Consider the following 57,671-nt stretch of genomic DNA (forward strand, 5'->3'; position numbering starts at 1 on the left):
TTTTAATTTAATATCCATTATCTATATTTCTCTAAGGTCAGGACTGTTTTTAATCCTAGTTTTTTTGCAATTTCGTACAAATCGACCTTGTTTTCTATTTGTCTTAGAATGAACTGTTCCCGCAAGGCTTGGGCTGATAAGGCTGGGAAACCTTTCTCCTTGACAAAGGACTCCAGCTGACGAAAGGCCCACTGACGAGAATAGGCTTTCCCTCCCCTTTCAAAGAGATAGGTCTGCCCCATCAAGGGTTCTAGCTCTGGAATCAAGGTCGTGGGTATGGTGACAATCCTCTGTTGGGAAGCCTTGTTAATTCGCAACACCTGAAAATCCAGATTGATATCTGCAACCTTAAGGGCTAAAATCTCGCTTGGCAAGAGTCCCATTTCTAGGATTAAGAGCGCCAGCAAGCGCCCCTCTGGATAATCACTTTCCTGCCAAAAAGAGTCTAAGTCTAGAATCTCTGGCTTTTCGGTCTTCTTTTCAGCTTGTTTGGCTAATTCCAGACGGTAAAAACTGTCCACTTCACCTTTTTGATAGAGAAAGTAGAGAAATTGGTTGCAGGCCGAAAGTTTTCGCTTCTGGGCGCTGATTTTTAGATTGGCTAGCTGGCCTTGGTAAATCTTAAGACTGGTCTCAGAGATCCGCTCCCCTACCATATCTAAAAATTGCTCCAGATCATATCTATAGGATTGTTTGGAATTGGCAGACAAACCCTGCTTTCCCTCTAAAAAGTCTGAAATTCTATCTCTCATTTGCATCGAATCTCATATTCCTTACTAAAGTCATGCAAGAGGGCATTGACGGCCTTGAGGATGGACTTGCGCGTGATAATTCCTTGAAAAATCCCTTCATCATCTACGACTGGCAAGAAGGGTTCATCCACCAGTTTATGGAGGACCTCTGTGATGTTATAGTCTGGAGCGACGACTGCCACATCTGTCTTGGTCATATTGACGATATCTGTCGTTGCCATCTGTTCATCCGTCAAACCTTGCTCCATTTGATATGCTAAAATATCTCTCAGGCCAATGGTTCCGACAAAGCGTTTGTCAAAGGTCACAACAGGGATACGGGTATAGGTGATTTGACTCAATACCAAAATCGCATGTTCGGCGTTATGGGTATCAATCAAAGCTGCTAGATTGTCAGCAGGGGTGAGAAAGGTTCCTTCCTGCTCCAGTAAAAATGCTTCAAATTCCTTAGCAATCATCGAGCGAACTCCTTGGACAAGCCTGGATAAATCTCATGATCACGTGTCAAAAAGTCTACTTTGAAATAGCTGTCATCAATCTCCACACGGGCATAGAGACATTCTCTGATAGTCCCTCGTGGTTGACTGATGGAGCCTGGATTTAAAAAGAGTGTTTTGCCTTCCATCCAAGCGTTTGGCACATGCAAGTGACCATAGAGACAAATATCGGCATCTTCTTCCTGAGCCCAGTAGTCCAACTTTTGAAAGTTGAAATTGATATCAAACAAGTGTCCGTGAGTCTGGATGATCTTGGTTGGACCAAGTTGAGTCACCAAACGTTCTGGGTAGCCAGCATAAAAGTCCATGTTGCCTTTGACGACATGGATACCCTCCCAGAGCGGAGAATCGGGACGGAGTTCAGAGTCACCATCGTGAAAAATGGCATCGACTTTCCCCAGATAGCGATTACGAATTTCTTCCACAATCAAGCTATCGCCATGGGAATCACTCATTACAATGATGGTTTGCTTTGCCATGATGGAAATACCTCCAAAAGTTTCTTGACGGCTAAGGCACGGTGGGATTGGCTATTTTTTTCTTCCAGGGTTAATTCAGCTGCTGACTTGCCTGTCTCTCCCACAAGGAAGAGGGGATCATAACCAAAGCCATTCTCACCCTTGGGTTCAAAGTTAATGTAACCCGGCCAGTCAGCTTCAACAACCAAGCTTTCCTTGTTTGGACTGGCTACAACTAGGGTCGTATGGAACTGAGCCGAACGGTCCTTGAGATCAAAGACCATGGCCAATTCGTGCAAGAGCTTGGCATTATTTTCACGATCAGTCGCTCCCACACCTGCAAAACGAGCTGACCAGACTCCTGGCAAACCACCGAGAACATCGACTTTGAGACCTGAGTCATCTGCCAAAACCATCTTACCTGTTAATTGGGAAATGGTTTCTGCCTTAAGTCGAGCATTTTCTTCAAAAGTCATGCCTGTTTCTGCTACTTCAGGTAGGTCTGGATAATCATTAAGATTTTCCACATCATAGCCTAACTTATCAAAGATAGCTCGGAACTCCTTGGTCTTGCCCTCGTTACGAGTAGCAATCAACAAGGTTTCTCTAACCTTACTAGTTTCAAAGAAGTCTTGAACATCGACTCCTTCTTTAGGTAGTTCGACATGCAAAAGCTGCCCATTTTCAACCAAGAGCAGGGCTCCCTGACGTTGGATGACTTCCAAGTTACGTCCTGCTTCCGCATTTAAAATCTCAACGATAAAGGAGAGCAGACGGTAGTTAGAAGACCAGCGCATCACCGTTATCGTAATTGGAAAGCCATTTTCCTCATCACGAAAAATCCGCGCCAAATCCATAAAATCACGCTCAAGCGGATCTTTGATGAGACTGTAGATGCCTCCATAGACGTCCCAGACACCGACATACCAGTCCTGGTCGTCCTTGTATTCATAAATTTTATTTGTCATAATGTTACATGCTCCACATGAATCTCTTTTTCCAGCCATTCTGCTCCAATTTGAGCAAAACTTTGGCTGCTGGCTGTTGTGTAAAATCGGTGCTGAAGCGGGTTAGCATCTCGGCTACGATTGATTTCAAAATAGTTAAGCAAAACCGAGATATCCCGTACACACTCTGCTCCACTATCGATGAGTTTTACATCTGGTCCCATGACATTTTGGATGATAGGGCGAAGGAGCGGATAATGAGTACACCCCAAAATCAAGCTATCCACCTTGCCGACCAAGGGACGCAGGGTTTCATAAACCACTTTCTTGGTTACACTAGTCGAAAGTGCACCTGACTCTACCAGAGGAGCAAATTTGGGACAGGCCAAACTTTCCACCTGTAAGTCTGGATCCAAATCATGGATTTTCTGACGGTAGATATCTGATTGGACCGTCATGGGGGTTCCAATTACTCCGATTTTCCCACCTTGACTGGACTTGATGGCTGCCGAAGCTCCCGGCAAAATCACACCTAGGACAGGAATATCTAGTTGGGCCTTGATTTCTTCCCAGACGACCGCAGTCGCAGTGTTACAAGCAATGACAATCATTTTGACATCCTTGGTCAAGAGAAAGTTGACCAACTGCCAAGTATATTCACGGATTTGCTCAGCAGGACGGGGACCATAGGGCGCCCGTGCCGAATCTCCAATATAGACGATTTCTTCATGGGGAAGCTGGCGCATGAGCTCACGAACAACAGTCAAGCCCCCGACACCTGAATCCAAAAAACCAATTGGTCGATTATCCATACAGTCTTCTTTCTAGTCTTTTTTCTGATTGATAGTTCATTATGATTCCTTGTCCTAAATGAACGGATAGACGGGTTGATAGAATGGCAACTGCCTCTCTTTTAATCATAATCAAATATCAATAGAATGCAAGGAAAAAGTCTTATCCTTGAGAACTATTGAACATAGTGAGAAGTCTGGAACTTTCATCCCAGACTTTTCCTATTTATTTCTTTTTATTGTTAGCAAGAGCTGCTTTTTGTTGGCGGATAATTTGGTGGTAAACTTGTTGTACCTTGGCTTCGCTTGGTTTTTGACCATTTGCACTCAAAAGAGCACGAACTGCCTCAGCGTTCAAGCGTGGGTTGTCCGCAAATTCTTTTTCGATTTGCTTACGAACCAAGTACATCCCTCCAAGAGCTCCTCCTAGAAAAGCTAGCACAATCAAGATAATTGCTAAAAGTAAATCCATTCTTTTTCTCCTGTTTCTTTTTGGGTCTTCTATATTATACCATAAAGTGACTTTCCTGACTAGTTTGTTTTACGCTTTCAAGAGAGGGTTAAGCCAATTCTAAGCTAGTCTTACAATCAGATTGAACTATGAAATTACGAATAATTCCACCCTTTCCTCTCTTTCTTCTACTATTTTAAGAAAAAGCAATATCAAATATGTTTTTCACCAAAAAGCTCTTGACAAATGCTAAACGACCATTAGAATGGGAAGTGAGGAGATAAATAGAAACAAATTAAACGGGACTGCTTCATAAAATGTAAGCGGTTTCGAATAAACAAAGGAGGGTTTTATGAAAAAACACTTTTGGGAGAAATCCTGTCGCTATAGCATCCGCAAGCTGACGGTTGGGACTGCTTCTGTTTTGCTGGGGGCTATTTTTCTAGTCAACCATACTGTAGCTGCAGACAGTGTTGAGGTCAAGCAAACTGAACCAACCTCTGTCGAAGCTATCACTAAGCCTGATAGTGAACCCAAAGCAGCTGAAGCGACTGAAACTACAAATCCGTCTCTAGCCGAAAGTCCAGTAGTTTCCGAAAGCAAGCCAGCTAACGAGACTCAAAAGACAAATAGTCAAGCTAGTGAAGAAGCCATTGTTGAAGCCAAAGAAAATAAGGAACCTGAAAAAGCAGATCAGCCGGTGACAAAGCAAGAAAACTATCAACTCAACTACGATCAACCAACGGCTCCCTCCTATGATGGATGGGAAAAACAAGCCCTTCCTGTCGGAAATGGAGAAATGGGAGCCAAGGTTTTCGGACTCATTGGGGAAGAGAGAATCCAGTACAACGAAAAGACCCTCTGGTCAGGAGGACCACAACCCGATAGCACCGACTATAACGGAGGGAACTACAAGGATCGCTACAAGGTCTTGGCGGAGATTCGTAAAGCTCTCGAAGATGGAGATCGCCAAAAAGCCAAACAACTGGCTGAACAAAATCTAGTCGGACCAAACAATGCTCAGTATGGCCGTTACTTATCTTTTGGTGATATCTTTATGGTCTTCAATAACCAGAAAAAGGGTCTGGATACTGTAACAGATTATCACCGTGGTTTGGATATCACAGAGGCTACTACGACCACTTCTTACACCCAAGATAGGACGACCTTCAAACGCGAAACCTTCTCCAGCTATCCTGATGATGTCACTGTGACCCACTTGACTAAAAAAGGAAACAAGACGCTTGACTTTACCCTTTGGAACAGCTTGACAGAGGACTTGCTTGCTAATGGTGACTACTCTTGGGAATATTCCAACTATAAGAACGGACATGTTACTACAGATGAACATGGAATCCTTCTAAAGGGAACTGTCAAAGATAACGGTCTCAAATTTGCATCCTATCTAGGAATTAAAACGGACGGAAAGGTGACTGTTCAGGACGAAACTCTGACCGTTACAGGCGCAAGTTATGCAACCCTCTATCTCAGTGCCAAGACTAACTTTGCTCAAAATCCTAAAACCAACTATCGAAAAGACATTGACCTCGAAAAAACAGTTAAAGGTATTGTCGAAGCAGCTAAGGCCAAAGACTACGAAACACTTAAAAAGGCCCATATCAAGGACTATCAAAGTCTCTTTAACCGCGTTAAACTAAACCTAGGTGGAAGCAAGACTGCTCAAACGACAAAAGAGGCCCTTCAAAGCTATAACCCTAGCAAAGGACAAAAACTGGAAGAACTCTTCTTCCAATACGGACGTTATTTATTGATCAGTTCGTCTCGTGATCGGACAGATGCCCTTCCTGCCAACCTCCAAGGAGTCTGGAATGCTGTAGACAATCCACCTTGGAATGCTGACTACCACCTCAATGTCAATTTGCAAATGAACTATTGGCCAGCCTACATGAGCAACCTTGCTGAAACTGCCAAGCCAATGATCAATTACATTGATGACATGCGCTATTATGGTCGTATCGCTGCTAAGGAATACGCAGGTATCGAATCCAAAGACGGACAAGAAAATGGTTGGCTGGTCCACACTCAAGCAACTCCATTTGGCTGGACTACTCCTGGTTGGAATTACTATTGGGGTTGGTCGCCAGCTGCTAATTCTTGGATGATGCAGAACGTCTATGACTATTATAAATTTACCAAGGATGAGACCTATCTCAAAGAAAAGATTTATCCAATGTTGAAGGAAACAGCTAAGTTCTGGAACTCCTTCTTGCACTATGACAAGGCCAGTGACCGTTGGGTGTCTTCTCCATCCTACTCACCAGAACACGGGACCATTACCATCGGAAACACCTTTGACCAATCGCTAGTCTGGCAACTATTCCACGACTACATGGAAGTCGCCAATCATCTGAATGTCGACCAAGACTTAGTCACAGAGGTCAAGGCTAAATTTGACAAACTAAAACCACTTCATATCAACAATGAGGGACGTATCAAGGAATGGTACGAAGAAGACAGCCCACAATTCACCAACGAAGGGATTGAAAACAACCACCGTCACGTTTCCCATCTAGTTGGTCTCTTCCCAGGTACGCTCTTTAGCAAGGATCAGGCTGAATACCTAGAAGCTGCGCGTGCTACCCTCAACCACCGTGGAGATGGTGGTACTGGTTGGTCTAAGGCCAATAAAATCAACCTCTGGGCTCGTCTCTTGGACGGTAACCGTGCCCATCGCTTACTCGCTGAACAGCTAAAATACTCCACCCTAGAAAACCTTTGGGATACTCACGCGCCTTTCCAAATCGACGGAAACTTTGGAGCAACTAGTGGGATGGCAGAAATGCTCCTCCAATCTCATACTGGCTATATTGCGCCATTGCCAGCCCTTCCAGATGCTTGGAAAGACGGTCAAGTTTCTGGCTTGATTGCCCGTGGTAACTTTGAAGTCAGCATGAAGTGGAAAGATAAAAACCTTCAAAGCTTGTCCTTCCTGTCAAATGTCGGCGGAGACTTGGTTGTAGACTATCCAAATATCGAAGCCAGCCAAATCAAGGTCAATGGCAAAGCAGTCAAGGCAACTGTCCTAAAAGATGGCCGCATCCAACTGGCAACACAAAAAGGTGATGTCGTTTCCTTTGAACATTTCCCTGGTCGTGTAACCAGTCTGACAGCAGTTCGACAAAATGGAGTCACTGCCGAACTCACCTTCAACCAAGTAGAAGGTGCTACCCACTATGTCATCCAAAGACAAGTAAAAGATGAATCTGGACAAACCTCTGCAACTAGAGAATTTGTAACCAATCAAACCCACTTTGTCGACCGCTCACTAGATCCTCAACATGCCTACACCTATACTGTCAAGGCCATGCTGGGCGAAGTTCCTACCCAAGTATCTGAACAGGTCACTGTAGAAACTCCTAGTGAATTGATGGATGATCGGGACGGTCGTATCCAATACGGAGCCGCCTTTGGAAACTGGGCAGACTCAGAATTGTTTGGAGGAACAGAAAAATTTGCTGACCTTTCAAAAGGTGACTACACAGATGAAGATATCACTGCAACCATTCCTTTCAATGGTGTTGGTATCGAAATCTATGGACTAAAATCGTCTGAGCTAGGTCTTGCTACTGCTAAAATTGATGGCAAAGAGGTCGGCGAACTTGATTTCCACACTGCTGGGGCAACTGAAAAAGGTAGCCTCATCGGCCGCTTCACAGGATTGTCAGAAGGACCTCATACATTGACTCTTAGCGTTAAACGTGAGCACAAGGGACGTGGAAGTGAACGCTCGAAAATTTCCTTAGACTACTTCAAGGTCCTATCTGGAAAAGGAAGTACGATTGAAAAAATGGATGACCGCGATTCGCGCATCCAGTATGGTTCCCAGTTTAAGGACTGGTCTGACCCTGAACTCTACGGAGGTACGGAAAAATACGCTGATATCAACAACAGCGACTCTAGTGCAGCTTCAGAAGCTCAGGCAACTATTTCCTTTACTGGTACAGGTATTCGTATCTATGGCTTGAAAACTACCGAGTTAGGTAAAGCGCTTGTGACACTGGATGGAAAAGAAATGCCTGCTTTGGATTTCTATACGTCAGGCGCAACTGAAAAAAGAGCCTTTATTGGCGAATTTACAAATCTCACTGACGGTCCGCACACCCTGACATTACGTGTTGATCCAGATTCACCAGAAGGTCGCAAGAAAATTTCTCTGGACTCTTTTGACATCATCAAAGCCCCAGCTGTCGGTTTAGATAGCCCAAGTATCGCTCCTCTTAAGGAAAACGACAAAGAAATTTCCTTAACCCTACCATCTGGAGACTGGGAAGCCATCGCTGTAACCTTCCCAGGTGTCAAAGATCCTCTAGTATTGCACAAAGTGGACCAAACGCATCTGGTTACAAGTGGGGATCAGACCGTGCTATCTATCCAAGACAATCAAGTTCAAATTCCAATCCCTGAGGCTACTGATCGACAAACTGGAAAAGCGATCGAAGCTTATGCCATTCAAGGAACTACCACAAGTAGTCCTGTCGTAGCTGTCTTTACTAAAAAAGATGAGAAGAAGGTTGACGAGAAGCAGCCAACTACAAGCAAGGGGGACGAACCAGCTCCTACTGTTGACATTCCGGAATATACTGATCCTATCGGAACTGCAGGACAAGAAGAGCCACCTACAGTTGAAAAGCCTGAATATACTGATCCTATCGGAACTCCGGGAGAACAAGAAGCTCCAACAGTTGAAATTCCTGAATACACCGAGCCTATCGGAACTACGGGAGAACAAGAAGCTCCAACAGTTGAAATTCCTGAATACACCGAGCCTATCGGGACTGCAGGTCAAGAGGAACCGCCTACAGTGACAATTCCTGAATACACCGAGCCTATCGGAACTGCAGGTCAAGAGGAAGCTCCTACTGTTGAAAAACCTGAGTACACCGAGCCTATCGGAACTAGTGGGGAACAGGCTGCTCCAACCCTTACCCTTCCTGATTATCCAGTTCGAGTCTTAAAAGATAAAGAAACTGGAGTGGAAATTATTGGTGGAGTCAGTGACTTAGAAGGAATTTCTCACATCTCTAGCCGACGTGTCCTAGCTCAGGAACTCTTTGGCAAGACCTATGATGCTTACGACCTACAACTTAAAAATCCAACAGATCATAGCTTGCAACCAAAAGGCTCTGTCTTGGTTCGCTTGCCTATTTCAGCTAACGTAGAAAAGGTCTACTATATTACTCCGACCAAGGAATTGCAAGCCCTTGATTTCGACGTTCGAGAAGGAAAGGCAGAATTCATCACTAGTCATTTCAGTACCTATGCTATCGTCTATCAAGCTGCTGGAACAACCCCTAGTACAGATGAAAAGCCAAGTGCTTCAGATGCAGAAACTTTGGCACACGAGGCTGAACAGCTTTCAGCTAGTCCTAGTCTTGCGAAAGCTGGAAATCATTCTTCTAAAGAACAACTTCCAGAAACAGGAGAAGCGTCCAACCCACTCCTCTTCTTAGCAGGACTCAGCCTAGCCCTCACAGCCACTTTTATGTTAAAAGGGAGAAAGGATGACTCCAACTAACCTTTAAGCACAAAAACAGGATGAAGAACAACTTCATCCTGTTTTATTTTTGAATCAAAGATTATTATTACAGCAGGTATAAAACAGCTAAGGTCAAGAGACTTGCTAGAAGTCCAACTCCCCAAAAGAAGAAGTCAACTTTCCACTCGCTCCAAGGATTGCCCTTGCCTGAGAATCCTCCAAGTTCAAAATGGTGGTGGACAGGTGTCATACGGAAAATACGCTTCCCACCACTAAGTTTGAAGTAGGTGACCTGCATCATAACAGAGCTTGTCTCAAAGACATAGATAATCCCAATCAACAAAAGGGTCCATTCTTGGTGGAGAGCCATAGAAATTGCTGCCAGCATTCCACCAAGAGCCAAACTTCCCACATCTCCCATAAAGACCTTGGCAGGTTTGTGGTTAAAGACGAAGAAGCCTAGCAAACCACCAATCATGGCAAGAATCACAAGAAGAATATCCAGTTGATTTTGCATATAAGCAATCACACCGTAGGCCGATAAGCTAATCACCACGGAAATACTCGCTAAGCCGTCAATCCCATCCGTCAGATTCACCGCATTTGAAAAACCAACTAGCCAGAAAAGGGCAAAGAAGATATAGAAAATTCCCAAATGAACTTGGTAGCCAAAAACTGAAAGCATATCGCCACCACGCTCATAAAAGAGGTAGAAAATCACTCCTCCAAGGAGTTGGAGAGCAAGCTTTTGCTTAGGATTCAAACCTTCGTTGATCTTACGAAAGACCTTGAGGAAATCATCCAAAAAACCTACCAAACCATACAAAACCAAGATAAACAAAATCATGCCGACATTGTTGGTCAATTGTTGGGTAAAGAGAGCAACCAGAAAGCTCACGACTACTGCAACGATAAGGAAGACAAGACCTCCCATGGTTGGAGTCCCAGCTTTAGCTTGGTGTTGCTTGACATCCTCGTGCATCTGCTGTCCCGTAATCTGTGCTTTTCGATAAAATCGGATAAAGGCTGGAATACCTATCAAGGTCAATAGAAAGGCCAGAATTCCAGCACTAATGGAACTAATCATCTTAATCTCCTAATGTTACTTTCATTTTTTTAAGGTCTTTGAGGGCAGTATTGGCACGGACACTTTGTTTCTTGACCGTTTTACCGCTACCTTCCCACTCGACTTCTATATTCAGCCATTTGGCAAATGTTTGCACATTTTCATCTGTCCAGCCATACATATCAGGCATTTCTTCGACCTTATCAGACAGGATCAAGATCTGCTGATTGGCTTCCAAATTATCTCCTTCAGAAACAGAGAGATCCTTAATCTTGGTTCCTGTTCCGATAACAATTGGTTGGATCAGATTTCGGCGCAATTCTTCTGCTAAATCACCTGGGGTAAAGTCCTTGGTAGCTGGCATAGCATAGCTTGTCGTCTTGCTGACCTGATCCAAGCTTTTGGCAGTTGACTGAAGATTGAGGGATTCTTTCATAGCAGAAGCTCGCTCAAGGATTGGGTTGGCGAACTCTCCCAGCTGAACGCCTGAATAATGCTCTGGCTGTTGTACCGTCACATAGAGGATAAAGTCAGGATTTTCTGCAGGATGCATCGACACAACAGAGAAGATATAGTTAGTTTCACCTGTTAGGTAACCCCCATTCTTCTCATCGGCAATCTGAGCAGTCCCTGATTTCAGGGCGACATTCTGACCTGGAACATTGACAGTTGCTTTTCCTGTGCTATGGTTGTACATGATACCGTAGACAGGATCTGTTCCAACCATGACCATGTGGTCTCGAGTAGAAGATGCTGCCTCTTTTGACACAGGATTTCCGACGATTTCCTTTTGAGACTTACGGACAGACTGGTCATTTGGATCATAGAGGGCACTGATAAATTTCGGCTCCAACATAACCCCATCATTGGCAATGGCTGTAAAGGCACGAAGCATCTGGGTCTGGGTAACAGAGATCCCTTGTCCAAATGAGCTCATGGCAATATTGACAATGTTATCAGCAGGCAATTGACCTGTGTACTCATCTGTCAAACCAAAACGGGTCGGTACCCCAAACTTAAAACGGTTGAGGTAGTCCAGCCAGGTTGCATCTCCCATCTTTTGCTCAAGCAAGGTCATTCCGATATTACTTGAGTGGGCAAAACCTTGGGAGAAGGTCATGGTGCCACCACTAGTCAACCCTGCATTGACGTCCCAGTCTCGAATGGTCGCATCAGCTATTTTCAATTCACTACTGTTAAAGTATTCGCCACCAGAGAAGGTATTGTTATCAATAGCTGAAGCCAACATCATCACCTTCATAGTTGATCCTGGCTCGTAGTTACTTTGATAAAGAATATCTCGCCAGACAAAGTCTTTCGTAATACCATCCTTGGTATCGGCATTGAAGGTCGGACGTTGGGTCGTAGCCAGGATTTCCCCTGTTTTAGCGCTGACCAAGGTAGCCGTCATATACTTGCCTTTTACCTTTTCCTGAAAGGCATCCATCTGAGTTTCCATAAAGGATTGCAAGGGACTAGAAAGGGTTGTGTAAACATCCTTTCCATCTACGATTTGTTGGGAAGCTTGATCTGTACCCGGAACAATATTTCCCAAACGATCCTTCTCATAGGTGATAATCCCATCTGTACCTGCAAGAATGCTATTTAAGGAACTCTCCAATCCAGATGTCCCAATCAACCTTTTGGTCCCATCCTCATTTTCATGGAGCTGCGCTAAACCGATAAAGGAAGAAGCAAACTGTCCATTGGGATAACTGCGGTTAGGGCTAGTTGTAAAGTCAACCCCCTCAACGCCAGCTGTTTTAAGGTCATTTTTAATGGCCATCATATTGGCATAGGTGATCCCATTTCCCTTAGCTCCAAAAGATACCTGTTTCAGATCTGGTTGAGAAAGTTGTTCTTTGACATAAGACTCCTCCATATCCAGATACTTATGGAAAATTTCAGCTACCTTATTAAATTGAGAATCCTCTACATAGAGAACTTTGCCTGTTGCTGACTTGTAGGTCTTGTCAATAACGGCATATATATTATAAGAAGTCGCATCCTCTGCAATAGGTGTTCCATTTCGATCATAAATGGTTCCACGTTTTGCAGGAATCGTCTTGGTTGTTTGGTGAACCTTTTTGGCCTCTTGTACCAAATCCTTACCAAATTTACTACCCGTTCCGATAATAACCGCAAAGTTGACCAAAAAGACAGCGAAGAGTATGACTGCCAATAAACTCAGGCTTTTTCCTACTCTTCGGCGGTTTTCTTCTGGAGATTTGCGATTACGAACGGCATAACGGATGATTTTTTCTTTCCACTGTTTCATATCTTACTCCGCCGCTCGGATATTTTCATTATTCAGCTGCAAATCCTTGGAGTTTGCAATTTCTTTCAAACGCTCTGAACGAATCAATTCATTGACCTCTTGCTTGGCATCGTCTAGCTCGGTTTTCTTTTCTTCGATTTGAGCATTGACCTTGGTCAATTCATTCTGAACTTGTAATAGCTTGGTCTGCATAAACACAACGCTAATTGCCAGGATAATCATTGTTGCAGCAATCGAAACATAGAAGGCCTTTTCCACACGTGAAAAACCCTTAAACTTCGATTGCAATAACTGGCTTGTTTTTTCGATTCTTTCTGCCATGTTTTTCCTCTTACTTGTGAATTTTTCTGGCCACGCGCAACTTGGCTGAATGCGAACGGTTGTTGGCTTCTAGCTCTTCGGCACTTGGCAAGATTGGCTTACGGGATACCAATTCCATCTTAGGCTTAAGATCATCTGGAATGAAGGGCAAGCCTTTGGGAACTTCCACTGTTGAAGCCTCCTTAAACAACTGCTTGGTCAAGCGGTCTTCCAGCGAATGGAAGGTAATGACTGAGATTCTACCATCCAGAGCCAGCATGTCCATGGCCTGCTGGATGGATTCATCTGCCGCACCCAGCTCATCATTGACTTCGATTCGGATAGCCTGGAAAATCTGCTTGGCAGGGTGCCCCTTTTTCTTGAGTTCCTTGGCAGGTTTGGCAGACTTGATAATCTCTGCCAACTCAGTCGTCGTCTCGATTGGTTTCACCTCACGCGCCTGCTCAATCTTGCGGGCAATCTGTTTAGAAAATTTATCCTCACCATACTTGAAAAAGATCCGAACCAAGTCATGATAGTCATAATGATTGACAACTTCATAGGCCGTCAGACTAGCTTCCTGATTCATGCGCATATCCAGTGGGGCATCTTTTTTATAAGAAAAACCACGCTCACGCTGATCCAGCTGAGGACTGGACACTCCCAAGTCATAACAAATTCCATCAATTTCCTGGACACCAGCCTCCTGTAAACGTGCCTGCAAATGACGGAAGTTATCCTTGATAAAGGTTACCATCCCCTTTTCGATATAGGGTGCCAACCGTTTTTGCGCATTGTCAATAGCATTCTGGTCCTGGTCAAAGGCATAGAGATGCCCTTTTTCGCTCAATTTACTTAATAAATATTCGCTATGGCCTGCTCCACCCAAAGTCGCATCAACGTAGATACCGTCAGGTTTCACGTCCAGCATATCAATCGTTTCATGAAGCAAGACCGTTACATGATGAAATTCTTTTGTCATATCCTATCTATTTTACCACAAATCTGACCAGCTTGCACTTGTCAGACAAGGCTAAGTTTCTTCGAAAAAAATTCTCAAAAATATGTCATATATACTTGACATCCCATCTCCAAAAGAATATACTATAGTCAAATATATACGACATATCAGAAAGGAGACCCTATGAATCGTGTCAAAGAATTCCGCAAGGAACTGGGCATTTCCCAGCTCGAGCTCGCCAAAGATATCGGTGTCTCGAGACAGACCATCAACATGATTGAAAACGACAAGTACAATCCAACCCTGGAACTCTGTCTCAATCTCGCTCGCAGCCTCCAAACCGACCTTAACAGTCTCTTTTGGGAAGACGATTTTTAAAAAAGGAGCAAACAAATGAAAAAAGAAACTCTCACTGAAAAACTGATCAAACGCATATACGGTATTTCTGGTCCCCTTGACGAACACAAACGGCGCGAGGCTGACCGCATCGGAAATAAAATCTTTGTGATTCTCTTTTACCTCATGACTTTAGGCAATCTTATTCCCTTTGTCCTTGCTTACAAATACCCGCAAATTGTCGCTATTGGCTATCCTATTGTGATATTCGGCATTTCGATGATGGCTGCCCTCTATGTGGTCTCCCAAACCAAAAAAACAGGCATCACAGCTATTGATCTAGATATGCTAACTGAGAAAGAAAGTAAGCAACTACATTACCCTGGTCTAAAAGCCGGTCTGATCTATGGCATGGGCATGTTCTTTGGAATACCGCTTCTGAATGTCCTAACCGATGATAGCAAGGATTATCTTGGTTCTCTTTTAAATACAGGACATTTTGTATCAACTATCCTAGCTACCTTCTTCTTCGGATTGACCATACAAATTATCGTCTCTCTTCGCATTCGAAAAGCCAAGAAAGATCGAGAAGACGACTAGGAGGTGCCTTATGAAATCACTAGCTAGACTACTGATCAGTCATGTTTTTATCAGTATCTTTGTTACCTTTTTCCTACTTTCTGGACATATTGAGCATCCTTTCTTGATTATCTTTCTTTTATTCCTTCCTGTATTGAACAAGGGACAGAGATTCCAGAAAATCCAATCAAAAAAAATACGTCTTCTAAACGCATCTCTCTGTTTTATCCTCGTATCCTTTCCACAACTTTTAACAAATCCTATGGATTGGAGATACCTGGTATTTCTAATAATCTGTATCATTTTTAGTTTGGTTTACTTCTATACTCTCTATCAACTCTTTAAAGAAGTCAATCAAAAATCGCTCATTTAGGAGGTTACTCCCATGAAAAAAGAAGATTTCACCACTCGCTTACTCAAATTATTCTTTCACATACAAGGCCCCTTTGATGAATGCCGCCAAGAGATAATCTACAGAGCTTGTGCGCGTTCCTTGATCCAAATCGTTTACTCCTCCCTCCTACTCTTCTTGTTCTATCTCCTATTTGGACGCTTCATAGAGTTGGTGCGAGATGCCATGCCCTACCTCTATTTTGGATTCATCTTCGTCCTCTCATCTAGGGCGAGACTAGCAGTTCGCGACTTACATTTGGACAAGGATGACCCGTCCGAAATCCATCACAAAAGCTACAGCAAAAGCCAAATTAAAGTTCGTAGTTGGGGTGTATTTCTCAGCATTCAGCTTGGTCTCTTCCTCTTACTAGTCTTTCATAAACTCTTTGTTCAACATCTCCCCCTTGACACCTTTTGGGAAAATCTCTTCCAAATTGAAAGATTGCTACCTTTGCTAGTATGTGGCCTTGGGACTGGAGCAATCTTTGGAACCATGACCTACGCCTTTTTATCGGAACACGAGGTGAAACACTCTGAATCAGGAATGCATAAGGAGAATATAGAAAAATGACCAGTATATATGATTTTTCCGTTTTAAACCAAAATAACCAAGCAACTCCTCTGGAGAGCTATCGTGGCAAGGTTCTCTTGATTGTCAACACTGCTACTGGATGTGGGTTAACGCCCCAGTACCAGGGGCTTCAAGAACTCTATGACCGCTATCAAGATCAGGGCTTTGAAATCCTAGATTTCCCTTGCAATCAGTTCATGGGACAAGCGCCCGGTAGCGCAGAGGAGATTAATAGTTTCTGCAGCCTACACTATCAGACAACTTTTCCTCGCTTTGCCAAGATCAAGGTCAACGGCAAGGAAGCAGATCCTCTTTATGTTTGGCTAAAAGACCAGAAATCTGGCCCGCTAGGAAAACGAATCGAATGGAATTTTGCTAAGTTTCTCATTGGCCGAGATGGGCAAGTTTTTGAGCGCTTCTCTTCCAAAACAGACCCCAAAACCATCCAAGAATCCATCCAAAAATTACTCTAGTTTCTTTTTATAATGCATCCTTTCATTTAGTTTGAGCCCTGAAAGGATGCGTTTTTTCTTTAAAAAGTAACTGATTTTCTTTAATTTATATTTATTTTTTGCTTTTTTGCTATTGCATTTCTTTCATTAATTTAGTATATTTGTTATATTAAAAACTTTTAGTCATTTTAAGGGAGAAATGACCTTTTAAATTTTTTTATCTTAAAATGAAAGCGCTTTATAAATAGGGAGGTAAGAGGCTTACAAATTATCAGAGAATTGATTTATCGTAAAATATAGATGCAACCAAGTTAAGCTTGGGCTCGGGTAGTAGCTGACTGCCTTTCTAAAAACTAGGAGTATATTATGAATCGATACCTTTTTGAAAAAGGGCAAACTTTTAGCATTCGGAAGTTAACTGTGGGAGTAGCCTCTGTCATCGTCGGACTGGCATTTTTTGCTTCTGGAACCGTACGTGCAGACGAAACGTCTCCTACCGCAACATCCAATTTAGACCAGCAAATTGAACAAGTCGCAGATCTAGAGGAAAGCAAGACTGAACCAGCTAAAGAAGAAGGCCGAGTAGAGACCGAAAAACAAGAAACACCTGCTGCCGATACCAGCAGTGCTGATTTGCTCCCTGAAGAAATTCAAGACCGTGCCTATCCAGACACACCTGTCAAAGAACTCGACACGACAACTATCGTTGACAAGAAAGCTAGTCCAGAAGTAGAAACTAAGAGCATTCTAAAGGATAAGGAAGAAGCTCCAAAAGAAGCTGAGAATGGAAACCGTGCTATTATTAACGGAGGCCAAGACCTCAAACACATCAACTACGAGGGACAACCTGCTACTGCTGCAACTATGGTTTACAGCACTTACAATGCAGGAGAGCAACGCTACCTCGTTTCAGGATCTGGTATCTTTGTTGCACCTAATTTGATTCTTACCGTTGCACATAACTTCCTAGAGGCTAATAAAGAAACCGGCGAAGGTCACATTCGTGGTGGAAAATCTGCCCAGTTCTACTATAACGTTGGTTCAAACAGCGAAAAGAAAAACTCACTTCCATCTTCTGGAACTACGGTTTTATTTAGAGAAAAGGACATCCATTTCTGGAACAAGAAGGAGTTTGGAAAAGGCTATAAAAACGACCTTGCTCTTGTAGAAGCTCCTATTCCTCTTCCAATTGCTAGTCCAAACAAAGCAGCAACCTTTGCACCTTTAGCGGATCACAAGACGCATCAACCAGGAGAAGCCATTAGTACGATTGGCTACCCAACAGACTCGAGCTCAAAAGAGTTAAAACAGCCTATCCTAGCTGGCCAACTTTACAAGGCAGATGGGACTATTCGATCTGTTGAGTCCTATGATGATAAGGGAACGACCGGTATCACCTACCAAACCACTTCTGTATCTGGTTTGTCTGGTGGTGGGATTGTAGATAGCCAAGGAAAAGTCCTCGGTGTTCACCAACACGGAACCGTTGACAATGGTGTTCCTGAAAAGGATCGCTTTGGTGGCGGACTCGTCCTTTCACCTGAACAACTGAAATGGGTTAAGAACATGATTGCCAAATATGGTGTGAAAGGCTGGTACCAAGGAGATAACGGAAATCGTTACTATTTTACTGATGAGGGGCGTATGCTTCGGAACGAAACAGCTGTTATCGGAAGTAACGAATATTCCTTCGACCAAGATGGAATTGCTACCTTGACCAAGGGAGTTGAATACGGTCGTGTGGTTATCCAACACGAAGACGAAGAAGGAAATCCTGTCAAAGATAATGACACTTTTATCGAACAGACAGCTGTTGATTCGCCATTTGACTACAATTTCAAAAAAGAAATCGAGAAAACGGACTTCTATCAGAAGAATAAAGATAAATACGAAATTGTATCCATTGATGGCGTAGTGGTCAATAAACAACTAAAAGATACTTGGACTGAAGATTACAATGTTGTCAGCAAAGCGCCTGCCGGTACCCGTGTCATCAAAGTGGTCTATAAAGTCAACAAAGGCTCTTTCAAAGTTTACTACCGTCAAAAAGGAACCACTACTGAACTAGCTGAGGCGACAGTTGATAACAATGAAGGCCAAGAGTATGAGGTTTCCTTTGTCAACACCTTCCATGCAAAAGACATTGCTGGCTACCGTCCAGTAAAAGCTAGCTTGGAAGCAAGGATCCAGCAAAAAGGGGTGAATGAAGTCGTCTTTGAATACGAGCCAATCGCTGATACAGCCAATCCAACAACTCCGACTCCTCCAGCCGCTCATCCAGAAGATAAGGAAACTGAGATTGGCAACCACGGACCTCTTCCAAGCAAGGCTCAACTCGATTACCACAAGGAAGAATTGGCAGCCTTCATCCACTACGGAATGAATACTTATACCAATTCTGAATGGGGAAATGGGAAAGAAGACCCTCGATACTTCAATCCAACCAACTTGGATACTGACCAGTGGATTCGTACTCTGAAGGAAACGGGCTTCAAACGAACCATTATGGTTGTTAAACACCACGACGGTTTCGTTGCTTACCCTTCTAAGTATACGGATCATACCGTAGCTGCTAGTCCATGGAAAGATGGAAAGGGTGACCTTCTCGAAGAAGTTTCCAAGTCTGCTAGCAAGTACGACATGAATATGGGTGTTTACTTGTCACCATGGGATGCCAATCATCCAAAATACCATGTCGCAACCGAAAAGGAATACAACCAATACTATCTCAACCAACTGAAAGAAATCCTTGGAAATCCAAAATACGGAAATAAAGGGAAATTTATCGAGGTTTGGATGGACGGTGCGCGTGGTAGCGGTGCCCAAAAAGTGACCTATACCTTTGATGAATGGTTCAAATATATCAAAGAAGCTGAAGGAGATATCGCCATCTTCTCTGCTCAACCGACAAGCGTTCGCTGGATCGGAAATGAACGTGGTATCGCAGGTGACCCTGTCTGGCATAAAGTCAAGAGAGCCAACATCACAGATGATGTAAAAAATGAATACCTCAACCATGGTGACCCTGATGGTGACATGTACTCTGTAGGGGAAGCTGATGTTTCGATTCGTTCTGGCTGGTTCTACCATGACAATCAACAGCCGAAATCACTCAAAGAGTTGATGGATATCTACTTCAAATCTGTTGGTCGTGGAACCCCACTCCTTCTCAACATTCCACCAAACAAAGAAGGAAAATTCGCAGATGCGGATGTGGCTCGCTTGAAGGAATTCAAAGCAACCCTAGACCAAATGTATGCGACTGACTTTGCCAAAGGGGCCACTGTAACAGCAAGTTCTACTCGTCAGAACCACCTCTACAAAGAAAGTCACCTGACTGACGGTAAAGATGATACTAGCTGGGCGCTCTCAAATGATGCCACAACTGGTAGTTTCACAGTCGATTTAGGACAAAAGAGACGCTTTGACGTTGTCGAACTCAAAGAAGATATCGCCAAAGGTCAACGTATCTCTGGTTTCAAGATTGAAGTCGAAATCAACGGACGCTGGGTGACTTACGGGGAAGGTTCAACTGTTGGTTACCGTCGCTTGATTCAAGGTAAACCTGTAGAAGCACAAAAAATCCGTGTAACTATCACTGGTGCTCAAGCAACTCCAATCTTGACCAACTTCTCAGTTTACAAGACACCAAGTAGTATCGAAAAGACAGACGGCTACCCTCTTGGACTTGAATACCACTCAAATACAACAGCGGATACAGCCGGTACAACTTGGTACAATGAATCTGAAGGTGTTCGTGGCACTTCTATGTGGACCAATCAAAAAGATGCCAAAGTAAGCTATACCTTCACAGGAACCAAGGCCTATGTCGTCTCTACAGTCGACCCAGGTCATGGAGAAATGTCCGTCTACGTTGATGGCCAAAAAGTTGCGGATGTGCAAACTAAGAACACTAGCCGTAAACGTAGCCAAAAAGTCTTTGAGACAGGTGATTTAGCACCAGGCCAACACACAATTACCCTCGTGAACAAAACAGGCGAACCAATTGCTACAGAAGGGATCTACACCCTAAACAATGATAGCAAGGGAATGTTTGAACTCGAGTCTACTAACTACGAAGTCGAAAAAGGAAAACCAGTCACTGTTAAGATTAAACGTGTTGGTGGAAGCAAGGGAGCTGCTACTGTTCGCTTCATCACAGAACCTGGAACTGGGGTTCACGGTAAAGTTTACCAAGATACAACTCAAGATGTGACTTTTGAAGATGGAGAAACAGAAAAGACTGTTACCATCCCAACGATTGACTTTACAGAACAAGCCGACTCTATCTTTGACTTTAAAGCCAAGCTCACTTCTGTTTCTGATGGTGCCTTGCTCGGTTTTGCTACCGATGCAACCATCCAAGTGATGAAAGCCGAATTGCTGATCAAGGATCAAACAAGCTATGATGACCAAGCTAGTCAGTTGGATTACAGTCCTGGCTGGAACCATGAAACCAATTCCGCAGATAAATACCAAAAGACGGAGTCTTGGGCTTCCTTTGGCCGCTTAACTGATGAACAAAAGAAAAAGACAACCGTAACAGCTTACTTCTACGGTACTGGACTTGATATCAAGGGCTATGTTGATCCAAATCATGGTATCTACAAGGTATTCCTCGACGGCAAAGAAGTTCCTTACCAAGAGGGTATGGGAAATGCGTCGACTATTGATGGTAAGAAATACTTTAGCGGTCACGCTGCCCAACGCCAAGGCAATCAAACTCTGGTTAGCCTAAAAGGTCTGGACGAAAACTTGCACGCAGTCACCCTTCAACTCGATCCTGATCGAAACGATTTGTCTCGAAATATCGGTATCCAGGTAGACCAATTCATCACTCGTGGCGAAGGTAGTGAACTCTACAGCAAGGCAGATATCATCCAGTCTATCTCTAAATGGAAAGATGATCTGTCAAACTTTGATCCAGCAGGTTTGAAAAATACGGCTACTGCACGCCAAGCTTTCCAAGCAAATCTAGAAAAATTGAGAAACCAACTCAGTACCGAAGCTGTGGATGTTCAAGAAGTCATGTTGACAGTCAGTGCCTTACAAGATATCCTATCCAAGGACGAGAACTATCAAAGAGGGCAAGAGGAACCTAGTCCAGATCAACCTGAACAGCCTGAAGAACCTTCTAAACCTGACCAACCTGAACAACCAGCTGAACCAAAACAACCGGAAATTGAGTATGATAAAGCCATGGCTAGCTTGACTGAAGCTATCGAGAAGAAAGTCGGTGAGCTTGGTTCTAACAACGAAGCTAAGAAGAAATTAGTTGAAATTGCAGATCAAGCCATTGCTGCGATCCAAGAAGCTAAGACTCAGGAAGCAGTCAACAAAGCACTAGAAACTGCTCTCGAACAAATCAGCAAGCTCGAAGCAGCTCAGCCTGAAAAACCTGCTCGTCCGGAAACTCCTGCTCAACCGGAAAAACCAGCGCAACCGGAAAAACCGGCGCAACCGGAAACTCCGACTCAACCGGAAACTCCGACTCAACCGGAAACTCCAGCGCAACCGGAAAAACCAATTCAACCGGAAAAACCAGCTCAACCTGAGAAACCAGCGCAACCGGAAAAACCAACTCAACCGGAAACTCCGACTCAACCGGAAACTCCAGCGCAACCGGAAACTCCAGCTCAACCTGAGAAACCAATTCAACCGGAAAAACCAGCTCAACCTGAGAAACCGGCGCAACCGGAAAAACCAACTCAACCGGAAACTCCGACTCAACCGGAAACTCCAGCTCAACCAGAAAAACCAATTACTTCTTCAAGTCCTGAAGAAGGAGTTAAGGATCTTGTCTTTACACTTCCAAGTTTGGAAATTGTCAATAAACCAGTACCGTTCAAGACTATCCGTCGCGAAAATGCCCAATTAGACAAAGGAAAAGAGCAAGTTCTATCAGAAGGTAAGGACGGTATCCTAGTCGAGTATGTTGAAGTAGACGGTGACAATCGCAAGGTTGTCCAAACGGAAACGACTCCGGCTCAGGATCGAGTGATTGAGGTGGGTACTAAACAAAGCTCAGTAGGAACAGAGGCACCACCAGTTGTGACCCTTCCTGAGTATGTTGTCCCAAGAGAGACCGAAAAACCTGCTCCAGTCGTAACAGACAATTCACCAGCAAAAGATGAAAAAGCTCCTGTTGCAACTACAGTCAAACAAGAAAAGGAAAAACAACTCCCTGCAACTGGGGAACAAGAAGCGAATGCCTTCCTCTTCTTGGCAGCTATTACTTCTATCTTGTCTCTCCTCATTTTCCAAAAGAATTTCAAAGACTAATAAATATCTTTGATTGATTCTTTCCCATTATTTCAGTTCCCCCGTAGAGAAGACCATCTGGTCTTCTCTTTTTCTATCTCTAGAAAATAAAAAACATCCATAAATTTATATGTATGCTTTAGTATAAAATTCTAAAATAAGGTTATCATTGAGGATAGGTATTTTCAAAGTCAACTACGATTTCAAGCAAACGGTCATCTAAAAAAGGCAACGCTTCTTGTCTAATGTCTTCAGGAATGCCATAATAAGCTTCAGCGATCCCTCCACAGATAGCAGCGATAGTATCGCTATCTCCTCCGATGGAAATCGCATTTCGGATAGCATCCTCGAAATTTTCAGACTCAAAAAAGGCCTCTAAGGCCTGGGGAACAGAGCCCTGACAAGTCACATCAAAAGTGTAATCCTCTCTGATGTCGTCCAGAGTAAAGTCCATAGGATAGTAATTCTTATCAATATGGTCCCTGATTTCATCCATACTAGCACCATTTCGTGCCAAGAAAATTGCTACAGCCGTCGCTTCAGCTCCCTTTATGCCCTCAGGATGATTATGAGTCACTGCTGTAACTGCTTGTGACAAAGACTTGGCTTGCTCTATGCTATCTGCCGCAAAACCGACAGCACTAATGCGCATAGCGGCGCCATTACCATAACTACCATAGGATTGAGGATCCTCAGAAAAAATCCAATGGAAAAAGTGACCTCCATAACCACAATCGGGATAATGACGGCCGACTTCCTGCATGTACTGGACAGCATTTTTTGACAGTTGACTCCAGTCTTCCTTACTGGCCAATAAGGCTTTAGCAACCGCCAAAGTCATAATACTATCATCGGTCGGGCAAGAATTCTGGGTGAACAAATCAAACTCTTTGCTTTTATGATTATCCGCCTCAAATCGAGAACCAACAATATCTCCAATAACCGCTCCTAGCATGATTTACCTCCTGCAATATTCTCTACTCTTATGAAAATAGAGTCCATTAAATCCTTTTGAAATTTACTTTATTATAGCATATTTAGTCATTTTTCAGAGACTTGGACAGGCTCTATGCTTGCAGTCCCATATAGGTATAGTTTCGATTTCTAGGAGACTCTTTTTCCGTCACCACCCTAAAATAAAAGCGATGCTCTCTCCCATCCTTGGCATTTTCCTTGTTTAAGACGAAGTAGTTTTTCTGATTCATTGCCATGGTTCGTAAGATATCATCGATCAAAAAAGTCAAGGGAACATTCATGGCAGAGTATTTTTGGAAATCCTCTTCAAAGCGGATGTAACTATCTGAAAAATAATCCATCTGTAGTTTGTTTTCATACAGCTCTTTTCTAGTCATAAACTTCCTCCTCACACAGTCGAATTTCGAGAATATCTACAATCCCTACCAGCCTATATCCCTCATTTGTCCTAATAGATAGAGTTTGAGGTGATAATTCGCTCACCTCACCGATGATTGTCATTTTTCGCTTTCTTTCCTTGACAACAAAACATCCCTTCAATTGACCAGCATAAAGCTGAGAAAGCAAGCGTAGCTTCTCAACTGAATTCAAATTCGTCGAAAAAGCAACACGATTTTTTTCGTCACCAAGCGAGCTGGTATGCTCTGAGAGGAAAAAGCCCATCCACTTCTGCATGCCTGGATCTTGATAATCTCGCGCAGATTGAAAAGGTAAATAAGAACGATCAATCATTGTAATCCATCTAATCCTCCAGCAGAATGTCCACCAATCAGCTTGCTTCTAGCAAGACTCCTAGAGGCTTCTTCCAGTGCATTGGCCTTTAGGAGAGAAGTGAAACCAAATTGTTCCCGAATGGCATCAATAGCCGTCTGGAGCCTTTCTTCTTTTTCTAACTTGTCAACATCATCAAAGAGGGAAATCAAACCAAAGGACTCGTCTACAAATCCTGAATAGTTGACTCCAACACTTCTGACCGCTCCAGAAGTGTATTTATTATGAAATAGCTTCAAAACATAATCCGTTAAGATAGCTGTATTGTTGGTCGGTTCGACCTTCATTTGTGTGTGAATAGACGGTCTGACCTCCTCTTTAGAGAAACCGACATAGATAGAGACAAGGGTTGTTTTCTTGCCAGCCCTTCTCAGTCTAATAGCCACCTGCTCCGCCATTTCTCGGAGAATAATTTCAATATCCCGTAACTTCACGTAGTCTCTCGGCAAGATTTGAGAATTTCCCAAGCCTTGGGACTTGGCTTTATAGGGTTTATGAACATTACTCTCATCAATCCCGTTAGCATGAAACCACAAACGCAGGCCAGCCTGACCAAGTGTTTTCTGTAGCTGGTCTGGATTGCTGGTGGCCAATTCCTTGATAGAAAAAATCCCCAGAGCATGCAAGCGTTTCTCCATCCGCCTGCCAATCCCCCAAAAGTCCGTCATCTTGGGAATGGCCCAAACCTTCTCTTCCACGTCTTGGTAAGACCAGTTAGCCCTCATGGTTGGGGTGTGCTTGGCCTCATTATCCAGTGCCAACTTGGCCAGCAAGGGATTGGCATTGGACATACCTACTGTAGAGTAAATCCCTGTCTGCCTCCAAATATCCCTCTGGATACGAGCAGAAAGCATATCCAGCTTGTCTTTGCGAGAGAGATTCTTGTCTGGGATGAAATAGTTGAGCGAACTAGTCAGGTCAATAAAGCCCTCATCGATAGAGTAAGGATAAATATCCTCTGGACTACCATAGTTTTGAAAGATTCGTTGGATTTCCATATTGACTGCGATATACTCGTCCATCCGAGGAGGGACAATCAAGGTGACTTGAGCCCAATCTTCGATGTAACGCACATAGTCTGAATCTGTAGGCAACCCCTGCTTTCTGGCATTATAGTAGGAAAATTTGCGGGTCTTGATATCAAAAGGCAGATCATAGGCCCGGCCAACATTTGACTTGCCAAAAATCTTCTTAAACATGGGAGAGGAGGCTAGGATAAGACCAGTCGAATTATCCGCGCGACTCATGACACAAAGCGAGGTCTTCAGCGGATGCAAGCCCCTTTTCACACACTCGACACTGGCATAAAAGGATTTCATATCGACAAAGGCAATGTCACTTTTGGGCTCTCTGGAATAATCAAAGTAGCCCATAGGCTAGCCCTCCATTGGCACAAAATTCCCAACGATAATCCCCACAATCCGAGGATCTTCCTCATAGGAGATGAAAATATCCTTGTATTTAGGATTGATAGAGACCAGACGCAAGCCATCTTCCTCACGATAAACCCGTTTGATATAGGTCTGGTTGTTGCAAACCACTGCATAAACTGCCCCATCGTAATCAAATCCGGTCTCTCGAATCAAAGCCACGGAACCATTTTGATATTTAGGTTCCATAGAGTCCCCAGCCACCCAGGACGCAAAATCATGGGCCAGTTCCTCATTAAAGTAAACCGTATCAAAATTCCGATCATCATATACCGAAGCCCCGATCCCTGCTGACATGCGTTCATAGACACGGTATTCGTAAAGGCGCTCTGGCATGGTCGTCACCTTCTGAGTTTGTTCCTCTTGAGCTAGGTTGCGAGCATAAAGCACAACCTTGTCCTTCCCTTGCTTGGAGAGGCTATTGTAGAGACGGACAATCTCAATCTGGGTGAAATACCCTTTTGCGACCTTTAAAATCTTCTCTAGCTGAGCAACCTTCTCCTTGGATGGTTCCTTAATCCCGCGTTCCCAAGCGGAGTACGCCTGAAAACTAATCCCAAGTTGCTCTGCAATCTCTTTTTGTGTCAGTTTTAGCTCTTTTCTCCGAGCCTTGAGTTTTTCTGGTTGGTACACGATTCACCTCCTAGTGTGATGCTTTAATGGACATTATCTCCCTTAGAAAGACACATCGATGGTTGAGCTCACATTTCAAAACTCAACCAATTTGGTTTAGTTTTATTATATAAAAAAAGTAGACGATTGTCCACTGGGAAAAACAAGTTTAAACAGCACCACTTATCTATTCTGAATAAAAAAGACATCCAAGAGAAAAATCTTGAATATCTGGAAAGATTAGAACTCCATTAACCTTTTCAATAGACTGGAATTGATGATATTATGGTCTCCTTATCTCAAATACTGCTGTATGAATCCACTCATTATGAATTTGTAAGTCATTTTCTATCATTCTACTAAAGGTAAAACCATTTTTTAAAAGTACTCTCTGAGAGGCCAGATTATCCCTTGCCGTTCCTGCAATGATTCTATTGAAACCATAAGTCGTAAAGGCCTTGTCTAAAACGAGCTTAACCGCTTCGCTTGCATAGCCTAAGTTACTAACATTTTCCCCAATCCTATACCCAAGCTCTGCTGTTTTTCGATCATCCTCTAAAACACTTAAATTGATTCTTCCGACCATAACACCTTGCGAATCTCTGATAAGATGCATGTAGACATCCCGATTCCTTTGTTCCGTTAACAATTCCCTCGTGATTTCTTTAAAACCTTCTAAATCAAAATAGTTAGCTGGTCTAGGAGGTAAATTTCGCTCAAAATACTCTCGATTTTCTTTTTCAAAAGAATAAACGTCTAGACTATTTTCTTCAGACAACAGCTCTAAACTAATCATTACAAAACTCCCCTTCTCTTCTTAGTAAAAATATTGTGAGACTGACCTAGCCCTAGCGACTCCTATTCTAATTTTTGCAACATCTTTACAAGTTGACGATTTTCAATCCTCACATAGTATACACCACTATCATTGACAAGTTTATCCTCTCTATATTTCGCAATCTTTACAGCATAAAGACCTCTTGGCAAGGGTTGGTTGGCAAAAAATTCCTTCATGAGCGTCTCAAGCTCTTTAAGATAGTCATCATACAAGAGATCTCTTTTTTCTTTTGGAACGAAATACTGAAATTCAAATGTTGGTATAAAAATCTCTTTTTGGAAAAGATATTGAGCATCCATGGGATACATTCCTTGCAGTGCTTGACCCTTACTTTGATTTTCCTCTAATACTTCATTATAAAGATGGATATTGTCAGATTGGCTATTGAATTCAAAAACAATACCTTGATACTTCAAATCAGGCAGTTTAGGATCTTTGATTGAACTGTCCAGTATTTTTAAAAATTCGCTGGTGCCTGGACTAACCTCAATCCCTAAATAGGCTAATTCTGGGAAAACATTATAAATTTTTTTATCATTTTTGTAATCAACCTCTGCATCTGTCTTTCCATATGTTTTATTTTCCGAAAAGCGAGTATAGTATTTAAATCGAGTTTTAACCTGATAGGTTTTTCCGGCTATATTTTCACTATAGGTACCATGGATTATAAATCCTCCCACGCTTGTATAGTTTTTCTCGTATTTTTCTAACTCAAACTGTCCTGTAAGACCGTAATTTTGATAAGAACGATGCACAGCTTGCTCAATCTCAGTTCGACTGGGATGTGCAAATAGCCCCCACATATCCATTAGAGAAAGAATAGGACTAATCACAGTTAGGATTGCGATTGGAATAACTATGGATAAGCAACTTATTAATAGCCAATTTCTTTTCTTGGCGTTTCCTTCAGATTTTTTACCAGTTTTCTGTTTCCTTTTTAAGATTAGAATGAGCAAAACCAAAATCCCTAATACTAATAAAACCAATCTACAATCTCCTTTTATTTTGGATAGCTGTTAACAGGTGTATAGGAGACTGACAGAAATACTCTTCTCATCTACTAACTTATTCTAAATTCCAATTTTCCTGCCTAGCATACGAGACATTGCATTGAAATCACAATGTTCTCCCATACCAGATGATTTCTAAGTGATTAGAATTAAATGAACTCCGAGGGAACGCCCAACCCGAGCACTGGACACTTGCTCCATGACAATTCAGGTAGGTAGACCTTGAACACCATAAACTCGTCTGAAATGAGGAACAGTCCTTATCTCATTATACCATATGAGAGATATTGTTAGAAGATGAGAGAAGCAAACACTCCATGGCAGGAAGCATAAAAAGAACACCCCGAAAGGTGTTCTTTGCAAGTATAGTAATTCTCTCGAATTAACGTTTACTAAATTGTGATGCTTTACGAGCTTTTTTCAAGCCTGATTTGGAAAGTACGAGTTTCAGTTGGACTAAAAATAGCATAATATCAAGGATTTTCGGAACGATATCTACTAATTCATTTCATAAAATTTGAACCAATTTAATTGAAACAGGGGAATTGCAACTTTTGAGTTTGTTAGTAAGCATTAAATTAATAGGCAGAAACTAACTCTAACAACTCTTCATTCGAAGTAACTTCGTAAAGATTAATACCAAATTGTGTTTTTTGAAACTCTTCTAAGTCTCGTTCACTTAAACCTACATAAGTCGAAATAATATTGTTCCAAAAAATATATTGTTTTTTGGGATTGGTTTTTACCACCTTCATCCCAGCATCAAGTCTCTGCTTTAATATAAATCCAACATACTTTTCAACTGATATTTTCTCCATAAAGTACTTATCAACTTGTGCTGAAAAATTTCTCAAACTTGTCATCAATGATAGTGTCTCTTTGAACGATGGGACTTTATTAGTATCATAATGATTTATAAATTCATTAATATCTAACCCACTATACGATTCTTCAAAATCTTGAGCATATTTTCTTAAATTTGCCTTCATATCTGAATCAAATTTTTCTCTTGTACCATGAATTAAATCATTTCTCCAAAAAATTGCAGATTTCACAAGAAAATATTCCTTTGATTTCAAATCTGAAAAATGATCAATAAGTAATTCCAACTTTTTATATATTGATTTTTTTGTTCCATTTCCACATATCGTATCAAGAAAAGATAGTTCCTCTGGAATTAATTGATTAACTTCATTTAGAAAAAAATCATCAAAAAAACTTTCAAATGTCGATACAGAATAGGCAAGTGTGGCCTTTTGAATAAATAACTTAGATTCTCTTTTACTATTATCAATATCCTTAGGATGCCAAGTTGTGCTTAAGTTCTCTGGTCTTTCTTGATTTGGCTGGATTAAATCAATTCCAATATAAGAAGTGATAAAGAATTGATTTTCTCTCCCATGTCTCTTTAAATATTTTCGAAAAGTATTTGATTTTGTTTTCATTTTTTACACCATAGGTACTTCCGGAATCGAACCAGAGCTTCAGGACATAAGGGATTAATTAATTTAATCAATTAAAACCCACGTGCTACCAACTACACCAAGTACCTTAACATTAACTATTATACCATAAATATTAAACTTTATGTTGATGTAAGAGAAATAATCTTCCCGAAAGTTTATTATTTGCTGTTATAATAGACATTTCTTCATTTTTCTGTTATAACAGACACTGACATATTATTGTAATATTATTTTGGTATAATTAAGATTATAGAAGGAGGCAAAGATTATGAGAAAATTAATAGGAATACTACTTTCATTATCAATAATAACATTAATTGCTTGCTCTAAAAACAACTACCAATCTTTAGAGGGTGAGTATTATTAGAACTCAAGTGAAAGAAACGAGTTAGCGTTTACTATAAAATAAGAAAGCGCTTCTATTGGCCAAGGAGAGACTGACTGCTTTATCATTAACAAACAAAAGAATACGATCGAATTAACTGGATAAAATATTGCAAGTCGAACAGAAGAATATTCATTTAAAGATGGTGTCTTGTCCGTTGATATTAGCGGAGTTAAGCACGCTTACTATCTTAAAGGTAGCGAAGCATATAATAACGCACTAAAACAATATGGATATAAATAACATCATTCACACCTATTTTACCGAATAGGTGTTTTTTGTGCTAAATAGATTACTTCAAAAAAATTTTAAGCTTATTTTTAACTGATTAGCTTATATTTCATACAAATTAGCTTAATCAAAGAAATTGGATTATATTTTATTATACAATGGATTCATGAATAATTTAAAAGAAGCAAATATTAGAAAAGCCATTTGGCATATTAGACGTCACCTAAACGAACTATTAAACTCACAGGATGAAAAATATAGAAAACATGAAATGTTTCACCTAAGATCTAGTATTGAATGTTTAGAACGTGTAATGAACAACGAAAAACCCTATCCACCTATGGATAGGGAAGAAGTGTTTTAAAAGTAATTGTATCTATTATATAAAATTTAGTATTACAAAAAGTATGTTTTTTAAATTAAAAATATACTTTTTCAGATTGAAGACAAAGTTCTTAGAACCCAAGCTTCTGAGGGCTTTTCTTTTTGTAAAGTCATATAATAGAGATAAAGTTGGGCTTACTTTAGCATGCTTAAATATAAATAAAATTGGTGAAATGAATAGCAAATATCCCTTTTTATTACTATATTTTAAAGGAAAATAATTCTTCTAATTAACAACTATTGTAGAAAGAATTTCTTTAAATCAAAAAACTATGACTCAACTATTTTAATTAAATAATACTTTTATATATTTTAACTTTATGTTTAAAAGATTCTATTCCACCTTCAAGATAATCAACAATATATTTTTTTATTTTATCTTCACTTGGATATCCGGAGTTTTCAATCCACCCATGTTCACCATTAGATTTCATTAATATAACTAAATCTGACAATGCATTTGTCACAATTGTAGCATTATGTGTAGCAATAATAATTTGACGATTTGATTTTACATCTCGTAATATTTTGACCAAATTATTAAAAATATATCTGGAATCTAAGTTATCCTCTGGTTGATCAATTAGCAATGGACGATTATCATCAGTTAATTCAGAATATGCAAGAATAAAATCAAGCATTGCAACCACTTTTTGACCTAAACTTAAGTTAGTAACATCTTTAAAAATTGCTTTCTTATTTTTATCTGTAACCTTCGAGTTAATATTGAATTCTAAAGAGAGCTTTTCACAATTATTATATGTATCCTTCAAGTAGTCTTCTATGCTAAATAGATCTAGTTTGTCCCAAATGTTGAAAATTTCATCAAAAACATCATGTACATTTGAATTTTTAACCGTTATTAAAGACAAATCGGGATAAATTAAATTAGAGTTCCCCTGATTTGCAATTTGAATTAGTTGATTCTCATAAAAAATTTCCCTATCATTCATCATTTTTACAAAATTTGTAAATCCTATCTTATCAAAAACAAATGATAAGTAGTCAATAATATCTTCACAGGACAGCATGTACCCTTTGAAAGGCCTTTTTAAATTTTTTCCTGGTGGGAAAAACCATGTTTCAAAGTGGTCCGGTAAAAGATACTTAAGTTCCTGCTTATAAACAATTTGTAAATTCCCCGTTTGTTGGTTATTAAAATTATCAATAATTGAATTTATAAAATTATATTGTTTACTTAATTTCTCATCAGCAGATTCAATTGCTGGAATTATCTTTTCTATTTTATCAATTTTTTCGGAGAAGATATATTTTTTGTTCTTTCTATCCTTGAAAAGTGTACCACGTAGAAAATCATCTATTTTGCCACTACTCGCAGAATTAACTAATTCGTTAACAGAATATCTACTATCAAACATTTCATTAAGTAATGATTCTTTCTTTCTTTTTGGTACTTTAATAATTTTTTCATCATCTAGAATTTCATAAATTAATAAATGATTTTCTATTATCTTTGATTTTATTCTATCTTCATGAAACCAATATTTATCAGTACTTCTTGTTCTAACTTGATATAAATCATAGATGTCTTCATTCTCCTTTTGTTTAGGGAGATTCAACTCAATTATGTATTGTTTTTCAAGCATTTCATACCATAAATAGACTTTTGAATGTTTAGATAAAAATTCTAACTTCTGTTTTGAGTCAGCTTTTTGTGAAAGAACAAATTGAATTAATTCTAAAATAGTACTTTTCCCAGTCCCTCTTCCTCCTATAATGCTATTTAATGAGTCGGAAAACAAAATTTTAAATTTCTTATTACTTGACAAAAAAGCCTCTTTATTCGTAGGTAAATATATACCTCGTATAACTTTTTTTATTTTTTTATTTGGTTTGTCTAATTTTACTGTAACATCATACTCTGATAAAGATTCTTTCAATTGTTTATAACTTCTCTTACTGAATTTTATCCACATGGGATTAATAGAATGATTTTCAATATAATGTGAATCATTATCCAGAATAAAAAATGGATTCACGCCTTTATTTATTTTGGAAATGTAATTTCTTACATTTGAAATACTGTCTTTATTTGAAACTCCAATATACTTCAAATATTCTTTCGAAAATAATTTTTTCTTATAAGCATTAGTAAAGAGTTTTCCATCTTTAAATATATCCGAACTATTTATATGAGCAATATAAGTGATAAATTCTTCCTTATTAAAAGTGTCAATAACATCTAAACTAGCTTTATATGAACCCTCTTTAATACCCATAAGGTTTTCTTCTAGCCATTTTTTGATAATTTCACTTTTCTCATTTGGAAAAGCTACAAGAACATGTATTCTATCAGCACATGAAATTTCCACCCCATTTATTACTTCAATATATTCCTTACCTTTATTGATATTCAATTCAGATACAATTTTTATAGCTTTTTCCATTTTCTTAATTCCTGAAATTGTATTATGATCAGAAACCACTATTGTTGAAATATTTTCTCGATATAAACTCTGAGCAACTACCAAAAATGATATTTGCTCTTTTTCATCTTCAAAACCATTTTTTTGATAGTTATTATAAATAATGCTATCACCATCTTTTGTTTTAAAATATTCCTCTGGAAAAAGCTTATTTTTTTTAACTTCTAAAAGATAATCTTCTATAGCTAGTTTGTTCCATTCTTTCTCAGATAAATCGTTCCAAACTTTAAACAATCTGTAATCATGGGATACTGGGGTATGGATGTGAAACAATGTTTTACTATATTTCCCACATTTATTTTTAGTTTTCAGTAATTCATCATATGCCTTTTTTATTTCATTATTTTCTTTTCTCATTTTCAATCTCCATAAACAAAAAAATACACTATTATTATTTTACATTAATAATACTACTGTTCAACAGGTAAGAAATTCCCAACAATAATACCTACAATTCTAGGATCTTCATCATACGAAAGAAAAATATCTCGATATTTTGGATTGATAGAAACTAACCGTAAACCCTGTTCTTCCTGGTAAACTCTTTTAATGTATGTTTGATTATTACAGACTACTGCATATACTGCACCATCGTAATCAAACCCTGTTTCACGAATAAGAGCCACAGAACCATTTTGATATTTGGGTTCCATTGAGTCACCAGAAATCCATGAAGCGAAATCGTGGGCTAGTCCTTCATCAAAATAGACAGTATCATAGTTTTGATCGTTATACACCGATGAACCGATACCAGCAGACATTTGTTCGTAAACATGGTATTCGTATAGTTTTTCTGATATTGAAACAACGTTCTTACATTTTTCTTTTTGAACTAGGCCTCTGACATAACTAAGTGCATTATTCTTACCTTCATCCGATAAAGTATTATATAGTCGAACGATTTCGACCTCAGTAAAATAACCTTTTGGGACATTTAGAATCTGCTCTAACCGCTCTACTTTTTCCCTAGATGGTCTTTTTACTCCACGTTCCCATGCGGAATAGGCTTGATAACTAATATCTAATCGATCCGCAATATCTTTTTGAGTCATTTTTAGCTCTTTTCTACGAATCTTTAGTTTTTCTGGTTGATACATAGTTTTTCTCACATTAATAATAGTTTCAATTCGGCTTTTTGCTTTGCCTCTTTGTCTGTTAGTCTATTTTTATCCCAAACATAAGCTATAGATTTTCCTTTGTCATAAATGAGCCATACTTTTAGATTATCATGGCAAGTCTTTATTGCTTTCCAGTTCTCTAGTTTTAAAAGTTCGGGATATTCTTGACTAGTCACGAAGCCCCTTTTGCTCACAGATCGCTCTATCTTATTGATTAGAGAAGTCTGGTAGTTGTTGAGCTCCTTTATAATCTGTTCTTTGATGCCGTGAAACAAAAGGAGTAGAGAAGCATTTTGCCCATCAATATAAGCATCGATAGCTTGTTTAATGGTACTTTCTTGTTCGGGATAATACTCTCTAAGAAGATCTAAAAGGCGAAAGAACAATGCCTGCTTTGAAACATCCAGACTATTTTGAATGTGTTGAAAGGTGTCGCAACTATAATAGATCTTAGATAACAAAACAATGTCAGGCATTAATACTACAGCAGAAAAAATATTCGCTTCTCGCTCTAGTAGATTCTCCTGATTATCAATAGATTCAGCAAAATAAGTGCCTTCATGCTTAAGTATGAAATGCCCTAGTTCATGACACAGAGTAAAATTCTGCTTTACAATTGGATTATCCTTTTCATAAGAAAAACTAATACCTAATTCATCAATAACAGTCAATCCTTCAATCTTATGACTTGAGAAGTGGTGACTAATCACTTGAATTTGATATTTTTGAACATAATGTTGAAAGAAGTAATTGAAATTATAATTTAATAATGAAATATCGTTATCCTTCATGTACTAGTATAACACATGTTTTGTAGACTTACTTATTCTTGTATACAATTCATCCAAAGAATGCTACCTCCTCCTTTAAGTATAAATCGCAAACAAACTAAACCATAAAGGTTTAGTTTGTTGTATAAAAGTAAGTAGACAATTGTCTACTTAGAATATTTAAATATTATTTTTAAAAATATTGTTTAAAGAAATATCTCCTCGCCTTTGTCGTTATAAATCTTTAATTCGCCATTGTTCATTACTTCATACTCTTGGAGCATCATCTGAGTATACCTCTCAGGGTGAACATTCATTTTTTTGTTAGTCCATGTAAGACAATTCTTTGAAGAACATTCTTTATGTTCTATGCTAATGCTTAAACCATAATCATAAGTCAATTTTTGAAGTTCCGTAAATAAAAATTTTTCTGAACATCCGGGACATTGAAGAATGTATACCTCTTCCGGTTTTTTGTCATGTTCTATTAATTTTCTATCAAATAGTATTTTGTTAAAATAGTAAACTAGACTTAAATATAAATTAATTACTTTTTGTGAAAGTTCCTTGAATTTATCAAATTCACCTTTATCATAAATAGAGCCATTTGTAGAAAAACTTTTATTATACAAGCCATTACTATCAAACCTATAGCTTTGATTATATTTAGAAAAAATAGGCTGATAGTGAGTCTCATAATTCCTTAATATGCTCATAGATTGTATTTCATCTTCGTCTAGAATTTTTTCAATTGCTTCGAAGTATTCATTTGTTTGATACTTACTTTTTATTTTCTTGATAACTGTATTAAGACTTACTGATTTATATTTTTTATCAGAATCTTTAACACCATTTATTGCTTGAGTAACAATTCCTTCTGAAAATATAGTGGGTGCAATATACTTTCTGAGAGGATTTAATTCTAAATCATAAAAATTATTTAAAACTTGCGCATACAAGTCAAGAAATGAACCTAATAATCTGACTAGTGTATTTGCATAAAATGCCTGTTTATTTTCTGAGATACTAAATTCCATACAAAAATAACAATATAAAATATCTGAAACTAAGTAATTCTCTAGTATTATGTCTTTTCGATCAAATAAAGGCGACAAATTAAAATTAGAAAATTTTCTACTCTCCTCTAGATGTGTTTTTATTAGATATTTTCTTTTTTTGTGTGCTATTTTTATTCTGTATAGACTTATTATCTCTCGAATTATGTTATCGTGCTTCTTCAAAAGCCTTTTTCCTTTCTTCCATAAACTCAATCAACTCTTTCTTAAAAATTTCCTTTTCCTCATCAGTCAATCCTTTTGAGTTCATACGGAAAAGCAACTCAATGTTATCTAATTCATCTTCTGTATTATCTGAATTTCCAACTAAGTAATCCACCGATACATTCAAAACTTGAGCTATCTTAACTAAATTATCTTGTGTTGGTTTTTTTACTCCACGTTCCCAAGAAGCGTAAGCTGGTTGGGAAATTCCTAGTTTTTCAGCTACATCAACTTGAGTGAGTCCGGCTTCTTTCCGAAGGGTTTTTAAGCGTTCCGAAAATTCCATTTTTGACCTCTAAAAATATTTTTAACTTTTTAAAACAATCTCTTGATAAATATAACTAATGGTTATATAATATAAATATAGCTGATGGTTATATCGGATTTAAAAATAATAATACCTAGCTATCGGCATTATGATCATTGACAATTAAATAAAAAGCGCGTCTGACAACCAGAGGACTGACCATCAGAACTACACATAAACTTCGTACCTTTATTGTAAATGTTTTGGTAAGAAAAATCAAGTCTGTTTATGGATGAAGTGAAGATATAAAATATTTTATGGGCTTCCACGCATTTCGGACTTTCGCACTTTCCCGTATAGTAAAGTGAACTGGCTTCGCTAAAGGGCGTAATAGAATACCTTGGGTATGATTATGAATCCCTAAAGAGCTTGACTGGGAAAGCGATGGTAATTGACACAAAGCACCTTGCTAAACTTTGGCACTCTGAGAAGAGGGATCTTTCCAACAAAATAACTTTTCTTTACTTCTGTCTATCTAATTAGATAGACCTACTCTCAAGCTACTAAGTTCTTTCCTTTTTCACTTAATAGCTTTTTTACTTATTACCCAATTTATAAAATTAATATAAAAGCGTAAAATTATTCACAATCTTTATACTGTCAGTTATTTATTGATGTATGTATCTATTGTTGCTTTTCTCTTTTCCCAAAATTCAATAGCTATATCTAAATAATTGTTTACATTAATACTATCTATCTTTTTCCCACCATTGTTAATAAGTTTTTTTATAAAATCATAATCGTCAATTTGAAGCATTTCACAACAGTATTCTTCTAAACTAAAACTATTCAAATATTCTTTCAGACTCTCCTTATTGTTTTTAGAAGATGATTGTAGAATCTCATCATTTCCATTTTCATAAAATTCATTTAACAGGTAAACAAAAGTATCTCCTCTATCAAGTTTCTCATACTCAACATTAGAAAGTTTTAATCCTTGCTGCTTACTCTTCTGCATATTACCTACAGTTTGTAACAATACCATATTATATATTGAATAATGCATTTTACTACATTTTTCTAACTTTTTTTCATCAATTCCATCATATTTTTTAAACTTATATATTTTGTTACTATTAAAATTAAAAAAACAATCTCCTGATAATCTCTCTACTGCATCATATAATTCATATGGACTATCATTAATTAAAATAGTTTTTTTTGAAGATACAGTAACTGGCAATGCATATAATCTATTTTGATAATCTGCTTCCGGCATGTTAATATAGCGGGCTCTTTCTTTATCATATTTAAAAAATGTAGGGGAAGCTATACGATATTTTTTTTGTATATTTTTAGAATAAATCTTTTTATATAATTCAAACACTCGAGGCGATGAATCTATATCAAATGAATATGATTCACCATCATAGTTTTGTATCTCTTCAAACATGAGGAACTCTCCTTAAATTTTAATCTATTTTTCACAATTATACCATTTTCATAAAATACATTCTATTAATATCAAATGTGTTGCGAAATAAAATAGCTTGTTTCTTTTGAAATTGTTCGGTACTGTCAAAAGTTTTGTGTAAATACTCAAGTAAAATGGCATAGTGTAAATCTAGTGGGCTTTCATGTTATCATCTCAAGAATCAATGATAGAAATTTTGGGGTGAACTTTGATTTTTTGAAACAAAAAAAGACATCCAAGAGTAAATTCTTGAATGTCTGTAAACATTGATATAATCGTATTGATTAACGTTTTGAGAATTGTGATGCTTTACGAGCTTTCTTAAGACCTGGTTGGAAACATTTTTATTTGAATAAGTTTCAATATCCGCTTAAAATCAATGTTTTCCCACATTTACAGAAAACAGAATTTCATCTAATTTGAATCAATTTCAGTTGAATGGTGTGAATTTTACCCTAAAAATACACAAATTGAGCTAGATTTTACCAAAAAGTTCACACCATTGGTTCAATTATCTTTTGTTACGTACGTTTTTCTTAGATGATAGACTTCCTAATGTATTTCTTATAGCATTTGAGCAAACCTCCGTTAAAGGTTCTCCTATTGCCTCCTTGTAATTAAATCCTAATAGTTGCATAGTCTTTAAAGTATCCTTATTAAGTAGAGCAACCAATTGTTTCATTGAATCTTCTTTCCCATCTTCAACATTAGTAAATGAAGATAGAAGAGAAATAACCCGTTCTAAAGTGTTGTGCAAATACTCAATATCTTTATCATCAATATGTACTTTTTCATATTCTTCTTTATATGCCTGAGCAATTCTGATTGCCTGTTCTCGTTCCGAAAGTAACTCATTTACAATTTCATCATAAGTATTTCGTAATTTATCGGCGTTACGTTCTTCCTTTAATGATTGAATTTTACTATTCACTAGTGTTGTTGTTCCCTTAAATGTTAGAGTTCCCAATTCAATCCCTGCTTTTACTAAAGCTTCTGTAATATATGGCTCCATGCTATACCTCTGTTATTTCTTTTTATAATAAAACTATTTTATCATAAATCTACATTAAACATAATACATCTTATAGTCTCTATCCCTTTAGGTAAAAATACCGATTTTATGGTATAATAAAGGTAACATTATATAAGGAGATGTGACATGACTCTTGATGTAAATAAAGAAGAATTAACAATTTTAGGGATTCCTTTTGATAATTTTTCAGATTTCGATACCGTCTGGTATGCTATTGGATCATCAATGATTGAAAATTATGAACCTACTGTTCAAGATGTGATTGATTTAAAAACTTATGTTGTCAATAGACGAAAGGAATTGAATATTGGTTAAAAATCAATACGAAGGATATAAGTACATTGACCCTAATCACCAATATACCTATCCAAATTCCACAGTCTTAATCAACAAACAAAATGTTACAAATATTGAAGAAGCCTATCGAAATGAACACTTATTCGTTACTAAAAGACTTGCAGACTTGCGCTTGAAAGCCATTGAAGTCTATTCCATGAGTAATATTTTAGCCATTCATAACTATTTGTTTCAAGATGTTTATGCCTGGTCAGGACAATATCGTAAGGTGAATATCTCTAAAAGTGGTAATCCTTTTATGTCGATACAGTCGTTTAATGTTGCAGAAACTTATATAAATCATCTCATTCATTCCTATCATCAAACTGCCAACTCAAAAGATGAAATCATTAAACATTTAGCAAAAATTCTTGATAATCTTAATTATTTCCATCCCTTTCGAGAAGGAAATGGACGAACTCAACGAGAAGTTATCCGTTCCTTAGCACTATTAAAAGGGTATTCTGCACAAATACGAGTAGAACAAGATGATGAAGTTTACAACCTTTATATGGACGGAACTGTCTATGGAGACTTAGGGAAGTTAGAAGAATTATTTGCTAAAATATTAAAAGTAATATAGGTTGTAATACTTGATAATTACAGAAGTGACGTAAGCATTCAATACGAATCAATACATAAGAAAAACGCTGATTTCAAGCGTTTTTTCTTTTTTCAATTTTAATACATTTCACTATATTTCAGTCCAATCTCTACCTTTTTCTCTACCTTTTTTAGATAAATATATCATCTGGATATTGAAGTTAAGCCCTGCTATCATTTCGATGGCAGGGCTTTTTAATGTTTGGTACACTACCTTCTTATCTATATTTTGATGGAGCTGAAGTTGACATCTACAAAGTTTAATGTTAAAATACATTCAAAAATATATTTGAATGAGGTGTTTTATGGTTCAAAATGTTGTTACTTCAATAATCCTGTATTCTGGGACAGCCGTAGACTTACTTATTATCCTAATGTTATTTTTTGCCAAAAGAAAAAGCAGAAAAGACATCATTAACATCTATTTAGGACAATTTCTAGGCTCTGTTAGTCTAATATTGCTAAGTTTACTTTTTGCATTTGTCTTAAATTATATTCCTAGTAAAGAGATTTTAGGTTTGCTCGGTTTGATTCCAATTTTCCTAGGACTCAAAGTTTTGCTTTTAGGAGATTCTGATGGAGAAGCTATTGCAAAAGATGGTTTGCGCAAAGATGATAAAAACCTGATTTTTCTAGTAGCTATGATTACTTTTGCTAGTTGTGGTGCTGACAATATTGGTGTTTTTGTCCCATATTTTATTACCTTAAATTTAGCGAATTTGATAGTGGCTTTACTTACTTTTCTAGTCATGATTTATCTCTTGGTTTTTTCTGCCCAAAAATTGGCACAAGTCCCTTCTGTTGGAGAAACTTTGGAAAAATATAGCAGATGGTTTATTGCCGTTGTTTATTTAGGATTGGGGATGTATATCCTGATTGAAAACAACAGCTTTGACATGCTAAGGACTGTGTTCGGCTAGGAGAAAAAATTATGAAAAAAGATAGTATCTGTCAAGTGGATGTTATAAATCAACAAAATGTTACAACCGCAACGAACTACCTTGAAAAGGAAAAAGTCCAAAAATCACTTCGCATTTTATCAAAATTTACCGATAATAAACAGATAAATATCATCTTTTATCTCCTTGCCGTCGAAGAACTCTGTGTCTGCGATATAGCCTGTTTATTAAATCTCAGTATGGCATCTGCCTCCCACCATCTTCGTAAACTAGCCAATCAAAACATCTTGGACACTAGAAGAGAGGGGAAAATTATATATTATTTTATAAAAGATGAGGAAATCAGAGATTTTTTTAATCAACTAGGATAACAACTATTTTTACTACTCTACCATTCACTCTACCTTTTATTATGTAGCATTCTAAAAACATTGATGTACCAACGTTTCTAACAGCTAAAATAGAAATTATTTATTTTTTTTATAGAAGTGAAGTGATTAGATATATAAAAAGCCTATGAAATCAGCATTTCAAAGGCTTTTTTCTTTTAATTTTAGCAAAATAACTGAATTTTAACTGATTATATCACTTTAGGAGTGCAATAACAGATATAATGGTAGCAATGATAGAACTTATGGTATTTGTCTTTGTGTAATTTATCTCAGTAAGCATATTCAAATAGGAATAATTTTCTTTAATTACATTTCGATAATATGACAAATTTTTATGAAATAAATTTTCTAGCTGAACTTCGTCATTTGATACAAATATAGTCCAAGAATCTTCAAAGTCTTTTTTAAAATTAGAAATATCTATTCTGTTTTCTGACTCCGATAGGCTTTGTATCTTTTTCAAAAGGTTTAAAAAATTCTTATTAAACATTATGTTCTTTCTTCCTGATACATATTTCGAAAAATCTCTTTCAAAAATGTGAAGCTCTCGCTCTCCAAATAATAAGTAATAGAGCTCGTTCCCATATTGTGATATAGACCCTAAAATACTAAATCTAGGAATGAAATTATTTCCTGAGTATAGAACATAATCACTATCATTAAAACTATTTGAAATATAGTAATTGCCTTTTTTATTATATAGACTATAACTAATATCCCCGAAGTATATTTTATCTATATCAACTTTGTCTTTTCAAAAAGCAACTGTTAGATTAATTAATTTGTTCATTTTCCCATTTTCGCTATATAAAAACGTAGTTATGTAATGTTGACATATCAAAGAAGGAAGTTCATTTGTCATCTGATCAATAGATAGATAATTAAGCTTATCGTCCTCATCATCCAGAATATACCAATTAATGTAATCTTTTTTACTCAAGTTTTTGATATTATCAGAAATAAATAATTGAAGATTAGACTCTGTCAATACTTGTTTTAAATGAAATCTATATTGAAAAATAGCATAATAATTATTTACCGTCGCCCAACTTATTTCAATACTGCTGAAAAAATTATCTCCAATTATCTCAATTTCAGCAAAAATTCCGACTCCATGCCTTAAATATTCTAAATGGACATAGTCGTATTTTTTAAATATAGTAGGTTTTTTATAATAATTTTTCACTTTAAATTTCGACTTTGGCAACGAATATAAACGCTTCGTTAATTTATTAACACCCTCATTTGAAAGTGTATCTAAAATAATAAACTCACCAATTGAGAATTCATCAAAATAGTCTGTCCGTGTCCTCCATTCGGGATGTTTTTCTTCAATGCACTTTTTATGAAATTCTAATCCTTCCTGCTCATGTCTTTGATAATAAGATTGATATTCTTCTGTTGCAACTATTTTTAAATAATAATCAAAAAACTTCTTAGCTTGTCTATTTATCATACCTACACCTAATTGATACTTTATATCACTATCATATCATTTTTTTAATGAAACTGAATCAATAACCACAACTATTACTCATTTTATGATTTTAGCTAAATCTATCATGGCTTGTTCAATTTTATGTTTTCCTTTTTGCATGACATGAAGATAGATTTTTTCTATATCTCTACTATCTTCTGAATGTCCTTCAAACTCTCTAATAACGTTTAGGCTTACAATCTTATCAGCCATGACTGAAACAAAACTATGTCGGAACATATGGGGAACTATGTGAACAGGTCTATCAAAATCGACTAGATCGTCAATATCCTTATAGGATTTTCTACTTTTCTTATTATACTTAGCGGACTGACTAGTTCCACCTCTTAAGAACATTGAAATTTCTATATGATATAATGCTCTGCCCTGTTTGTTATTTATAGAAGTAAAATAGGGATTCACTACACGTCACTAGACGGTATAGACCTTGATTCAAAGCGATTTTTGAAATTCTAAATTTCACTACATTGCAATATAAATCAACCGAATCACTACCTTATTTGAAATAAAAATGATGATTCGGATTTTTAAAGGAAGAGGGACTGAACTACACCCCAAAAGTTAGTTTTTTTCTGTCTAACTTTTGGGGTGCAGTTTGCTTGGTCCCAGTATGTTTATTTCATTTTGGATAACTTCATTAATAAACTTAAGCGTTCATCATTTTTGAGCTCTGATAACAAGCAAATCAACCGCTCATATCCAAGTTCTTTCTTCTGCTTGATTAATGAATTCATCACAGCCACCAAATCTTCTGGCGTAAAATTCCTTAAGTAAAGTGTAATATAACTTCCACTATTAGAAAATAGGCTAACATGAATTGCATTATGTTCTTTTTGTCTAATTTTCATTCCTCCTGTAGACTCCCTGATATGGAACTCATACACTGTCTTTTTGGGGTAGCAATCAAATGAGTTTTCGAATTCTCTACGATTTTTATAGAGAATATAGCTAATAAGTGAATAGTTTTTGAGAAACATAGTGGTTTCCTCCGTAAGTATTATTATAATTTTAGTATGCCATAAATTCCAAAATAAAAAAAAATAATTAAGAAAAAACGATACATAAGTTGTTTCTCTTATTAATTTTTTTTGTAGTTTTTCCTCTTTCTCTCATCCCTCAATTTTTTTACAATTCTGATTTTTCTGTGTGTTTAGCGTTGACAGGAACGTATGTGTAAGTCACGCTAAACACACAGTACTAGGTAAAAGTGAATAACGTAAAAAAATCTTATCCTAATTTTTTTATTTTATGATTTATGGCATACTAATAATATCTAGATAATTGATTGAGTAGAGACGTAACTAATATAGCTACGTTTTTTATATTTGAAAGGAGGTAGCTATCTTGGAAACAGTAGGTTTAAGCTGGGTTAGGAAAGAACCAGTTTTGTATTTCATTAACTAAAAAAAATAAATGTATAGATAATAAAAGAGATGTCAATAGCAGTTTAAAAAAAATTTTTTGATCGTAACAAAGTAAAGAATAAAAGTAAAAAACGAAAGTAAATAACAGGAACCAATTTTTGTATTTCATTTACCAATAAAAAATAAATGTATAGATAATAAAAGTAATGTCAACAGCAGTTAAAAAAATTTTTTGATCATAACAAAGTAAAAAATCAAAGTATAAAAACTAAAGTAAATAACAAAAGTCTAAAAATCAAATACAAAAACTAGCTTAGCTCAGTCGCTAAATTCAGAGCATTTAAACCTGAAAAAAGACTAACAAGAAAAAACAACAGATTTTTATCTGCAAGATGGAACTCTACATCTTATTTAAATTGAGTCAACTTGTCATGTTGTAAAATGACTTGGTTATCTTCTTAGCCATCAATTAAGAAGCGCCCTCAGCAAAGGGAAGATACTACATCAGTGAATATAAGCTTAAGTCACTGCACTACTTCAACTTGAATTAAAAAAGACCTTAAGAATTTTCTTAAGATCTTCTTTAAAAGTAAACAATCTACAATAGAAAGGAAAGAACTATGGCAAAGAAGAGACGTAGTCGTGCTGAACGACGAGAAGCTAAAGAGAAAGCTAAGAAACAACAGATGGATTCTCTAACTACTTTCGAAGGCCGTAAACAATTCGTCCAATCAAAAGGACTAACTAATCTAGTCACGCGCTTTAAAAAAGGAAAGGGTATCAAACGAAATGAATCCAAAAAAACGGGAGAGGACATTCATTTAATCCATACCGACCGAACTCTTCATAACTACGCTGGTTCCTGGAGCAGATTCGCTTCCTTTGTTGCCACAACAGCTACTGCCGAAGAGTTAGAAGCTCTTGATAAATCTAACGATATTGAGGGATGGATTGACTTAGTGAATCAATACTTAGAACATTGTAAGAAATCAGGGCTTTCTGCTCCAACCCAGTCAACCTATAAAGCAGCATTAGCCAAAGTTTTAGGTGTATCTTCCACTACTTTTATTGCAACGGATATTCGATATCGAGCCGACAAAAAGAATAATCGTTTGAAGTCTAATGACGACAGGATGTCTGAAGAAACAAATAATCGCTGGTTCTTAATCGTATCTGCTACTGGGTTACGTAAAAATGAATTAAAAGCTATTACTGGAGACTCCCTCTACCAACGTGAGGATGGCCAATATTATCTTAAAATTATTGGTAAAAAACATAAATCAAAAGGAGCACGAGATCGTTGGGTTCCGATTATTACGCGAGACAAAGAAGAATTAGAAAGGCTTGTTGAAGAATTTAAACTAGCTGGTAAAAAGCGTGTATTTCAAGTTCCAACTGCTTTAAAACCTCATAAATATCGTGCAGAATACGCAAAACGTCTTTATCTTCTTGTCGCGCGAGATCCCAAAGATATCAAAGATAAAAAAGAAAAAATTTATCTACGAGGGGAATTAAAAGGCGTTGTCCTTGATAGGAAGGCTTGTTTAATTGTATCGCGGGCGCTTGGACACAATCGACCTGAAGAGTTTCAAAAATCCTATGCATATAAATTAATTGCACAAGCGAACTAAAAATTTTCAAACATCATTATATTTTTATCATAAAAAATAGTTCTATAACTTCTACAATTGATAAAATAAATGTAGGAATTATAGAACTTTTTATTTCAACAAATGGCCTCATAGAAACAAGTATAAAACCACGATTCTATCCATTAAGAACTTCTTGTGAGACCTATTTAAAAAAATACTTAAATTTTTTTATTCTTTTTTAAAAATGTAATGATAATAAAAACTGCAGATAGCAATACGATTGAAACTATAAAAATAATGAGTTGCATTTCATTTGATAGCATTTTGCTACTATAATCGCGTCCATCAGTTTTATCAACTTCTTCTATGTTTTCGTTACTATCTTTTAGCTCCGTTTCTTTACTTGTTGTATTTTCTGTAGATTCTTTCTCTGTAGTAGACTTATGTTCTTTGTTGGAACCGAACATACCAGTCTGAGTTCCTATAGCTTCCTGATATAACTTGTCCAGTTCATCATTAGTATAATTTCCCTTTAAGTAGCTTCCATCTTTTCTCTGAAAATCAACTAGACCATAGTAAGTAGATATAAATTTTTTATCTCCCTCTATAACAACAAAACAAGGTTTCTCACGTACTGAAGGATTCTTTATAACTTTTTTAACCATATATGTTGCCTTAAGTTGTGTTATCGATCTAGCAACTAAGCCTTCACCGTATACTCTCATTTTATATTCACCTAGTGGAATATTAGTCTCTTGAACCCAATTATTATTTTTATTGATTTTTAGAGTTTTTACGACTTCTTCTGTATCTGGTTTTACTAAAAGTACTGTAATCTCTTGTGTGTAATTTTCTTGAACAATTGCTTGCACTACCACAGGGCCAGTTTCGTCCGCATATATATTAGAAATATTGATAGCAAAGAATATACTTAAAAAGGTTATGAACATCTTCCAAAAAAATTTCATTCTGTTAATCTTTCTCTTTATTCGAAATCTCTCAATTGTTCTATAGAAATATCAATTTTATGTATTTCTTCAATTAGTTCTGCAAAAGGATCATCCAACCTAGTTTCCCTACTATTGTAATATGCATTGCCTAATACCAAGAGAAGTTTTTCACGTTTCTTATTCTCTGTATAAATCTGTGTATTTACTTGTAACGATTTAGTTAATTCCTTGGTCTTTTTCCCAGCTATAGAACTAACTGTGAAGAACTTTTCTGAAATATCTGATATAAAAGAATTCATCGTGCTAGAATTATTAACTCTAGAACCACAAGAAACACAGTAATCGCTTGTTCTAAAATTTGATTTACCACATTTAACACAAAAAATCTTATCTTCTTCTATTTCTTTTTTATGTTCTTGCACATTTTCCTCGTTAACAGTAATATTTTCAGAATTAGTTTTCTCTAAATCTTTTCTATCAAGATAAGTTTCGGCTAACTTTATCTCACTATCAAGTGTATCCATTGATATGGAAGAAACTTCGGCATTATTATACTCTATATCTTTACTATTTTCTACATTAAACTCATTATTCTTCTTTGCTGCAATAAACTCTGCCGGACTTGGCTTTCTATTGTATTTCTCTTCAAACTGAGATAGCCATTCTTCTTTATTCATAACCTTACACCCCTGTATATCTTACATTATAATTCTCTTGCAAAATACTAATTCGCTTATCTTTATTCGGATAACCTAAAGAGCATATACGTTTAGCTATTGAATCATCAATCTCTGATAAAGTATCTAAATATAGACAATGAGTCTCACCAAGGCCTATAGAAGCCATATATTGATCTGAAAGAAGTACATCACGTTTTACAATCGATTTCACAAACATGTAAAAGAAACTTATTAAAGTCATTATTAGTAGTATAGAACCGTAAAATATAATGGCTCCCTCTTTCGCTTCCGAGCTTCCTGTCCAAAATGAGTTTCTACTGTCTCCATAATTTTTTCTAAAACCTCCGAATAAGGTTGTTACTAGTAAAATTAGTAAAACAAAAATTAATAAGAAATTTGAACCAACAACTACAGATAATAGATTTGGACCCATGTTATGGATTCGATGGAGCTCAAACATAATCTTTGGTTCTAAGTAATATGGGTTTTCCAATAAGCTATCAGTAACAATAATTGTGTTCATACCTATTGCATAAGCTCCTGGAATCTGATTGTGAATTATACGAATTTCAATATCTTCAGGCAAGTTTAATCCCATCTGTCTCGCTTTTTTAATAATCTCGTTTATAGGTTGTTGAACTATTTCCTTATAGTCTGTTCGTTCTATTTTTTTCGCTCCTGCTATCCAACAAATTAATGACTGACCTTTCTTAGATAGTAAAAATACTGTAAATAATATAGCGAAGATAGATATATAGTTTTGAATAAACATAGCTAGACTAAAATAAATTAAAATACCCCATCTTTGAGTATCATAACAATATTTTAGATATTTAAATAAACTATTATTTTTAAGTGTAGAGTAAAAAACATTCTCGTTGGTCTGTTTTAAAACTTTTTCACAATTCGTGCATCGTTCATCATTAACAGAATTCTTTGTTCCGCATGAACTACAAAAAGTATAATCATTACTGAACTCTTGTTTATCTTGTACGTCTTCAACTTCTTGAGATAAATCTTCATCATTTCTCGTTTGAGAGTCAGTTTGTGTAGATTCTAAAGAATTATCTATTATTCCTGATTCAGTAATTTCTCCAGCCTGAATCCCAGCTTGAATTTCTTCGTCAGTTGGTATACGATCATTAATTTCTGTAAATATCTCTACCCATTTCTCTTCATTCATCAATTACTCCTTTTTAAGATCAAAAGACTGAAGTTTAAATACCATTTAATATTTTGCCTCCAGCCTTATTATCTGTTTATAGTTTATTACTACGTTTACTCACTTTTTCTACGTAATTTTGTTGTAAACAATCCCATAATCATGGTTCCTAAACCAATTAAGAAAGTACTATCCTCTGAACCTGTATTTGGTAAAGTCGTATTGACACCATATCTAGGTTTATTGCCAACATAGGTATAAGCTGGATTACTTAGAGCAGTTCTAGGTTTATCTGTTACCAGTTTATGTTCTATATTCTCTACCTTAGAATCATGTCTATGGTTCAATGATTCTTGAGGTTTATTATATGCTTTCTGATATGCAAGTAGAACAGCCTCGTACTGAGCTTTGGCATCCAATTGGTTTTGGAGAAGAGTTTTTAGTTTGGCTTGTTCTGCTTCAAGAGTTTGAAGAGCTAGGCGGTGAGCCTCAAGAGCTTTTTCGTACTCTTCTTTTGCAACTTCGTAGTTCTCAGAAGCATGAATGAGACTATCAAGGAGAGTTTCCAACTCTTTGATGCTTGCTTCGATTTTAGTAATCTCTGCACGAACAGCTTCTTCTTGAGCTTTCAAGTCGTCAAGTTGAGCTTGAATCATTGCAAGAACTTCTTCCTCTTGGGCTTGTTTTGCTTTGAGTCCTTCAAGGACAAATTCTTCTTGTGCAAGTTCAGCTTGTGCTTGTTCCAAAGCTTCTTGTTTAGTCTTGACATCAGCAGTTAGGTTGGCAACGGCTACTTTAGCATCTGACAAGCGTTTTTCTGCAAGTTTTTCAGCTTCAAGAACCTCTTCGTATGCTTTTTGAGCATCAGGAGTTAAGTTCTTGGTTGCTTCTAGTTTCGCAATCACTTTACGAGTAGCTGTAATCTCATCATCAGCTTTCTTATAAGTAGCTTGTGCCACTTTCAGTTCAGCTTGTGTTGTTTTAACAAGACCTTCAGCATCTTTAAGTGCTTGAACGGCATCTGACAAGGCTTGGCGTTTTTCTTGCAAACTTGCATTTAGGTTATTGACGGCTGTTTCTGCATTTTCCAAACGAGTTTTAGCTGTATTGTAGGCTAGTTCTGCTTGGTCAAATGTAGCTTGAGCTTCAGGAGTCAACTCTTTAATAGCATTTGCTTTATAAAGAGCATCTTTTGCGGCATCAAGTGCTTTAGAAGCATTGTTCTTAACAGAAGTTGCTTCTTTGAGAGTAGCTTGTGCATCCTTGTCAGTTTGTTCCGCTTGGCGCAATTCTGACTTAGCTAAGTTGAGAGCATCACTATTTGCAGTGATCTCGTCGTTGAGGTTAGTCAAAGCTTTCTCAGCATTTTTAAGTCGTGTTTCAGCGGTTTGATGTTCTGCTTTAGCAGTATCAAACTTGGCTTGAGCATCAGGAGTTAAATCCTTAATCGCTGTTGTACGTTTGATAGCATTTTTAATGCTATTTAGTTTATCAAGAGCATTATCATGTGCAGTAGTTGCTTTTTCAAGAGTTTCTTGTGCAACTTTATTTGCGACAGTTGCTTTATATAAAGCTTTTTCTGCTTCTTTGTGAGTAGCACGCTTAGTTTCAATTTCTTTTGTAAGATTTTTATAAGCAGTGCTTGCGTTTGTATTGCGCAATTCAGCTTGGCTTAATTCTGACTTAGCAGTATTAAGAACACGCTCTGCATTAGGAGTCAAGTCTTGTATATTTAACAAGGTATTGAGACGAGTCGTGGTAGTTACGAGTTCAGATTTTGCAGTTTCATCTGCACGTTTAGCCGCACTTAAACGACGTTGGGCGTTGTTGTGAGTGGTAAGGGCAGAAACTTGCGTTTTCTTAGCTTGTGCCAAGTCTTTTTCCATCTTGCTGGTGTCAAATGGAGTTGGGAGTGGTTTTGCGATACCTTTATCGTAGTAGTCGTCAATGTAGACAGAAGTGCTTTCCCCAGTTGCAGGATTAAGAGTTGTTTCTGTATGGGCATTTTGTCCTGCAAACTGAACAAAGTGCATACGCCCAACATTATTTTTAGTATAACTGATATTTCCACCAACTGCACTTGGATAAGTTGGTGTGACACGCCCAACCATTCCCTTCATGTGACCGAAATTGGCATGAATATCTCGAATCATAAATGCTAGAACTGCGTCGTAAACTTCACGGTAAAGTTGAGACATAGTTGCTTTACGAGTTTTTTCAGTACTGATAGCTTTTTCTAAAGGTGAAGTGTTACTTAATGTGTTTGTATAATTAAGAACTTCTCCGTTCCATTTTACGCTATCCACTCCGTCATTTTCCAAAGCTGTGTTGCTATGCCCACTATTGTAAGGTTTATTTTCATCAGCATAATTCTTAGTGATTGCTCGAATACCTTGAATAGATTCTTTTGTCACAATAAAGTTATGCTTGCCCCAAACTTGGTCTTGGAGGCTGTTTGCTAGAAGAACGTAGTAATGACTCAAAGCCTTAATTTGCTCATCTGTTGGATTATCAAGATTTACAACTGTGTGGTCGATTGGTAGGACAATATTTTTATTTGTCCAACCTTTAAAGATATGTTGTTGCAACTCTTGAGACCATTCAAATTGACGGCTTCCAAAATCATACTTGCCCCCCTTGTACCATGCTTGAATAGCGTTATTCAAAGCGTGTTTGTTCGCTTCACTAGCATCATTCAAGTAGGTCTTATAAGCCGCAATGACATTTTGTGGCAATTGAGGAATGGTCAGGTTCTTAATGGCAGAAATTTGTTTTTCAAGAGTATCAACAGCTTTATCTGCTTCATTTTTGGCATTTTCGACATTTTTAGCGACAGATGTTGCATCAGTTAGTTCTTGAGTTGTTTCACGAACAGTATCTTCTTGTTGACCTTTTAAAATCTTCAAATCTTGGATGTCAGAGCGTTTTTGAGCATCTACCTTTTTTGCATCCCCAAATTTACGTTCGACATCATCTTTTTTATCTTGCTTAGTTGCCAAGTCAGCTTCGGCATTGTCACGTTCACTTGTAACGCCTTCTAAATGACTTTCAGATGAAGCAAGACTGTCTTTTGCATTTTTTTCATCTGTAGTAGCTTTTTGAAGTTTGGTTGAAGCAAGTTCTGCGCCACCTTGAGCTTTGGTCAAAGTATTTGCAGTCTTAGATTCTTCCACTTCAGCTTGAGTTTTGGCTTCATTCAACAAATCAAGTTGTTCTGCTTTTTTAGCATCTGCACGTCTAGCATCATCCAAGTCTGTAGTAGCATCTGCAAGAGTTGCTTCTTTAACTTTTAAATCAGATGTTGCATTGTTACGTTCATTTGTAACACCAGCAACTTTCGCTTTAGAAGCATCCAAAGTTTCTTGAGCTGTTTTTTCAGCTTTTTGCTTATTCTTCAAGTCATCAGAAACTTGGTTTGCGGCAGTTTGAGCATCAGCCAAAACACCTTTTGCTTGATTCAATGTTGTAGTAACTTGATCTAAGTTAGTTGTCGCTTGAGCAACTTGTTCAGCTTTCTTAGCATCTGCACGTTTGGCATCATCCAAAGCTTTAGTAGCACCTGCAAGAGTGGCTTCTTTAGTAGCTAAATCATCCTTGGCGTTTTTGCGCTCATCTAGGATAGCGGTTGTGCCAGTTCCGTCAAGAACAGCTTGTGCATTGTCCTTATTTTGTTTAGCGACATTAAGTTTAGATGTAGCTTCGTTGTGAACTTGCATTGCGTTTGAAAGAGCATCAGTCGCTTGATCAAAAGTATTCTTTTGTTCGGCTTCAAGCTCTTTTGCATCGTTCAATTTACGAGTTTTTGTCGCATCCGTAGCTTGTGCTTTTTCAAGAGCTTGTTTAGCATCTTTAACGATAGCTTGTTTAGCTTTTAAGTCCTTCTTAGCATCTTTTTCTTCTTTGATGACTTTATCAGCGCCAGTTCCATTTAGAACATCTTGAGCGTTCTGAACTTTCTTCCTAGCACCAGCTACTTTTTCAGCTTGTTTGTCCGTAGCACCCGTAGCATCTTTAACAACAACTTCTTGCGCATTTTTCTTTTCTTGCACTTGATTTTGTTGTACTTTCAAAGGATCAATTTTTTCTGTTTGCGTAGCTGCTTCCTTCTTAGAAGCGTCAATCGCATTTTTTGTCCCTTCAATTGCTTCAGGAGTTGCAGCAGTTTTCTTTTGTTCAGCTTTTTCAAGCGCTTGTTTAGCACTATCTTCTGCCCCAGCAGTTGCAGTTTCTTGTTTCTTAGCTTCTTGAACAACAGGAGTTTGAACTTCAACAGCTTGGTCAGCTTGGTCTTTAATTACTTTCGCTCCTTCGACAACTACTTCAGTTGGAGTTTTGGTCACAAGAGCAGTTCCATTTGAAACTTCAACGCCCTCAACTTGAGTGATAGATGTTGTAGGCGAAGTTTGTACATGTTTTTCTTCAGCTACTGAATTGTCCGTTGCTTTTACATCAACTTGTTCATCTGCTTGTACAGATAGTGTTGAAAAACTTGTTAAAGCAACTCCTGCCGCTAGAGCAAGGGGTATTTTTTTCTTATTATTTTTACTTGTTTTTGAATTCATTTTTACCCACATAAAATTTGAAGCGTATCTGCCCCAAATCCAAGCCCTTCATATAATATTATAAACGCCCTTATTATACCATTTTTGTTAACTATTGTAAATAAATCTACAACATTAAAATACTATTGTTTATATAAAAATCAACAAAAAATATATACAATTATTAAAAGGAGAGTTTTAGAATGAAAATTGGAGAATTAGTCAGAGAATATCGACTAAGTAAAAAGCTAACTCAGCAAGAGCTTGCCGAAAAAAGTGATCTTAGCTTGCCTTTTATTAATTTAATTGAAAACAATAGAAGAAACTTATCTGTCGATACTCTACTAAAAATTTTATCTGCTATGGATATAGATCCTTCTGATTTTTTTAGACCACTTTCTGAAACTTCAGATGATAATCTTCAACTTTTAATCGAAAAAATTCAACTAAATAAAAATCGTACTGAAATTATTGATCTTTTTCTCAACATCCTAAATTTAAATGAAAAATAAATAAAATAGATAAAAACTTACTTTTTCCTCCAAAACCTTGTTACAACGCGTTTTTAAAGCACTCAAAATTGAGTGTTTTTTTTTGTTTTAAAAAAATTTCCATTTTTTTTTTTTTCAGGCGTTTTTGGCAAGATTTATGGCATACTAACCAATATAAGAAAGAAGGAGGTTTATATCGAAAGAAAGTTACATCTCAAAAGTACATCTTCATTACAGATTTAACAACAAGGAGGAATATACATGGTAAGAAGATATAAAAAAAGTAAACAAGAAAAAGAAGTAGCCAAGAAACGTCATTTAACCCCTGCGGAAAGAAGAAAAAAGGAAAAGCATAAGAAAAAAAGAGAACTCAGACAGAGAAAATTACTAGAACTACAGCAAAATAACGAAAATAATATAAAATCTTGTTTCTCAGTTACCCCAGCTTATTGGGGTATTGATAACTGTACAGTCTCAATTCTTAGCCCTGAAGTAACTTATGACCCTATTGTTTTTGATAATCGAATCTTTAAAGAGACTGCTTCTTTAGAATTCAATTCCAAAGGAAAACTAGATAAAATCATCATTCAATCAGTAGATTTAGGAAAAGTAACAATTAGTCTTAAAGAAGAAGATTACAAAAAGAAATTTGCAGCAATCCAACTTAACGGTCCTTCTCCTAATTTTCAAACTACAGGCATTAATGGGATTAAATTAAGATTACTAGAGGTATTACATATTACATAAGTTAGAAACAGATTATAGGATTAAAATCAAATTTAATCTGGATTATGTTAAGTTTAAGAAGATTGAATTAGCATTCACAATTGCTTTTGATAAATTACCGTCTTTACCAACTCGTCAATTATTAATAAGATCATTTGTAAAAGAAAAGAAAGCAGATTTAAAAAACCATAGAAAAAGTAAAAATGCAGACGGTTTTTCAATGATAACGAGTGAAATTAATCAAAAAGAAATACACACTTTTTATAATAAAATTGAGAAAGCAAAAAAGAACAAACAAATCCGTAAAATAAATTCATCATTAAATAATCTAGAAATCTTCAGATATGAAATCGAATTAACGGATAGTAATATAGCTAATAAATTAGGTTCCCATTTCTTAACAGAATTAACTGATGAAAAGATTATTCAATATTTGGAATCTGTCTTGTCTTTAGCTATCTTTGAATATGTAGAAATCCTCGAGGAATCAATTAGTTCGTGCAATAGGAAGTTAAAGAAGATTTATAGGGAATGTAAGCCTCAAGATTATATGACGGTATTTTTACTCTATGTTATTGATCAGTTATCAAATACTACAGTATCTGATTTAATTGATGAAGAAATCATTACATTTCTTCCATTAGAATTTTTAAAAACAAATAGGGGTACAACTAAAAGAAGAATCTTAGAAAGGTTCCAATCCCACGAAGTAAATACGGAAACAAAACATACATTAGGAAAAATGACTAGTTGGCATGTTTTAGAAATAATAAGAGTAATGTTTCATTCACTGGAAGAAGCAAAAAAATATGGTTTAGGTGCTCGTATAAACCCTTCCACAACTTCTTATAAAACTTTTCCACTAAAAACATACTCTTTAGAAGAACGAAATAAGATCTTCAATAACACAATTACAAAAAATACAAGAAAAAATGTTCAAGATAAAAGGTTAAAACTCACCTTAAAAAGATTAAGAGACGGAATATTAATTTAGCAGTTATTTTAATAGCAAATATATTTTTCAATGTTAAAAAACGTTGATATGTCAAGGGACATGTATAAATATGTACCTCAACTACTATTCGAATGTTTTCAAAAAGGATAAGAATATGAAAGTTATTTTAAGTAAAAATAAAAAAGAGCTTGTTTCTAAACTTTGGTCGGTATCAGAAACAAACTCAACATATACTAGTAATAATATCTATTACCATTTCTATTATCGCAATAAAATTTAGAAAATTCAAGAGGATTATATACCAGTTTTTATAGTAGGGAAGCAATCTATACATTCTATAAACAGAAAACAGAGAATGTCCTTGATAATAGTTACTTACTAATGCTCCTATAAAAATATTAATAGAAAGAAATAAACGGGACTATTTATGAATTTATTTATTCCAGACGAAGTGATTCGGCAATTTCAATTACTAATATCAGATACTGTTAAGAAAGAACTGGATAAATTTTTGGATATTAACGAAAATACCAATCAATTTTTAAATAAAAAGCAGACTTGTGAATATTTGAATATATCCAACAATACTTTAGACAACTGGATTAAGCAAGGCTTACCTTGCATTAAGATTGGAAAAATTGTTCGCTTTAGCAAAACAGAAATCAATCGCTGGTTACAAAAGCAGTAGAAATTCTATGGTGGTTTGTTATAATGTAACCATGGTATTTTCTAGCTCAATTCAAAAGGAGAATACTATGTCTATTACAAAAACTAAAAACGGAACCTATCGCTTACGTGTTTATATTCCTGAGGAGGTTAAATCTTCGCTAGGTATTGATAAGAAAGTGATTGAAAAACGGTTCAAATCAAGGAGTGAAGCAAAAAGATACGAACTAGAACTTCAAAAAAAGATTGATAAAATTCTTAGTGGCGGATCTGCTTCATTAGAGAATAGCGGTTCTATTCTCTTTTCAGATTTCTATCAAAACATTTGGTGGGAATCTTACAAAGCAGGTCAGACTACTTCTACTGCTAAACCACCATCTCAAGCAACTATAGTTGGAACAGAAATTGCTTTTAGAAAACACATCTTACCCTTACTTGGGAATTATTCAATAGACTTTCTTAATCAAAATAAACAAGTTGTACTAAATCTATTGACTCAAAAGGCTGATCAATATGCAAATTTCAAAGTTATCAGGAGCTACGTTAACTCTATCTTTGACTGGGCAGAAGAATTAGAGTATATCGAAACTAATCGCCTATCAAAAACGATAAGCCGTATCAAAGCCACTAAGAAAATCAAGCTACAGGAATCTAAAAAAGATGAAGATTTATATCTATCTCAAGAAGAACTTCAAGCATGGTTTACAGCTTTTGAAAAAGATTTAGAGACTGAAAAAATTCTATTCAAAGACTATGTTTTGTTCTATACTACCTTCTTTTTGGGAGATAGAAAATCAGAGAGTTACGCTTTGCAATGGAAGCATATCAATACAAGTGAACAGGAGATTCAGTTAGTACAAGCTTTAGATAAATACAAAAATCCAAAGTCTACCAAAGGAAATAAGAAGACAACTTTTCGAATTCCTAGTGAGTTAACTGACTTACTTCAGGAATGGAAAAAACAACAAAAAATTGAACTGGCTAAATTCAATATTATCCAGACTCCAGAACAGTATGTGTTTACGTACATTGATACAAAGGGAAACGTAAACAGTTGTCTCCATGCTGATTATCTTAACAACAAGATGAAATCTGTTAAGCGTCGTCATCCAGAACTTGCACATGCATCTCCTCACAAATTAAGACACACCGGAGCAACTCTGGCAAGACAGGCTGGAACATCATTAAATGCTATTTCAGAAGCACTTACTCATAGTGACATCCAAATAACGAAGACTTATGTCAATACTACTGAAACAGTAAATCAAACAGCAGGAGAAATAGCCTTTAGAAGTCTCAAAAAGTAATAGTGTGAACTTGGGGTGAATTTTGGGGTGAACTTTAGTTTTTTGAACAAAAAAAGACATCCAAGAAATAATTCTTGAATGTCTGTAAACGTTGATATAATCGTATTGATTAACGTTTTGAGAATTGTGATGCTTTACGAGCTTTCTTAAGACCTGGTTTCTTACGCTCAACCTTACGTGAGTCACGTGTAAGAAGCCCTGCGCGTTTCAATGAATCGCGGAAGTCTGGGTCTACTTGAAGAAGGGCACGAGCGATACCGTGACGGATAGCTCCTGATTGACCAGCGTATCCACCACCTACAACGTTAACGAAAACGTCGTATGAACCTACAGTTGAAGTAACTGCGAATGGTTGGTTGATTACAAGACGAAGGTCAGCGTGTGGGATGTACTCTTCAACATCTTTTTTGTTAACAGTGATTTTACCAGTTCCTGGAACAAGGCGAAC

The 57,671-nt window shown here is 37.0% G+C and carries 52 protein-coding genes and 1 tRNA gene (2 of these 53 cut by a window edge); 17 read left to right on the forward strand and 36 right to left on the reverse strand.

From position 1 onward, the window contains the following. The 7 genes from ACVC7S_RS06845 to ACVC7S_RS06875 all read right to left on the reverse strand — a co-directional run. On the reverse strand, positions 1-18 hold the start of the coding sequence (locus ACVC7S_RS06845; protein WP_096406065.1) for a segregation/condensation protein A. It extends 705 nt beyond the left edge of the window; only the first 18 of its 723 coding nucleotides appear in the window; its start codon is at positions 16-18; its stop codon lies beyond the left edge, outside the window. Beyond that, the gene (gene xerD / locus ACVC7S_RS06850; protein ID WP_447266629.1) at positions 18-752 is read right to left on the reverse strand and encodes a site-specific tyrosine recombinase XerD; all 735 of its coding nucleotides are present in this window, start codon (positions 750-752) and stop codon (positions 18-20) included. Before xerD ends, ACVC7S_RS06845 begins: the two co-directional genes overlap by 1 nt. After that, on the reverse strand, positions 749-1,210 hold the full coding sequence (gene cbpB / locus ACVC7S_RS06855; protein ID WP_447266630.1) for a cyclic-di-AMP-binding protein CbpB: 462 nt from the start codon (positions 1,208-1,210) through the stop codon (positions 749-751). Before cbpB ends, xerD begins: the two co-directional genes overlap by 4 nt. Further along, entirely contained in the window at positions 1,207-1,728 is a 522-nt protein-coding gene (locus ACVC7S_RS06860; protein WP_001118958.1) for a metallophosphoesterase, read from the reverse strand. The genes cbpB and ACVC7S_RS06860 overlap by 4 nt, the downstream gene beginning before the upstream one ends. After that, positions 1,704-2,714 carry a nucleoside-triphosphate diphosphatase gene (locus tag ACVC7S_RS06865; protein WP_447266631.1) on the reverse strand — a complete coding sequence of 337 codons (1,011 nt, stop codon included), beginning with the start codon at positions 2,712-2,714 and terminating at the stop codon, positions 1,704-1,706. Before ACVC7S_RS06865 ends, ACVC7S_RS06860 begins: the two co-directional genes overlap by 25 nt. Beyond that, positions 2,672-3,466 (reverse strand): glutamate racemase, encoded by a 795-nt coding sequence (racE, locus tag ACVC7S_RS06870; RefSeq protein WP_084877437.1) that lies wholly within the window; start codon positions 3,464-3,466, stop codon positions 2,672-2,674. Before racE ends, ACVC7S_RS06865 begins: the two co-directional genes overlap by 43 nt. Before the next feature lie 205 nt (positions 3,467-3,671). Then, positions 3,672-3,917 (reverse strand): YneF family protein, encoded by a 246-nt coding sequence (locus ACVC7S_RS06875; protein WP_000364980.1) that lies wholly within the window; start codon positions 3,915-3,917, stop codon positions 3,672-3,674. Positions 3,918-4,248: 331 nt separating this feature from the next. On the opposite strand from ACVC7S_RS06875, the gene ACVC7S_RS06880 reads away from it, so the two are divergent. Continuing rightward, the gene (locus ACVC7S_RS06880) at positions 4,249-9,432 is read left to right on the forward strand and encodes an SIALI-17 repeat-containing surface protein (protein WP_447266632.1); all 5,184 of its coding nucleotides are present in this window, start codon (positions 4,249-4,251) and stop codon (positions 9,430-9,432) included. 67 nt (positions 9,433-9,499) lie between these two features. On the opposite strand, the gene mraY is transcribed toward ACVC7S_RS06880, so the two are convergent. Genes mraY through rsmH form a run of 4 tightly spaced genes read right to left on the reverse strand, consistent with a single transcriptional unit; the run spans position 9,500 to position 14,019 of the window. Continuing rightward, complete coding sequence (mraY, locus tag ACVC7S_RS06885; protein WP_084880148.1) at positions 9,500-10,480, reverse strand: phospho-N-acetylmuramoyl-pentapeptide-transferase; 981 nt, start codon at positions 10,478-10,480, stop codon at positions 9,500-9,502. Position 10,481: 1 nt separating this feature from the next. Next, positions 10,482-12,737 carry a penicillin-binding protein PBP2X gene (gene pbp2x, locus ACVC7S_RS06890; protein ID WP_447266633.1) on the reverse strand — a complete coding sequence of 752 codons (2,256 nt, stop codon included), beginning with the start codon at positions 12,735-12,737 and terminating at the stop codon, positions 10,482-10,484. A gap of 3 nt (positions 12,738-12,740) precedes the next feature. Next, the gene (gene ftsL / locus ACVC7S_RS06895) at positions 12,741-13,058 is read right to left on the reverse strand and encodes a cell division protein FtsL (RefSeq protein WP_049538152.1); all 318 of its coding nucleotides are present in this window, start codon (positions 13,056-13,058) and stop codon (positions 12,741-12,743) included. 10 nt (positions 13,059-13,068) lie between these two features. Beyond that, the gene (gene rsmH / locus ACVC7S_RS06900; RefSeq protein ID WP_000159388.1) at positions 13,069-14,019 is read right to left on the reverse strand and encodes a 16S rRNA (cytosine(1402)-N(4))-methyltransferase RsmH; all 951 of its coding nucleotides are present in this window, start codon (positions 14,017-14,019) and stop codon (positions 13,069-13,071) included. 162 nt (positions 14,020-14,181) lie between these two features. Here rsmH and ACVC7S_RS06905 point away from each other — a divergent pair, with 162 nt between their 5' ends. The 6 genes from ACVC7S_RS06905 to ACVC7S_RS06930 all read left to right on the forward strand — a co-directional run bounded on the left by ACVC7S_RS06905 (position 14,182) and on the right by ACVC7S_RS06930 (position 22,611). Then, positions 14,182-14,376, forward strand: a complete 195-nt coding sequence (locus ACVC7S_RS06905; RefSeq protein WP_001082470.1) for a helix-turn-helix transcriptional regulator — start codon at positions 14,182-14,184, stop codon at positions 14,374-14,376. A 15-nt stretch (positions 14,377-14,391) separates the two neighbouring features. Continuing rightward, positions 14,392-14,934 (forward strand): DUF3278 domain-containing protein, encoded by a 543-nt coding sequence (locus ACVC7S_RS06910; protein WP_447266634.1) that lies wholly within the window; start codon positions 14,392-14,394, stop codon positions 14,932-14,934. Positions 14,935-14,944: 10 nt separating this feature from the next. After that, a complete protein-coding gene (locus ACVC7S_RS06915) occupies positions 14,945-15,286 on the forward strand; it encodes a hypothetical protein (RefSeq protein ID WP_000838131.1) in 342 nt (113 codons plus the stop codon). 12 nt (positions 15,287-15,298) lie between these two features. Next, a complete protein-coding gene (locus ACVC7S_RS06920; protein ID WP_447266635.1) occupies positions 15,299-15,877 on the forward strand; it encodes a DUF3278 domain-containing protein in 579 nt (192 codons plus the stop codon). Then, positions 15,874-16,350: a glutathione peroxidase gene (locus ACVC7S_RS06925; RefSeq protein WP_447266636.1), complete on the forward strand. Its 477-nt coding sequence runs from the start codon at positions 15,874-15,876 to the stop codon at positions 16,348-16,350. Before ACVC7S_RS06920 ends, ACVC7S_RS06925 begins: the two co-directional genes overlap by 4 nt. A 345-nt stretch (positions 16,351-16,695) precedes the next feature. Next, entirely contained in the window at positions 16,696-22,611 is a 5,916-nt protein-coding gene (locus ACVC7S_RS06930; RefSeq protein WP_447266637.1) for an alpha-L-fucosidase, read from the forward strand. Between the two features lie 145 nt (positions 22,612-22,756). On the opposite strand, the gene ACVC7S_RS06935 is transcribed toward ACVC7S_RS06930, so the two are convergent. The 16 genes from ACVC7S_RS06935 to ACVC7S_RS07010 form a co-directional block, all read right to left on the reverse strand. Continuing rightward, complete coding sequence (locus ACVC7S_RS06935) at positions 22,757-23,545, reverse strand: ADP-ribosylglycohydrolase family protein (RefSeq protein WP_447266638.1); 789 nt, start codon at positions 23,543-23,545, stop codon at positions 22,757-22,759. A 112-nt stretch (positions 23,546-23,657) separates the two neighbouring features. Continuing rightward, a complete protein-coding gene (locus ACVC7S_RS06940) occupies positions 23,658-23,942 on the reverse strand; it encodes a DUF5960 family protein (RefSeq protein WP_447266639.1) in 285 nt (94 codons plus the stop codon). Beyond that, entirely contained in the window at positions 23,935-24,297 is a 363-nt protein-coding gene (locus ACVC7S_RS06945) for a hypothetical protein (protein ID WP_447266640.1), read from the reverse strand. The genes ACVC7S_RS06940 and ACVC7S_RS06945 overlap by 8 nt, the downstream gene beginning before the upstream one ends. Then, positions 24,294-25,709: a Y-family DNA polymerase gene (locus ACVC7S_RS06950; RefSeq protein ID WP_447266641.1), complete on the reverse strand. Its 1,416-nt coding sequence runs from the start codon at positions 25,707-25,709 to the stop codon at positions 24,294-24,296. Before ACVC7S_RS06950 ends, ACVC7S_RS06945 begins: the two co-directional genes overlap by 4 nt. 3 nt (positions 25,710-25,712) lie before the next feature. Beyond that, positions 25,713-26,399: an XRE family transcriptional regulator gene (locus ACVC7S_RS06955; RefSeq protein ID WP_447266642.1), complete on the reverse strand. Its 687-nt coding sequence runs from the start codon at positions 26,397-26,399 to the stop codon at positions 25,713-25,715. 262 nt (positions 26,400-26,661) lie between these two features. Then, positions 26,662-27,174, reverse strand: coding sequence for a GNAT family N-acetyltransferase (locus ACVC7S_RS06960; protein WP_447266643.1), 513 nt, complete (start codon positions 27,172-27,174; stop codon positions 26,662-26,664). A gap of 62 nt (positions 27,175-27,236) precedes the next feature. Beyond that, positions 27,237-28,202, reverse strand: a complete 966-nt coding sequence (locus ACVC7S_RS06965; RefSeq protein WP_447266644.1) for a hypothetical protein — start codon at positions 28,200-28,202, stop codon at positions 27,237-27,239. A gap of 602 nt (positions 28,203-28,804) precedes the next feature. After that, on the reverse strand, positions 28,805-29,671 hold the full coding sequence (locus ACVC7S_RS06970; RefSeq protein ID WP_447266645.1) for a hypothetical protein: 867 nt from the start codon (positions 29,669-29,671) through the stop codon (positions 28,805-28,807). A gap of 11 nt (positions 29,672-29,682) precedes the next feature. Then, positions 29,683-29,778, reverse strand: a tRNA-OTHER gene (locus ACVC7S_RS06975). 1,204 nt (positions 29,779-30,982) lie between these two features. After that, positions 30,983-33,496: a Spaf_1101 family AAA-like ATPase gene (locus tag ACVC7S_RS06980; RefSeq protein WP_447266646.1), complete on the reverse strand. Its 2,514-nt coding sequence runs from the start codon at positions 33,494-33,496 to the stop codon at positions 30,983-30,985. A gap of 53 nt (positions 33,497-33,549) precedes the next feature. Then, positions 33,550-34,236: a helix-turn-helix domain-containing protein gene (locus ACVC7S_RS06985; RefSeq protein ID WP_447266647.1), complete on the reverse strand. Its 687-nt coding sequence runs from the start codon at positions 34,234-34,236 to the stop codon at positions 33,550-33,552. Positions 34,237-34,244: 8 nt separating this feature from the next. Then, a complete protein-coding gene (locus tag ACVC7S_RS06990; RefSeq protein WP_447266648.1) occupies positions 34,245-35,048 on the reverse strand; it encodes an ImmA/IrrE family metallo-endopeptidase in 804 nt (267 codons plus the stop codon). Positions 35,049-35,233: 185 nt separating this feature from the next. Then, complete coding sequence (locus tag ACVC7S_RS06995) at positions 35,234-36,268, reverse strand: hypothetical protein (RefSeq protein WP_447266649.1); 1,035 nt, start codon at positions 36,266-36,268, stop codon at positions 35,234-35,236. Continuing rightward, positions 36,252-36,593, reverse strand: coding sequence for a helix-turn-helix domain-containing protein (locus ACVC7S_RS07000; protein ID WP_447266650.1), 342 nt, complete (start codon positions 36,591-36,593; stop codon positions 36,252-36,254). Before ACVC7S_RS07000 ends, ACVC7S_RS06995 begins: the two co-directional genes overlap by 17 nt. 625 nt (positions 36,594-37,218) lie before the next feature. Further along, the gene (locus ACVC7S_RS07005) at positions 37,219-38,007 is read right to left on the reverse strand and encodes a hypothetical protein (RefSeq protein ID WP_447266651.1); all 789 of its coding nucleotides are present in this window, start codon (positions 38,005-38,007) and stop codon (positions 37,219-37,221) included. A 532-nt stretch (positions 38,008-38,539) separates the two neighbouring features. After that, the gene (locus ACVC7S_RS07010) at positions 38,540-39,040 is read right to left on the reverse strand and encodes a hypothetical protein (protein ID WP_447266652.1); all 501 of its coding nucleotides are present in this window, start codon (positions 39,038-39,040) and stop codon (positions 38,540-38,542) included. A gap of 147 nt (positions 39,041-39,187) precedes the next feature. Between ACVC7S_RS07010 and ACVC7S_RS07015 the strand changes: the two genes are divergently transcribed. Together ACVC7S_RS07015 and ACVC7S_RS07020 are read left to right on the forward strand one after the other, a co-directional pair. Beyond that, positions 39,188-39,376 carry a hypothetical protein gene (locus tag ACVC7S_RS07015; RefSeq protein ID WP_000171300.1) on the forward strand — a complete coding sequence of 63 codons (189 nt, stop codon included), beginning with the start codon at positions 39,188-39,190 and terminating at the stop codon, positions 39,374-39,376. After that, entirely contained in the window at positions 39,369-39,980 is a 612-nt protein-coding gene (locus ACVC7S_RS07020) for a Fic/DOC family protein (protein ID WP_125421617.1), read from the forward strand. The genes ACVC7S_RS07015 and ACVC7S_RS07020 overlap by 8 nt, the downstream gene beginning before the upstream one ends. Before the next feature lie 111 nt (positions 39,981-40,091). Here the strand turns inward: ACVC7S_RS07020 and ACVC7S_RS07025 are convergent, their stop codons facing one another. Beyond that, positions 40,092-40,277: a FanG protein gene (locus ACVC7S_RS07025; protein WP_447266653.1), complete on the reverse strand. Its 186-nt coding sequence runs from the start codon at positions 40,275-40,277 to the stop codon at positions 40,092-40,094. Positions 40,278-40,305: 28 nt separating this feature from the next. Here ACVC7S_RS07025 and ACVC7S_RS07030 point away from each other — a divergent pair, with 28 nt between their 5' ends. Together ACVC7S_RS07030 and cadX are read left to right on the forward strand one after the other, a co-directional pair. Beyond that, the gene (locus ACVC7S_RS07030; RefSeq protein WP_006152989.1) at positions 40,306-40,920 is read left to right on the forward strand and encodes a CadD family cadmium resistance transporter; all 615 of its coding nucleotides are present in this window, start codon (positions 40,306-40,308) and stop codon (positions 40,918-40,920) included. Positions 40,921-40,931: 11 nt separating this feature from the next. Beyond that, positions 40,932-41,270 (forward strand): Cd(II)/Zn(II)-sensing metalloregulatory transcriptional regulator CadX, encoded by a 339-nt coding sequence (cadX, locus tag ACVC7S_RS07035; protein WP_000711078.1) that lies wholly within the window; start codon positions 40,932-40,934, stop codon positions 41,268-41,270. Between the two features lie 775 nt (positions 41,271-42,045). Here the strand turns inward: cadX and ACVC7S_RS07040 are convergent. From ACVC7S_RS07040 to ACVC7S_RS07050, 3 genes are all read right to left on the reverse strand, one after another. Then, complete coding sequence (locus ACVC7S_RS07040) at positions 42,046-42,747, reverse strand: hypothetical protein (protein ID WP_447266654.1); 702 nt, start codon at positions 42,745-42,747, stop codon at positions 42,046-42,048. A 78-nt stretch (positions 42,748-42,825) separates the two neighbouring features. Further along, positions 42,826-43,191: a tyrosine-type recombinase/integrase gene (locus tag ACVC7S_RS07045; RefSeq protein ID WP_447266655.1), complete on the reverse strand. Its 366-nt coding sequence runs from the start codon at positions 43,189-43,191 to the stop codon at positions 42,826-42,828. A gap of 212 nt (positions 43,192-43,403) precedes the next feature. Next, a complete protein-coding gene (locus tag ACVC7S_RS07050) occupies positions 43,404-43,637 on the reverse strand; it encodes a hypothetical protein (RefSeq protein WP_225902130.1) in 234 nt (77 codons plus the stop codon). A gap of 1,136 nt (positions 43,638-44,773) precedes the next feature. Here ACVC7S_RS07050 and ACVC7S_RS07055 point away from each other — a divergent pair. After that, the gene (locus ACVC7S_RS07055; protein WP_206284183.1) at positions 44,774-45,784 is read left to right on the forward strand and encodes a site-specific integrase; all 1,011 of its coding nucleotides are present in this window, start codon (positions 44,774-44,776) and stop codon (positions 45,782-45,784) included. A 179-nt stretch (positions 45,785-45,963) separates the two neighbouring features. Here the strand turns inward: ACVC7S_RS07055 and ACVC7S_RS07060 are convergent, their stop codons facing one another. From ACVC7S_RS07060 to ACVC7S_RS07075, 4 genes are all read right to left on the reverse strand, one after another. Then, positions 45,964-46,713 (reverse strand): hypothetical protein, encoded by a 750-nt coding sequence (locus ACVC7S_RS07060; RefSeq protein ID WP_447266656.1) that lies wholly within the window; start codon positions 46,711-46,713, stop codon positions 45,964-45,966. 17 nt (positions 46,714-46,730) lie between these two features. Further along, entirely contained in the window at positions 46,731-47,372 is a 642-nt protein-coding gene (locus ACVC7S_RS07065; protein ID WP_447266657.1) for a hypothetical protein, read from the reverse strand. A 4-nt stretch (positions 47,373-47,376) separates the two neighbouring features. Beyond that, entirely contained in the window at positions 47,377-48,558 is a 1,182-nt protein-coding gene (locus ACVC7S_RS07070) for a hypothetical protein (RefSeq protein ID WP_447266658.1), read from the reverse strand. A 95-nt stretch (positions 48,559-48,653) separates the two neighbouring features. Next, positions 48,654-53,099 (reverse strand): SEC10/PgrA surface exclusion domain-containing protein, encoded by a 4,446-nt coding sequence (locus ACVC7S_RS07075; RefSeq protein ID WP_447266659.1) that lies wholly within the window; start codon positions 53,097-53,099, stop codon positions 48,654-48,656. Positions 53,100-53,281: 182 nt separating this feature from the next. Here ACVC7S_RS07075 and ACVC7S_RS07080 point away from each other — a divergent pair, with 182 nt between their 5' ends. The 5 genes from ACVC7S_RS07080 to ACVC7S_RS07100 all read left to right on the forward strand — a co-directional run bounded on the left by ACVC7S_RS07080 (position 53,282) and on the right by ACVC7S_RS07100 (position 57,223). Next, positions 53,282-53,590, forward strand: coding sequence for a helix-turn-helix domain-containing protein (locus ACVC7S_RS07080; RefSeq protein ID WP_041784046.1), 309 nt, complete (start codon positions 53,282-53,284; stop codon positions 53,588-53,590). Between the two features lie 240 nt (positions 53,591-53,830). Beyond that, complete coding sequence (locus ACVC7S_RS07085; RefSeq protein ID WP_447266660.1) at positions 53,831-54,316, forward strand: hypothetical protein; 486 nt, start codon at positions 53,831-53,833, stop codon at positions 54,314-54,316. Positions 54,317-54,515: 199 nt separating this feature from the next. Beyond that, positions 54,516-55,289: a hypothetical protein gene (locus tag ACVC7S_RS07090; protein WP_447266661.1), complete on the forward strand. Its 774-nt coding sequence runs from the start codon at positions 54,516-54,518 to the stop codon at positions 55,287-55,289. 388 nt (positions 55,290-55,677) lie between these two features. After that, positions 55,678-55,938, forward strand: a complete 261-nt coding sequence (locus tag ACVC7S_RS07095) for a helix-turn-helix domain-containing protein (protein ID WP_206284189.1) — start codon at positions 55,678-55,680, stop codon at positions 55,936-55,938. Between the two features lie 67 nt (positions 55,939-56,005). After that, the gene (locus tag ACVC7S_RS07100) at positions 56,006-57,223 is read left to right on the forward strand and encodes a site-specific integrase (protein WP_447266662.1); all 1,218 of its coding nucleotides are present in this window, start codon (positions 56,006-56,008) and stop codon (positions 57,221-57,223) included. A gap of 109 nt (positions 57,224-57,332) precedes the next feature. On the opposite strand, the gene rpsI is transcribed toward ACVC7S_RS07100, so the two are convergent. Further along, positions 57,333-57,671, reverse strand: partial view of a 30S ribosomal protein S9 gene (rpsI, locus tag ACVC7S_RS07105; RefSeq protein WP_000075973.1) — the 3' portion only. 54 nt of this gene lie beyond the right edge of the window; the window shows 339 of its 393 coding nt (coding positions 55-393); its start codon lies off the right edge, out of view — the gene reads right to left on this strand; the stop codon is at positions 57,333-57,335.

The sequence above is a fragment of the Streptococcus sp. Z556 genome, assembly GCF_053010225.1.

Coding starts and splice junctions, on each gene's coding strand:
- xerD (WP_447266629.1), bottom strand. CDS start 752: ATGAGAGATAGAATTTCAGACTTTTTAGAGGGAAAGCAGGGTTTGTCT.
- cbpB (WP_447266630.1), bottom strand. CDS start 1,210: ATGATTGCTAAGGAATTTGAAGCATTTTTACTGGAGCAGGAAGGAACC.
- ACVC7S_RS06860 (WP_001118958.1), bottom strand. CDS start 1,728: ATGGCAAAGCAAACCATCATTGTAATGAGTGATTCCCATGGCGATAGC.
- ACVC7S_RS06865 (WP_447266631.1), bottom strand. CDS start 2,714: ATGGCTGGAAAAAGAGATTCATGTGGAGCATGTAACATTATGACAAAT.
- racE (WP_084877437.1), bottom strand. CDS start 3,466: ATGGATAATCGACCAATTGGTTTTTTGGATTCAGGTGTCGGGGGCTTG.
- ACVC7S_RS06875 (WP_000364980.1), bottom strand. CDS start 3,917: ATGGATTTACTTTTAGCAATTATCTTGATTGTGCTAGCTTTTCTAGGA.
- ACVC7S_RS06880 (WP_447266632.1), top strand. CDS start 4,249: ATGAAAAAACACTTTTGGGAGAAATCCTGTCGCTATAGCATCCGCAAG.
- mraY (WP_084880148.1), bottom strand. CDS start 10,480: ATGATTAGTTCCATTAGTGCTGGAATTCTGGCCTTTCTATTGACCTTG.
- pbp2x (WP_447266633.1), bottom strand. CDS start 12,737: ATGAAACAGTGGAAAGAAAAAATCATCCGTTATGCCGTTCGTAATCGC.
- ftsL (WP_049538152.1), bottom strand. CDS start 13,058: ATGGCAGAAAGAATCGAAAAAACAAGCCAGTTATTGCAATCGAAGTTT.
- rsmH (WP_000159388.1), bottom strand. CDS start 14,019: ATGACAAAAGAATTTCATCATGTAACGGTCTTGCTTCATGAAACGATT.
- ACVC7S_RS06905 (WP_001082470.1), top strand. CDS start 14,182: ATGAATCGTGTCAAAGAATTCCGCAAGGAACTGGGCATTTCCCAGCTC.
- ACVC7S_RS06910 (WP_447266634.1), top strand. CDS start 14,392: ATGAAAAAAGAAACTCTCACTGAAAAACTGATCAAACGCATATACGGT.
- ACVC7S_RS06915 (WP_000838131.1), top strand. CDS start 14,945: ATGAAATCACTAGCTAGACTACTGATCAGTCATGTTTTTATCAGTATC.
- ACVC7S_RS06920 (WP_447266635.1), top strand. CDS start 15,299: ATGAAAAAAGAAGATTTCACCACTCGCTTACTCAAATTATTCTTTCAC.
- ACVC7S_RS06925 (WP_447266636.1), top strand. CDS start 15,874: ATGACCAGTATATATGATTTTTCCGTTTTAAACCAAAATAACCAAGCA.
- ACVC7S_RS06930 (WP_447266637.1), top strand. CDS start 16,696: ATGAATCGATACCTTTTTGAAAAAGGGCAAACTTTTAGCATTCGGAAG.
- ACVC7S_RS06935 (WP_447266638.1), bottom strand. CDS start 23,545: ATGCTAGGAGCGGTTATTGGAGATATTGTTGGTTCTCGATTTGAGGCG.
- ACVC7S_RS06940 (WP_447266639.1), bottom strand. CDS start 23,942: ATGACTAGAAAAGAGCTGTATGAAAACAAACTACAGATGGATTATTTT.
- ACVC7S_RS06945 (WP_447266640.1), bottom strand. CDS start 24,297: ATGATTGATCGTTCTTATTTACCTTTTCAATCTGCGCGAGATTATCAA.
- ACVC7S_RS06950 (WP_447266641.1), bottom strand. CDS start 25,709: ATGGGCTACTTTGATTATTCCAGAGAGCCCAAAAGTGACATTGCCTTT.
- ACVC7S_RS06960 (WP_447266643.1), bottom strand. CDS start 27,174: ATGATTAGTTTAGAGCTGTTGTCTGAAGAAAATAGTCTAGACGTTTAT.
- ACVC7S_RS06970 (WP_447266645.1), bottom strand. CDS start 29,671: ATGAAAACAAAATCAAATACTTTTCGAAAATATTTAAAGAGACATGGG.
- ACVC7S_RS06980 (WP_447266646.1), bottom strand. CDS start 33,496: ATGAGAAAAGAAAATAATGAAATAAAAAAGGCATATGATGAATTACTG.
- ACVC7S_RS06985 (WP_447266647.1), bottom strand. CDS start 34,236: ATGTATCAACCAGAAAAACTAAAGATTCGTAGAAAAGAGCTAAAAATG.
- ACVC7S_RS06990 (WP_447266648.1), bottom strand. CDS start 35,048: ATGAAGGATAACGATATTTCATTATTAAATTATAATTTCAATTACTTC.
- ACVC7S_RS07000 (WP_447266650.1), bottom strand. CDS start 36,593: ATGGAATTTTCGGAACGCTTAAAAACCCTTCGGAAAGAAGCCGGACTC.
- ACVC7S_RS07005 (WP_447266651.1), bottom strand. CDS start 38,007: ATGTTTGAAGAGATACAAAACTATGATGGTGAATCATATTCATTTGAT.
- ACVC7S_RS07010 (WP_447266652.1), bottom strand. CDS start 39,040: ATGGAGCCATATATTACAGAAGCTTTAGTAAAAGCAGGGATTGAATTG.
- ACVC7S_RS07015 (WP_000171300.1), top strand. CDS start 39,188: ATGACTCTTGATGTAAATAAAGAAGAATTAACAATTTTAGGGATTCCT.
- ACVC7S_RS07025 (WP_447266653.1), bottom strand. CDS start 40,277: ATGTATTTTAACATTAAACTTTGTAGATGTCAACTTCAGCTCCATCAA.
- ACVC7S_RS07030 (WP_006152989.1), top strand. CDS start 40,306: ATGGTTCAAAATGTTGTTACTTCAATAATCCTGTATTCTGGGACAGCC.
- cadX (WP_000711078.1), top strand. CDS start 40,932: ATGAAAAAAGATAGTATCTGTCAAGTGGATGTTATAAATCAACAAAAT.
- ACVC7S_RS07040 (WP_447266654.1), bottom strand. CDS start 42,747: ATGATAAATAGACAAGCTAAGAAGTTTTTTGATTATTATTTAAAAATA.
- ACVC7S_RS07050 (WP_225902130.1), bottom strand. CDS start 43,637: ATGAAAATTAGACAAAAAGAACATAATGCAATTCATGTTAGCCTATTT.
- ACVC7S_RS07055 (WP_206284183.1), top strand. CDS start 44,774: ATGGCAAAGAAGAGACGTAGTCGTGCTGAACGACGAGAAGCTAAAGAG.
- ACVC7S_RS07060 (WP_447266656.1), bottom strand. CDS start 46,713: ATGAAATTTTTTTGGAAGATGTTCATAACCTTTTTAAGTATATTCTTT.
- ACVC7S_RS07065 (WP_447266657.1), bottom strand. CDS start 47,372: ATGAATAAAGAAGAATGGCTATCTCAGTTTGAAGAGAAATACAATAGA.
- ACVC7S_RS07070 (WP_447266658.1), bottom strand. CDS start 48,558: ATGAATGAAGAGAAATGGGTAGAGATATTTACAGAAATTAATGATCGT.
- ACVC7S_RS07075 (WP_447266659.1), bottom strand. CDS start 53,099: ATGAATTCAAAAACAAGTAAAAATAATAAGAAAAAAATACCCCTTGCT.
- ACVC7S_RS07080 (WP_041784046.1), top strand. CDS start 53,282: ATGAAAATTGGAGAATTAGTCAGAGAATATCGACTAAGTAAAAAGCTA.
- ACVC7S_RS07085 (WP_447266660.1), top strand. CDS start 53,831: ATGGTAAGAAGATATAAAAAAAGTAAACAAGAAAAAGAAGTAGCCAAG.
- ACVC7S_RS07090 (WP_447266661.1), top strand. CDS start 54,516: ATGATAACGAGTGAAATTAATCAAAAAGAAATACACACTTTTTATAAT.
- ACVC7S_RS07095 (WP_206284189.1), top strand. CDS start 55,678: ATGAATTTATTTATTCCAGACGAAGTGATTCGGCAATTTCAATTACTA.
- ACVC7S_RS07100 (WP_447266662.1), top strand. CDS start 56,006: ATGTCTATTACAAAAACTAAAAACGGAACCTATCGCTTACGTGTTTAT.